Origin of the sequence: Thalassolituus maritimus (assembly GCF_900156675.1) — a bacterium.
GTDB classification, from domain to species: Bacteria; Pseudomonadota; Gammaproteobacteria; order Pseudomonadales; family Oceanobacteraceae; genus Thalassolituus; species Thalassolituus maritimus.
This window is the reverse complement of the sequence record NZ_FTOH01000005.1, coordinates 230,686-288,356: the sequence shown is the minus strand read 5'-3', so window position 1 is coordinate 288,356 and position 57,671 is coordinate 230,686. Positions and strand designations below refer to the sequence as shown.

Annotated in this window: 49 protein-coding genes and 3 tRNA genes (2 of these 52 only partly in view); 25 read left to right on the top strand and 27 right to left on the bottom strand. The window is 52.5% G+C overall.

The window, feature by feature from the left end; genetic code table 11:
* Together BW941_RS09885 and BW941_RS09880 are read right to left on the bottom strand one after the other, a co-directional pair.
* Positions 1–661, bottom strand: partial view of a TrmH family RNA methyltransferase gene (locus BW941_RS09885; RefSeq protein WP_076515651.1) — the 5' portion only. Its footprint begins 68 nt before the window's first position; the window shows 661 of its 729 coding nt (coding positions 1–661); it begins with the start codon at positions 659–661; its stop codon lies off the left edge, out of view.
* Positions 658–1,323, bottom strand: a complete 666-nt coding sequence (locus BW941_RS09880) for a TetR/AcrR family transcriptional regulator (RefSeq protein WP_076515649.1) — start codon at positions 1,321–1,323, stop codon at positions 658–660. The genes BW941_RS09885 and BW941_RS09880 overlap by 4 nt, the downstream gene beginning before the upstream one ends.
* Before the next feature lie 78 nt (positions 1,324–1,401).
* On the opposite strand from BW941_RS09880, the gene BW941_RS09875 reads away from it, so the two are divergent.
* The 5 genes from BW941_RS09875 to BW941_RS09855 all read left to right on the top strand — a co-directional run bounded on the left by BW941_RS09875 (position 1,402) and on the right by BW941_RS09855 (position 4,934).
* Complete coding sequence (locus BW941_RS09875; protein WP_076515647.1) at positions 1,402–2,859, top strand: flavin-containing monooxygenase; 1,458 nt, start codon at positions 1,402–1,404, stop codon at positions 2,857–2,859.
* A gap of 159 nt (positions 2,860–3,018) precedes the next feature.
* Entirely contained in the window at positions 3,019–3,882 is an 864-nt protein-coding gene (locus BW941_RS09870) for an SDR family NAD(P)-dependent oxidoreductase (RefSeq protein ID WP_076515645.1), read from the top strand.
* A gap of 66 nt (positions 3,883–3,948) precedes the next feature.
* The gene (locus BW941_RS09865; RefSeq protein ID WP_139325811.1) at positions 3,949–4,287 is read left to right on the top strand and encodes a hypothetical protein; all 339 of its coding nucleotides are present in this window, start codon (positions 3,949–3,951) and stop codon (positions 4,285–4,287) included.
* Positions 4,288–4,371: 84 nt separating this feature from the next.
* Positions 4,372–4,629 carry a type II toxin-antitoxin system Phd/YefM family antitoxin gene (locus tag BW941_RS09860; protein ID WP_076515641.1) on the top strand — a complete coding sequence of 86 codons (258 nt, stop codon included), beginning with the start codon at positions 4,372–4,374 and terminating at the stop codon, positions 4,627–4,629.
* Positions 4,617–4,934, top strand: coding sequence for a type II toxin-antitoxin system RelE/ParE family toxin (locus tag BW941_RS09855; protein ID WP_076515639.1), 318 nt, complete (start codon positions 4,617–4,619; stop codon positions 4,932–4,934). Before BW941_RS09860 ends, BW941_RS09855 begins: the two co-directional genes overlap by 13 nt.
* Before the next feature lie 56 nt (positions 4,935–4,990).
* Here BW941_RS09855 and BW941_RS09850 read toward each other — a convergent pair whose 3' ends face one another.
* The gene (locus BW941_RS09850) at positions 4,991–5,848 is read right to left on the bottom strand and encodes an SDR family oxidoreductase (protein ID WP_076515637.1); all 858 of its coding nucleotides are present in this window, start codon (positions 5,846–5,848) and stop codon (positions 4,991–4,993) included.
* Positions 5,849–5,940: 92 nt separating this feature from the next.
* Between BW941_RS09850 and BW941_RS09845 the strand changes: the two genes are divergently transcribed.
* A complete protein-coding gene (locus tag BW941_RS09845; RefSeq protein WP_076515635.1) occupies positions 5,941–6,348 on the top strand; it encodes a winged helix-turn-helix transcriptional regulator in 408 nt (135 codons plus the stop codon).
* 52 nt (positions 6,349–6,400) lie between these two features.
* Entirely contained in the window at positions 6,401–7,825 is a 1,425-nt protein-coding gene (locus BW941_RS09840) for a class II fumarate hydratase (protein ID WP_076515633.1), read from the top strand.
* Here BW941_RS09840 and BW941_RS09835 read toward each other — a convergent pair.
* The 17 genes from BW941_RS09835 to BW941_RS09755 form a co-directional block, all read right to left on the bottom strand.
* Complete coding sequence (locus tag BW941_RS09835; RefSeq protein ID WP_076515631.1) at positions 7,813–8,217, bottom strand: hypothetical protein; 405 nt, start codon at positions 8,215–8,217, stop codon at positions 7,813–7,815. The two genes, BW941_RS09840 and BW941_RS09835, sit on opposite strands and share 13 nt — an antisense overlap.
* A 31-nt stretch (positions 8,218–8,248) precedes the next feature.
* The gene (gene ybaK / locus BW941_RS09830) at positions 8,249–8,725 is read right to left on the bottom strand and encodes a Cys-tRNA(Pro) deacylase (RefSeq protein WP_068441419.1); all 477 of its coding nucleotides are present in this window, start codon (positions 8,723–8,725) and stop codon (positions 8,249–8,251) included.
* Positions 8,722–8,964: a DUF1653 domain-containing protein gene (locus BW941_RS09825; protein ID WP_076515629.1), complete on the bottom strand. Its 243-nt coding sequence runs from the start codon at positions 8,962–8,964 to the stop codon at positions 8,722–8,724. The genes ybaK and BW941_RS09825 overlap by 4 nt, the downstream gene beginning before the upstream one ends.
* Before the next feature lie 22 nt (positions 8,965–8,986).
* On the bottom strand, positions 8,987–9,706 hold the full coding sequence (locus tag BW941_RS09820) for an SIMPL domain-containing protein (protein ID WP_076515627.1): 720 nt from the start codon (positions 9,704–9,706) through the stop codon (positions 8,987–8,989).
* 32 nt (positions 9,707–9,738) lie between these two features.
* On the bottom strand, positions 9,739–10,692 hold the full coding sequence (thiL, locus tag BW941_RS09815) for a thiamine-phosphate kinase (protein WP_076515625.1): 954 nt from the start codon (positions 10,690–10,692) through the stop codon (positions 9,739–9,741).
* A gap of 3 nt (positions 10,693–10,695) precedes the next feature.
* Positions 10,696–11,157, bottom strand: a complete 462-nt coding sequence (gene nusB / locus BW941_RS09810) for a transcription antitermination factor NusB (protein WP_076515623.1) — start codon at positions 11,155–11,157, stop codon at positions 10,696–10,698.
* 5 nt (positions 11,158–11,162) lie between these two features.
* Positions 11,163–11,639 (bottom strand): 6,7-dimethyl-8-ribityllumazine synthase, encoded by a 477-nt coding sequence (gene ribH / locus BW941_RS09805; RefSeq protein WP_076515621.1) that lies wholly within the window; start codon positions 11,637–11,639, stop codon positions 11,163–11,165.
* 20 nt (positions 11,640–11,659) lie between these two features.
* Entirely contained in the window at positions 11,660–12,775 is a 1,116-nt protein-coding gene (gene ribBA, locus BW941_RS09800) for a bifunctional 3,4-dihydroxy-2-butanone-4-phosphate synthase/GTP cyclohydrolase II (RefSeq protein WP_076515619.1), read from the bottom strand.
* A gap of 12 nt (positions 12,776–12,787) precedes the next feature.
* Positions 12,788–13,438: a riboflavin synthase gene (locus tag BW941_RS09795; RefSeq protein ID WP_068443999.1), complete on the bottom strand. Its 651-nt coding sequence runs from the start codon at positions 13,436–13,438 to the stop codon at positions 12,788–12,790.
* A gap of 1 nt (position 13,439) precedes the next feature.
* The gene (ribD, locus tag BW941_RS09790; protein ID WP_076515617.1) at positions 13,440–14,579 is read right to left on the bottom strand and encodes a bifunctional diaminohydroxyphosphoribosylaminopyrimidine deaminase/5-amino-6-(5-phosphoribosylamino)uracil reductase RibD; all 1,140 of its coding nucleotides are present in this window, start codon (positions 14,577–14,579) and stop codon (positions 13,440–13,442) included.
* Positions 14,576–15,130 (bottom strand): transcriptional regulator NrdR, encoded by a 555-nt coding sequence (nrdR, locus tag BW941_RS09785; RefSeq protein WP_084188817.1) that lies wholly within the window; start codon positions 15,128–15,130, stop codon positions 14,576–14,578. The genes ribD and nrdR overlap by 4 nt, the downstream gene beginning before the upstream one ends.
* A 140-nt stretch (positions 15,131–15,270) precedes the next feature.
* Positions 15,271–16,191 carry a metal-dependent hydrolase gene (locus BW941_RS09780; protein WP_076515615.1) on the bottom strand — a complete coding sequence of 307 codons (921 nt, stop codon included), beginning with the start codon at positions 16,189–16,191 and terminating at the stop codon, positions 15,271–15,273.
* Positions 16,192–16,558: 367 nt separating this feature from the next.
* Positions 16,559–17,458, bottom strand: a complete 900-nt coding sequence (locus BW941_RS09775; protein ID WP_245820082.1) for a metal-dependent hydrolase — start codon at positions 17,456–17,458, stop codon at positions 16,559–16,561.
* A 196-nt stretch (positions 17,459–17,654) separates the two neighbouring features.
* The gene (locus tag BW941_RS09770; protein ID WP_076515613.1) at positions 17,655–18,554 is read right to left on the bottom strand and encodes a metal-dependent hydrolase; all 900 of its coding nucleotides are present in this window, start codon (positions 18,552–18,554) and stop codon (positions 17,655–17,657) included.
* Positions 18,555–18,819: 265 nt separating this feature from the next.
* Positions 18,820–19,161, bottom strand: coding sequence for a hypothetical protein (locus BW941_RS09765; protein ID WP_076515611.1), 342 nt, complete (start codon positions 19,159–19,161; stop codon positions 18,820–18,822).
* 157 nt (positions 19,162–19,318) lie between these two features.
* Positions 19,319–20,581 carry a serine hydroxymethyltransferase gene (gene glyA / locus BW941_RS09760; RefSeq protein WP_068443992.1) on the bottom strand — a complete coding sequence of 421 codons (1,263 nt, stop codon included), beginning with the start codon at positions 20,579–20,581 and terminating at the stop codon, positions 19,319–19,321.
* Positions 20,582–20,687: 106 nt separating this feature from the next.
* Positions 20,688–24,848, bottom strand: a complete 4,161-nt coding sequence (locus BW941_RS09755) for a sensor domain-containing protein (protein ID WP_076515609.1) — start codon at positions 24,846–24,848, stop codon at positions 20,688–20,690.
* A 154-nt stretch (positions 24,849–25,002) separates the two neighbouring features.
* Between BW941_RS09755 and ettA the strand changes: the two genes are divergently transcribed.
* The 4 genes from ettA (at position 25,003) to moeA (ending at position 29,143) form a co-directional block, all read left to right on the top strand.
* Positions 25,003–26,664, top strand: coding sequence for an energy-dependent translational throttle protein EttA (gene ettA, locus BW941_RS09750; RefSeq protein WP_076515607.1), 1,662 nt, complete (start codon positions 25,003–25,005; stop codon positions 26,662–26,664).
* A 110-nt stretch (positions 26,665–26,774) separates the two neighbouring features.
* Positions 26,775–27,143, top strand: a complete 369-nt coding sequence (locus BW941_RS09745) for a PilZ domain-containing protein (protein WP_076515605.1) — start codon at positions 26,775–26,777, stop codon at positions 27,141–27,143.
* A gap of 69 nt (positions 27,144–27,212) precedes the next feature.
* Positions 27,213–27,896: a fumarylacetoacetate hydrolase family protein gene (locus BW941_RS09740; RefSeq protein WP_076515603.1), complete on the top strand. Its 684-nt coding sequence runs from the start codon at positions 27,213–27,215 to the stop codon at positions 27,894–27,896.
* Positions 27,893–29,143, top strand: a complete 1,251-nt coding sequence (gene moeA / locus BW941_RS09735; RefSeq protein ID WP_076515601.1) for a molybdopterin molybdotransferase MoeA — start codon at positions 27,893–27,895, stop codon at positions 29,141–29,143. The genes BW941_RS09740 and moeA overlap by 4 nt, the downstream gene beginning before the upstream one ends.
* An 85-nt stretch (positions 29,144–29,228) precedes the next feature.
* Here the strand turns inward: moeA and fdxA are convergent, their stop codons facing one another.
* Positions 29,229–29,558, bottom strand: a complete 330-nt coding sequence (gene fdxA / locus BW941_RS09730) for a ferredoxin FdxA (RefSeq protein WP_068442541.1) — start codon at positions 29,556–29,558, stop codon at positions 29,229–29,231.
* Positions 29,559–29,750: 192 nt separating this feature from the next.
* Positions 29,751–32,330, bottom strand: a complete 2,580-nt coding sequence (gene mutS / locus BW941_RS09725) for a DNA mismatch repair protein MutS (RefSeq protein WP_076515599.1) — start codon at positions 32,328–32,330, stop codon at positions 29,751–29,753.
* 434 nt (positions 32,331–32,764) lie between these two features.
* Here mutS and BW941_RS09720 point away from each other — a divergent pair, with 434 nt between their 5' ends.
* The 5 genes from BW941_RS09720 (at position 32,765) to BW941_RS09700 (ending at position 46,103) form a co-directional block, all read left to right on the top strand.
* The gene (locus tag BW941_RS09720; protein WP_076515597.1) at positions 32,765–42,685 is read left to right on the top strand and encodes an Ig-like domain-containing protein; all 9,921 of its coding nucleotides are present in this window, start codon (positions 32,765–32,767) and stop codon (positions 42,683–42,685) included.
* A 92-nt stretch (positions 42,686–42,777) separates the two neighbouring features.
* On the top strand, positions 42,778–43,263 hold the full coding sequence (locus BW941_RS09715; protein WP_076515595.1) for a CinA family protein: 486 nt from the start codon (positions 42,778–42,780) through the stop codon (positions 43,261–43,263).
* A gap of 151 nt (positions 43,264–43,414) precedes the next feature.
* Positions 43,415–44,446: a recombinase RecA gene (gene recA, locus BW941_RS09710; protein WP_076515593.1), complete on the top strand. Its 1,032-nt coding sequence runs from the start codon at positions 43,415–43,417 to the stop codon at positions 44,444–44,446.
* Positions 44,427–44,909, top strand: a complete 483-nt coding sequence (locus BW941_RS09705; RefSeq protein WP_076515591.1) for a regulatory protein RecX — start codon at positions 44,427–44,429, stop codon at positions 44,907–44,909. Before recA ends, BW941_RS09705 begins: the two co-directional genes overlap by 20 nt.
* Before the next feature lie 153 nt (positions 44,910–45,062).
* On the top strand, positions 45,063–46,103 hold the full coding sequence (locus BW941_RS09700) for an AraC family transcriptional regulator (protein ID WP_175607888.1): 1,041 nt from the start codon (positions 45,063–45,065) through the stop codon (positions 46,101–46,103).
* Here the strand turns inward: BW941_RS09700 and BW941_RS09695 are convergent.
* The 5 genes from BW941_RS09695 to BW941_RS09675 all read right to left on the bottom strand — a co-directional run bounded on the left by BW941_RS09695 (position 46,075) and on the right by BW941_RS09675 (position 49,901).
* Entirely contained in the window at positions 46,075–47,361 is a 1,287-nt protein-coding gene (locus BW941_RS09695) for an NAD(P)/FAD-dependent oxidoreductase (protein WP_076515587.1), read from the bottom strand. The two genes, BW941_RS09700 and BW941_RS09695, sit on opposite strands and share 29 nt — an antisense overlap.
* Positions 47,362–47,490: 129 nt before the next feature.
* Complete coding sequence (locus BW941_RS09690; protein WP_084188814.1) at positions 47,491–48,351, bottom strand: alpha/beta fold hydrolase; 861 nt, start codon at positions 48,349–48,351, stop codon at positions 47,491–47,493.
* An 8-nt stretch (positions 48,352–48,359) separates the two neighbouring features.
* On the bottom strand, positions 48,360–48,602 hold the full coding sequence (locus BW941_RS09685; RefSeq protein WP_076515583.1) for a hypothetical protein: 243 nt from the start codon (positions 48,600–48,602) through the stop codon (positions 48,360–48,362).
* Between the two features lie 5 nt (positions 48,603–48,607).
* On the bottom strand, positions 48,608–49,579 hold the full coding sequence (locus BW941_RS09680) for a hypothetical protein (RefSeq protein ID WP_076515581.1): 972 nt from the start codon (positions 49,577–49,579) through the stop codon (positions 48,608–48,610).
* 118 nt (positions 49,580–49,697) lie between these two features.
* Positions 49,698–49,901 (bottom strand): YgaP family membrane protein, encoded by a 204-nt coding sequence (locus tag BW941_RS09675; RefSeq protein ID WP_076515579.1) that lies wholly within the window; start codon positions 49,899–49,901, stop codon positions 49,698–49,700.
* 151 nt (positions 49,902–50,052) lie between these two features.
* Here BW941_RS09675 and alaS point away from each other — a divergent pair, with 151 nt between their 5' ends.
* The 9 genes from alaS to BW941_RS09630 form a co-directional block, all read left to right on the top strand.
* Entirely contained in the window at positions 50,053–52,680 is a 2,628-nt protein-coding gene (gene alaS / locus BW941_RS09670) for an alanine--tRNA ligase (RefSeq protein ID WP_076515577.1), read from the top strand.
* Positions 52,681–52,874: 194 nt separating this feature from the next.
* Positions 52,875–54,110 (top strand): aspartate kinase, encoded by a 1,236-nt coding sequence (locus BW941_RS09665; protein WP_076515575.1) that lies wholly within the window; start codon positions 52,875–52,877, stop codon positions 54,108–54,110.
* 179 nt (positions 54,111–54,289) lie between these two features.
* A complete protein-coding gene (csrA, locus tag BW941_RS09660) occupies positions 54,290–54,484 on the top strand; it encodes a carbon storage regulator CsrA (RefSeq protein WP_068436997.1) in 195 nt (64 codons plus the stop codon).
* Positions 54,485–54,551: 67 nt separating this feature from the next.
* Positions 54,552–54,641: transfer RNA gene (locus BW941_RS09655), tRNA-Ser, on the top strand.
* Positions 54,642–54,721: 80 nt separating this feature from the next.
* Positions 54,722–54,798 (top strand) — tRNA-Arg (locus BW941_RS09650).
* A gap of 38 nt (positions 54,799–54,836) precedes the next feature.
* Positions 54,837–54,913, top strand: a tRNA-Arg gene (locus BW941_RS09645).
* A gap of 275 nt (positions 54,914–55,188) precedes the next feature.
* Complete coding sequence (locus tag BW941_RS09640; RefSeq protein WP_076515573.1) at positions 55,189–56,391, top strand: sensor histidine kinase; 1,203 nt, start codon at positions 55,189–55,191, stop codon at positions 56,389–56,391.
* Positions 56,388–56,981 carry a response regulator transcription factor gene (locus BW941_RS09635; RefSeq protein ID WP_076515571.1) on the top strand — a complete coding sequence of 198 codons (594 nt, stop codon included), beginning with the start codon at positions 56,388–56,390 and terminating at the stop codon, positions 56,979–56,981. Before BW941_RS09640 ends, BW941_RS09635 begins: the two co-directional genes overlap by 4 nt.
* A gap of 208 nt (positions 56,982–57,189) precedes the next feature.
* Positions 57,190–57,671, top strand: the start of a protein-coding gene (locus BW941_RS09630) for a hypothetical protein (RefSeq protein WP_076515569.1). Its footprint extends 712 nt past the window's final position; only the first 482 of its 1,194 coding nucleotides appear in the window; the start codon lies at positions 57,190–57,192; its stop codon lies off the right edge, out of view.

The window sequence follows — 57,671 nt, the reverse complement described above, 5'->3', positions numbered from 1 at the left end:
CACAGCCGTTGATTGTAAAGGTATGCGGATCAATCGTTTCGAGTGCTTCGCGCGGTACGCCTCTGGCTTCATTGCCGAAGACGTAGCAGTCGCAGCCCCTGAACGAAGAGTGACTCATGTGCTCTCCATGCATATCCAGCGTGGCGATATTGCGGAAGCGGTGGGGCAGAGACATCAGGTCGACATCAAATTCCATAGGGACATGGAATATGGCACCCATACTGGAACGAACCACCTTCGGGTTGTAAGGATCAACGCTGTTCGGGCTGAGCAGCAGACGGAAACCACCAAACCAGCCGAGGGTGCGGATAATGGTGCCCAGATTCCCCGGATCCTGAATTTCGTGAAGGTAGACAGACTTAAGCTCAGGCGCTGACGTCGGAGACAGGTCTGCCATATTCACAACGGCGACCATCCCTTGCGGTGATTTCGTGTCCGATAACTGAGACATCTGCTTATTGCTGATGACTTTCTTCTCGAAGGGCGCTGGCCAGTCTTTGTGCTGCTCAGTCACGTACAGGATCGTATTCCTTACCAGTACTAGGTTATCAGCACTAGCTCGCTCGAGTTCCAGAATCAGGTGCTCGCCTTCGACCAGAAACTTCTGGTGAAGCTGACGATATTTTTTCTGATGCAGCTTGCGAATGTCTTCGAGTTTCATTTTTCGCCTAAGAGAAGCTGAGAGCCTTTGAAAATGACCATGATACCGTTCACTAGTGATTCGCGGCTCAGGTGATAGTCATTGACGGCCCAGTTGCGAGTGGCCTGAATAATACCACCAACGATTGCATTGCCGAGGACTTCTGTTTCTTCGGTATTGAGTGGCCATTCTTTGACATAAGCCCGTGAGGCGCCCATCAGAACCATAACAAAGCGGCGAATATAATCATTGTAAAGACCGTGCATGTAATCACTGACGCCTTCAGCTTCAAACATACAGACTTTGGCTACTCTGGGGTCTTCCATCTCAGCGAAGAAGTCATTGAGGAGCCTACGGATCAACTCTTCCGGGAAGGTCTTGCCCTCGAGGTTAATGAGAGACTTCTGCAATCGGGCAAGAATGCCTTGTAAGCATCGCTCGTAGACCTCAATCAGGCATTCCTCCATAGACGAGAAACTTTCGTAGAAGTAACGATCGGTCAGGCCGGCTTCTTTGCAGAGCTTACGGACCGTTGTGGCGTGAAAACCTTCGTTCCCGAACAGGTTAAGACCGGCTTCAACGAAGCGCTCGCGGCGTTGGGCTGTACGCTGCTCTGGGGTTAAACCCCGATAACTGCGGCCCGATGAGGTGGTATTGGTAGACGTCATTTGGCTATTTGACATCACATGTCGTCAGAAGTAAAGTGACATTGCGTGTCGTCAGATTGGCAGGCGTGCGTTTACTAAACGAGGTAGAGCAAGATGCAGCAACACAACATTGTCATTATCGGTAGCGGCTTTGGTGGACAGTGCGCCGCTATTAACCTGATCAAGCAGGGGCGCGAAGATTTCGTCATCCTTGAGCGTCGCAGCTTCATGGGCGGCACCTGGTCTCAGAACACCTATCCCGGTGCTGCGGTAGATGTTCAGTCACCGCTGTATTCCATCTCGCACGAGCCATACCCGTGGACGCAGATGTTCGCCAATCAGAAAGAACTGAACGAGTACACAGAGTTCGTTATCAGTAAATACAACCTGCGTGAGCGCATGCACACGGGTTGTAACGTTGCTAAAGTTGAGTGGCAGGATGACATCAGCCGTTGGCATATCCACCTCGATAACGGCGAAGTTTACGAGAGCCAGTTTATTATTAATGCCTCTGGTCCATTGAGCACACCGGTTATTCCGAACTTTAAGGGTAAGGATAACTTTAAAGGTAAGTCGTTCCACACCAACGACTGGGACCACAGCTACGACTACAAAGACAAAAAAGTTGCCATTATTGGTAGCGGCGCGAGTGCTGCCCAGATAATTCCAGAAATCGCTAAAGACGTGAAAGAGCTGCACGTTTTTCAGCGTACTCCGCATTGGGTTATGCCGCGTCACGATAAGAAATTTAAGCCATGGCAGCGTGCTCTACTTAAAAATAAGCTGATGTACAAATTACTGCGCTGGAGTATTTATTGGGGGCTTGAAACCCGTATTCTTGGTTTTAAATACTCCGAAGCCGGCTTGAAGGCAGCAGCGCAAAAACCAGCGTTGGCACATATCAAACGTCAGATTAAAGATCCGGAGTTGCGCGCCAAAGTAACCCCTGATTACACGATCGGTTGTAAGCGTATTATTCTGTCGAACACCCTCTATCCAGCGTTCTGTCGCGATAACGTGTTCCTGCACGATAAAACTGACGGTATCGACGAAATCACAGAAACTGGAATTAATACAGAGAAGGGTGAAAAGCTCGATTTTGATCTGATCGTATACTCCACCGGCTATGATGCAACTGATGGCGTTATCTCTTACCCGGTTGTTGGTCGTGGTGGTAAAGCGATCAGTGATGTCTGGGAAGATTACCCTCGCGCTTACCTGGGTACAGTCATTCCTGATTTCCCGAACCTGTTCATTGTGACCGGCCCGAATACAGGTATTGGCCACACGTCAGCGATCTTCGTTATCGAGGCCCAGATGAACTACATCATGCAGGCAATTCACCGAGTGCGTGGTGCGCATGCTAAATCGATTGAAGTGACACCTGAGGCGGAAGAGCGTTACACCAACCATATTCACAGCGAAATGAAGAAAACCGTCTGGGAAAAAGGCGGTTGTAACTCCTGGTATAAGAGCAAAAGCGGCAAAGTAATCGCTATGTTCCCGGGGTTTAGCTGGGCGTTCTGGTTGCTGGCGAAAAACTTCAAACGTGCTGATCACACTATGCGTTGAGTGCTTTTAAATTACGCCAAAGCGGGGTGTTTTCTGATCATATATTGGCCGAAAGCACCCTTTGAAATACGGTGAGTTAACGTAGAGTTTAACCATCATAGAAAACGTATAACAACAGACACTTTTCAGGCGTCGGCCTGATGCCTGAAGGAGAAAAATATGCAAAATCTGAGCGGAAAAGTCGCAGCAGTGACTGGTGCTGGTTCTGGTATTGGCCGTGCACTTGCTATCAACCTGGCACAGAATGGTTGTAACGTTGCGCTGAGCGACGTTAATGAAGCGGGGCTTGCCGAAACTGTAGAAATGATGAAACAGTACCCGGTTAAGATTACTACCCAGAAGCTCGACGTATCTGATAAAGACGCCTTCTACGCATGGGCTGATCAGGTTGTCGCTGACCATGGTAAAGCTAACCTGGTATTCAACAACGCGGGTGTTGCTCTGGCAGGTACCGTGGGTGACCTGTCCATTGAAGACTACAAGTGGATCATGGACATCAACTTCTACGGCGTACTGTACGGCACGAAAGCATTCCTGCCACACATGGAAGCCGCTGGTGAAGGCCACATTGTGAACATTTCAAGTATCTTCGGTCTGGCGTCTCAGCCACTGATGAGCGGCTACAACGCATCTAAGTTCGCGGTACGTGGTCTGACCGAATCACTGCGTCAGGATCTGGATATTGCAGGTTCTTGTGTGAGTACTACCTGTGTACACCCAGGTGGTATCAAAACCAATATTGCTCAGTCGACTCGTTTTAACGAGAAGTCTTCTGAAATCACAGGCGCCAGCGCTGATGATTCAAAAGCTGAATTCGAGCGTCTGTTTATCACTACGCCAGACAAAGCAGCGAAAACCATCATCAATGGCGTTAAGAAAAACAAGCGTCGCGTACTGATTGGCCCTGACGCCGTTGCGTTTGACCTGATGGTTCGTACTCTGGGTTCCTGGTACCAGAAAGTCATCGTTTCGGTTATGAAACTACAGGCAAACCAGAACCGTAAGAAGAACAAGACTGCTTAATAGTTAGTTGAGTTTTCTGAATTTAAGAGGCTGCTTATGCAGCCTTTTTTATTGCTCGGAAATTCTATGGATACTCAATTACTAAAAGCGTTAAAGAAAATTCAGGGAACGGAATGGCTGATATATCTGGCCTTTTTTCTGACTTGTTTAGCGATCGTGTACTATTTTTCTGCTGAGTACCGGCAAGATGCTGTGTTGCTATTGAAAATCATCTTCCCTGTATATTTTGGTGTTTACTGGGTATATCTCAGAAGAACTATTTGCCCCAAATGTGGACATCGGTTTCACCGGTATTTAAGGCTGTTAGGTTTTGGGGTGAACAAACCGATCACCTGTCAGAGTTGTGGTCTGACAATGCAGGCGCAAAAGCGCTATGCCGAGTCGTCGGGTGATGAGTGGCATTGATGACTTCGCCGGTGAGAGCTGGTTGCACTTGTTGAAACTAGTGAGTGATACTATAGTGATACTTTATATTCTCGAGTATCAGCTATGAAAACCGAGCTTGTTACCAGCCTGAAGCGTCAGGCAACCCGCATTCTTGCTGATCTTCACGAAACCAAAGAGCCTGTGCTGATTACAGAACATGGTCAGCCATCGGCGTATCTTTTGGATGTTGATGATTACGAGCAGTTGATGACCCGCATGAGCATCCTTGAAGGGATCGCTCGTGGCGAACAGGCGATCAAGGATGGTCGCGTTATGTCTCATAGTGAAGCTAAGGACCGGCTTTCAAAATGGATGAAATAACTCCGGTTGAAGTAATCTGGACGGAGGCAGCTGTTCAGGATCTTGAGTCGTTAGCAGAATACATAGCGCTCTCTAATCCGGTGGCAGCCAGTGAGCTGGTGTCTCGTGTATTTGAAGTTGTCGAGCGTCTTGCCCAATTTCCTGAGTCGGGGCGTTTCCCGCCGGAACTCGAGGGTTTTCCTTACCGCGAAGTGATTGTTAACCCTTGCCGCGTCTTCTACCGAGTTGAGCACAGCAAGGTGTTTATTCTTCATGTTTTTCGCCAGGAATGTGATGTTCGCCGCTTTCTTGCTGGATCTGAATAAGGACGCCTGGCTTAACCCGGCAGGCGCCCTTCATTCTCAGAGTAATGAAGATCTGGTTAACCTCCTTTCAGTGCCTCTTTTACTGATTCTGCGATCGGCGTCGTTGGTCGGCCAATAAGTCCGCTCAGCGTCTGGCTGTTATCGTACAAACCTCCTTGTGAAGCCCCTGTGTCTGAATCGGCAAGCATATGTGCCAGTGGTGCAGGTAAGCCAGCTTGCTCAAGGGCTGATGCGTAGTCGGCTTCAGGAAGGTTGACGTAACCGATCTCTTTCCCGGTTTGTTGGCTGATTTTCGCCGCCAGCTCTGCGAGTGTGTAGGCTTTATCGCCAGACAGTTCATAAATTTTGCCACCCTGATTGTCCAGGGTAATTACTTTCGCAGCAGCAGCGGCGTAGTCTGCTCGGGCTGCAGACGCGATCAGACCATCGCCTGCACAGCCGTAGAGTGTGCCCAGCTGAAGCGCTGCAGGAATGCCTGCTGTGTAGTTTTCGCTGTACCAGCCATTGCGCAGCAGGGCGAACGGGATGCCAGATTCCGACAGCATGGCTTCGGTGGCACGGTGTTCTTCGGCAAGCCCGAGTGGCGAGGTATCTGCGTGCAGAATACTGGTGTAGGCAATCAGCCCTATGCCATTTTCTTTTGCAGCGTTAATGACATTCTGATGTTGCTGGGCACGTTGTCCCACCTCACTTGAAGAAATCAGCAATAATTTTTTAATGCCTTTGAGGGCTTCGATCAACGTGCCTGGTTCATTGTAATCAGCCTGGCGGACGGTGATCCCGCGCTCAGCGAGATCACTGATACTTTCTGGGGTTCTAACCAGTGCGGTTATTTCTGATGCAGGTGTTGTCGTGAGCAGTTCATCGATAACAAGGCGTCCGAGTTGGCCTGAGGCTCCGGTGATTGCAATCATTGTATGTACTCCGTATGTGCTTTCGTTGTGTGATGAAACCACTTTAGACGCTATACTTACTTTTAGTAAGTACGCACCAAAAGGTAAGTGTGATGAGTGGACCTTCAGAAACAAAAAAGTCGCCGAAGCTATCAGAACGCTTCGAACGCGGAGATCTCTTTGCAGCCCCCTGTCCGTCAAGGGATGTTCTGAATCATGTGTCGAGTCGTTGGGGCGTTCTGGTGCTGATTGGTTTGCGTACCGGCACACACCGTTTCAGCGAGCTGCGCCGAAAAATTGATGGCGTCAGCGAGAAGATGTTGGCTCAGACACTTCAGGCTCTTGTTAAAGATGGCTTCGTCAGCCGGGTATCCCATCCGGTCGTTCCGCCTTTTGTCGAGTACAGCCTGACGCCAATGGGCGAAGAGGTTTCCGAAAAAGTGATGGCACTCGCTGACTGGATTGAAGAGAACTTTGCCAGAGTACTCGAAGCCCGGGATAGTCTCGACTCCGTCAATTGAACTCCTCAGCCTGTAGACAGACAAAACTCTATATTTAAAACGGAGCAGTAACATGGCCTCTCAATTCAGGACCGAACGTGACAGCATGGGCGAAGTGCCGGTGCCTGCCGATGCTTTGTACGGCGCGCAGACTCAAAGAGCGATTGATAACTTTTCTATTTCAGGCCTGCCAATGCCTGAACGTTTTATTCGTGCACTTCTTATGCTGAAGCGGGCAACGGCAGAAGCGAACCTCTCTTTGGAGAAGCTGGATTCCGATAGGGCTACTGCCATTGTCGAAGCCGTCGATCAGTTACTGAGTGATCCAGCATTAATAAGCCATTTCCCCGTCGATATTTTCCAGACGGGGTCGGGCACCAGTTCAAATATGAACGCGAACGAGGTGATCGCAGCACTGGCGTCGCGTTCACTTGGCTCTGAGGTCTCGCCTAATGATCATGTCAACGCGAGCCAGAGCAGTAATGATGTGATTCCTTCCGCCTTGCACGTGTCGGGCTTTATTGCACTATCAGAAGAGCTGTTGCCGGCGCTCTCTCATCTTGTTGAAGTTCTGGAACAGAAGGCGGCATCGCTTGCTCATATTACGAAAACCGGGCGTACGCATCTGATGGACGCGATGCCCGTACGTTTCGATCAGGTGTTAGGTGGATGGTCGGCACAGATCGAACACGCCATGCGTAATCTTGAAGACGCTGGTAGTAAATTACAGAGTCTGGTGATTGGTGGTACTGCTGTTGGTACCGGCGTGAACGCCGATGATGATTTTGCTGAAAGTGTATGTCGTTATCTGAATGCTTATCTGAGCAGCGATATAAGCACTGATTTCAGCAGTTCGGCAGAGCAGGGTTTCTATCCGGCGAACAGTCGCTTTGCGGGCATGGGAGCGCAGGATGTTGTGGTGGCGGTGTCTGGCGCCCTGAAGACTCTTGCCGTCGCTTTGATGAAGATAGCGAATGATCTGCGCTGGATGAACTCAGGGCCTCTTGCAGGGTTGGGCGAGATTGAACTGCCCGCTCTGCAACCCGGTTCATCCATTATGCCCGGTAAGGTGAACCCGGTGATTCCGGAAGCCGTCGCGATGGCCTGTGCTCAGGTGATGGGTAACGATACAACAATTACCGTGGCTGGGCAGTCCGGTAACTTTGAACTGAACGTGATGCTGCCCTTGTTTGCGAGCAGGTTGCTCGACAGCATGCAGCTAATGAGTCGCTCTGCGACCAGCCTGGCCGACGATGCAATTCTTGGCTTTACGGTACGTGAAACATCGGTGACTGAACCTTTGGCAAAAAATCCGGTACTGGTGACAGCGCTTAATCCTGTTATTGGTTATCTGAAGGCGGCTGAGGTAGCCAAGGCTGCGTATCAACAAGGGCGTCCGGTGTTGGATGTTGCGGCAGAGATGACGGATCTGAGCCGCGAAGAGTTAGAGTCTCTGATGGACCCTCAGGCACTGACTGAGTCAGATCAGAGTTCGTAAGTCGCTTTGCAATAGGCAACGCCTGAGGCCAGTAAGTATTTCTGGCAGACATTGAGTGTGCAATAGAACTCGTCTGTTCTGGCTTCATCCGGGCGGATGATTTCTGGCTCTCCCTGGTAACCTTTCTTGCAGAGCTCTGAGGCCCGACGGTGCCAGATATCTTTAAGATTACTCAGGGTCCGTTCTTTGGTCAGCATCATGGCAGGTAAGCTCTCGTGGCGCACTTCAATAACATGCACGCCTTCGCTGACTTCTTTGTTGATGTAGCCATCGGTCTGAGCAGGCTGTTCGGGTGAATCGAGCTGAACGGCCTGATAGTCCAGGGGCGCGCAGCCAGCCAGAGTGAACAGCAGGGGGACAAGTAAAACCGGAATTAATCGCAGGGCGTTCATGAACAGCCTAGAGTGCCTTGATGTAAAAGGCCTATTCTGCCGTAATTTTAGCGAAAATGCCTCTGCTCAATGTCGCCAGATCGTCTGCATGTAACGCAATTTCCAGCCCGCGGCGCCCTGCGCTGATATGAATGCGTGGCAGAGCCTGTGCTGAGGCGTCAATCACAGTCGGAAGCGCTTTTTTTTGCCCGAGAGGGCTGATGCCTCCTACGACGTATCCGGTGGTGCGCTCAGCGACTTTAGGATCGGCCATTTCGGCTTTCTTTGCCCCCACGGCTTTAGCGATGGATTTCAGACTCAGGGTGTTTGAGACGGGAAGTACTGCGACAGCTAACGTGCTTTTATGGCCACTCAGGCTGACCAACAATGTTTTGAAAACACTGTCTGGGGGCAGCCCGAGTTTCTCAGCCGCTTCAAGACCGTAGCTTTCAGCGTTAGCATCATGGCTGTATTCAAGCAGCTCATATGTTATGCCGCCTTTTTTCGCGGCGTTTACGGCAGGGGTCACTCGACGTCTCCGCTGTAAACGCCGATGTAACGAAAGCGCGGTTGTGACCCTTCGGCCGTCGTCACCTGTTCTGTGAACATGGTCAGGGGGCGTACCCAGTGGCTGAAGTCACCGTACAGCGTGCGGTAATGTACCAGCCATTCTTCTGTTTCACTGTGTCGGACCAGCCCAAACACTTCATAGTCGCTACCCTTGTAGTGGCGGTAGCGACCCGGTTGTATCTCGGGTGCTTCGTTCATCTCTGGTATTTCGCTCGCTCTGTCAGTCTTCTTCCATCTCGAAACGGACCTGAACCTGCTGGCTGATGGTCTGCTCCTGAATTTTCATACCGCTGCCGCTGTCTGCTTTGGCAGACCGCATCATCGGGGCGCTTTCCATCATCATAACTGGCTGAGGGAAGTGTGCAGCCTGCTCCTGAATCCAGAGCACGCCAGTCACTTTCTGCCCCAGAGTGGCCGCCATTTCTTCCGCTTTAGCTTTGGCATCCAGCAGGGCCAGGCGGCGGGCTTTGCTCTCGTGCTCTGCGGGCTTATCAAAACCAAGGCTGGTGTTCTGAATACGGTAGCGCTCGTCGATCAGGACTTCTTCAAGAAACGGGCCGTATTTATCCAGCGTACGAAGGGTAATGGTAACAGGGCGAATAACACGGTGACCGATCAGTTCGCGTTTGCCATTGCCCTGATATTCCCATTGAGGGTAATTGCTGATGCGGACTGATTCGATATCGTCTTCGGCAATGCCGTGTTCCTCTGCGACTTTCGATAGTTGCGCGAAAGCATCATCGACTTTGTTTTTTGCGCGTACGACGTCTTTTTCTGTCGCACTGAGTTCAACGGAAAGCGTCAGGAAATCCGGATAAACATCCAGTTCCCCCTGACCGCTGACGTCAATATAAGCGCTGTCACTGAGTGCCGGGGCGCTCATGCTGATGGTAAAAAGAAATGTGCCCAGTACGGCAAGGAATCTGTTGTGAGTATTCATGGCAATCGTCCTGTGTGAATCTCAGAGCAGTATCAACTTCGGAAGTGGGTGTACCCTTCTTTGCTGAATACCAGTAATTCATTATTTTTGTGGACGCAGACATCTGCGTCGCCGGCAGTGACGTTACCTACGATCCGGCACTCGCGTAATCCTGCCGTTAATGCGCAGGCTTCAATGCGCTCGCGGGCATCGGCGGGTGCGGTAAACAGTAGCTGGTAATCGTCACCACCGGTCAGACATTCATGCCAGCGCGGATGTTCCCCATTGACTGCAGTAGGTATCTTCTCGGCATCCAGATTCATCACGACACCGGAAGCATTCGCTATGTGGCGGGTATCCTGAATCAGTCCGTCTGAGATATCGATGGCGGCCGTGGCCAGACTCAGCAGCAGGTGCCCGAAAGACAGGTGAACTCTGGGGTGATAGTAGGGGGCTGTGTCCTGATCGTCTCTTGTCGGGTCCCGGAGGACGTCGTCGAGTATCAGTGCTGCTCCTCCGACCTTGCCGGTGAGCCAGATGTCCTGGCCCGGACGCGCAGCATCGCGTCTTAAGCCCAGTCCTCGTGGCAGCCAGCCTTGCACAGCAATGGTAATGGTCAGGTGTTCACCGTACGTAGTATCACCGCCTAACAACGGCATATTTAACGTATTAGCTGTGAGGCGTAGGCCAGCAGCAAGGTCACGGAGAAACCAGTCTTCGCTGTTGTTCAGTGTCAGGGCGAGATGAAAGCCTTGCGGTACAGCGCCCATAGCAGCAAGGTCGCTGGTGGCGCAGCGCAGTGCACGGCCAGCAATCAGGCCAGGCGGAGCATCAGCAGGAAAATGCACACCGGCAACCTGAGTATCAATGCTCTGGGCGAGTTCCATATCGGCAGGGGGGGTGATCAGGGAGCAGTCGTCACCAATACCCAGCAGCAAGTCGCTCGCTGCCGGGTAACCGGTAGAAAAACAGTCGCGGATCAGGTCAAACTCTGAGGACCGCGCCAAAAGTCAGCCTTTGCCGCCGCGGATTTCCACCATACGCTCACGTTGTGCCAGCTTATCCAGAACACCGTTAACGTATTTGTGACCATCGGTAGCGCCGAAGGTCTTCGCCAGCTCAATGGCCTCGTTAATGACGACCTTGTAAGGCACATCAATACGGTGGCACATTTCAAAGGCGCCTAAGCGAAGAATCGCCAGTTCTACTGGAGTCAGCTCATCGAGACGGCGATCCAGGAATGGCTGGATTTTATCATCCAGGACACTTTTCTCTTTCGGCACGCCATGAAGAATATCGTGGAAATACTCGTCATCCACTTTGCTCATGTCGTTGTCAGTGCGGAATTCGGCTTCGATGTCGCCAAGACCGCTACCAGACACCTGCCATTGATACAGTGCCTGCAATGCAAAGCGGCGTGCTTTACGGCGTGCAGCCGGGCTTGATTTCTGATGGCCAGAAGCTCGGGACATTGTCCTTACGCCTCCATTGCTTTGAGCAGTGCAACCATTTCAAAGGCTGACATTGCTGCTTCTTCACCCTTGTTACCTGCCTTGGTACCAGAGCGTTCGATGGCTTGTTCAATGGTGTCGACAGTGAGAACACCGAAAGCAACCGGGATATCGTATTCCATCATGACAGACGTCAGGCCTTTCGAGCATTCGCCAGCAACAAACTCAAAGTGCGGCGTACCACCACGGATGACAGCACCTAATGCGATCACTGCATCGTATTTGCCAGACGCTGCTGCTTTTTTCACGACCAGCGGAATTTCCACAGCGCCTGGTGCGCGAATAATAGTGATGTTGTCTTCTTCAACGCCATGACGCGTAAGAGAGTCGACAGCACCTTCAAGCAGGCTTTCAACAACAAAGGCGTTCCAGCGGCCAACTACGATGGCGTACTTGCCGTCGTTCGGGGTCAGATTCCCTTCGATTGTACGGATGTGTTTCATAATGATTTCCTGTCGGTCAATTATTCGCTGAATGGCAGATATTCGGTGATTTCGAGATCAAAACCTGAGATGCCACTGTATTTCATTTCAGAGCTGAGCAGTCTCATCTTACGGACGTTCAGTTCGCGCAGAATCTGGGAGCCGGTGCCGATCGTCAGAAAGGCACCGCTGCTGTCTGTGTTCGGGCTACGCATAGGCTTGGCGCGGCCAAAGAAGTTATCAAGAGAGGCGCTGACGTCTTCTTTCTGATCCGCTGAAAGCAGAACCAGGACGCCTTTACCTTCTTTCGCAATGTGCTCCAGAGCAGCCGTCGAAGACCAGCTACCAGACTCACAGGAACGTAGACCAAGGACGTCGCGGATCATGTTATTGGTCTGAACACGAACCAGAGTCGGTTTTTCTGGCTGGACGTCGCCCATGGTCAGTGCGAGGTGTGTTTCGCCCTGAATTGTGTCGCGGAAGGTAATGAGGTTGAAGTCACCAAACTCTGTGTGTGCTTTGTCTTCCGAGACGACTTCAATGGTTTTCTCGTTCGCCATACGGTACTGAATCAGGTCAGCAATAGTGCCGATTTTCAGGCCGTGTTTTTCTGCGAAGACTTCGAGGTCAGGGCGGCGGGCCATGGTGCCATCGGCGTTCATGACTTCAACAATGGCTGCCGATGGAATCAGACCAGCCAGGCGTGCAAGGTCGCAGCCTGCTTCGGTATGACCAGCACGGCTCAGTACGCCGCCTGGGCGCGCTCGCAGTGGGAAGATATGACCTGGCTGGACGATGTCATCTGGCTTGCCCATCGGGTTTACAGCGGCGAGGATAGTTGCCGCACGATCTGCTGCTGAAATACCAGTGGTAACGCCTTCTGCCGCTTCGATAGAAACGGTGAAAGGGGTAGAGAACTTAGCTCCGTTGCCCGCGACCATCGATGGCAGACCCAGATAGTCACAGCGTTCACCCGTCAGAGTAAGGCAGATCAGGCCACGCGCCTCTGTTGCCATAAAGTTGATGATGTCGGGGGTGACTTTCTCGGACGCTACAATGATATCGCCTTCGTTTTCGCGATCTTCGTCATCCATCAGGATAACCATCTTACCATCGCGGATATCGGCAATAATTTCTTCGATACTGTTCAAAGCCATAATATTTCCCGGTTACTTCCAGAAGCCATTCTCAGCGAGAAACGCTGGAGTCAGGCGACTTTCATCGTGTGTTTTTTGTCCCAGAAGCTGCTCGAGGTAGCGTGCAATCACATCGACCTCCAGATGCACTTCTGATCCGGCTTCCAGGTCGGCCAGAGTCGTTTCCTGCGCCGTATGTGGCACAATGTTCAATTCAAATCCGGTTGCAGTCAGCGCGTTGGTTGTCAGGCTGACACCCTCCACGGTCACTGAGCCTTTAGCGGCGATATAGCGACGCAAGTCGGCCGGGACTTCGACGTCAAAGCGGATTGAGCGCGCATCAGCTCTGCGTCCGCGGACAACACCAACGCCGTCGACATGACCGCTGACAATATGGCCGCCCATACGGGTCGTAGGCAGCATCGCTTTCTCAAGGTTCACGCGTGTGCCCGGTGCCCATTGCGCTATACGTGTGTGAGCCAGAGACTCCCGTGATACATCGGCTTCAAAGCCATCGGCATGGGCGGCAACAACGGTCAGGCAGACACCATTGGTTGCAATGCTGTCGCCGAGCTTTACATCGCTCAGATCCAGGCTGCCCGTATTGATCCGCAGGCGCAGATCGCCTTGCTCAGATCGGGTACTGGCTATTTTACCCACTGCTTCAATAATACCGGTAAACACGTCAGGCCTTCTTTGCTGCTGTAGAAGTGTCAGGGCGCAGCGTCAGCCGCAGGTCATCACCGACCATGCGAACGTCCTGCCATTGCCAGCGGATCTGCTGCTTCATCTCACTGAGTGGCAATGATAGCAGTGGCCGCGCGTCACTTCCGAGTAATGTTGGCGCGCAGTATACGATAAGTTCGTCGACGAGGCCTGCACTGACAAAGGCCGCCGCGAGTTTTGCACCGCTTTCGATCAGTACCTCATTGCTGCCCTGAGTTGCAAGGTGACACAAAAGAGCGTCGATATCAGTGTGTTCATCACGTTCGCCAGCCCAATAACTCAGCGCCCCAAGACCAGTATCGCGGTTGATGGGTGATGCTGGAGGCGTGCGGGCAGCAATCAGAATGTCTCCGGGCTTGTCGAAGATCGTAGCCTCGTTACTGACACGGTGAGCACCGTCTACGATGACCCGCAGAGGTTGCCGGCGCAGACCCTCCGGGATATCCAGGCCCGCCTCGTCAGGGCGCACCGTCATGGACGGATTATCGATGATGACGCTGTCGGCCCCGGTAATGACCGCGCAGCTTTGGGCTCTGAGCGCCTGAACATCCCGCCGGGCGGCACTGCCTGTAATCCACTGGCTTTCACCGGATGCCATCGCGGTACGTCCGTCGAGACTCATCGCAAGCTTTACCCGCACATATGGCAGGCCAGTACGCATGCGTTTCATAAATCCAGCATTGATCGCAGTTGCTTCAGGTTCAAGACAGGACTCGACAACCTCGATGCCTGCTTGTCTGAGCATCTCGTATCCGCGCCCGGCAACGCTCGGGTTGGGGTCCCGGACGGCACCAACGACTCTGGCAACGCCGGCCTTAATCAGTCCTTCCGCGCATGGAGGCGTTCGGCCATAGTGGCTGCAGGGCTCCAGCGTAACGTAGGCCGTGGCGCCGCGTGCCTGATCACCGGCAGCGCGCAGAGCGTGAACTTCTGCGTGCGGCTCACCGGCTTTCTGGTGCCAGCCTTCTCCGACTTTGACACCGTCTTTGACAATAACGCAGCCCACGCGAGGGTTAGGGCTGGTGGTGTACAAACCTTTCTTTGCGAGTCTGAGGGCGTCAGACATCCACTCCAGATCTGTGGGCAACAGGCGGCTCATGAGGACTCCTTCTTACAAGGGTCATCAGTTCCGGTCTCTGAGGTCTCTGAAGAAGCGAGCGTTGAGCTCTCTACTGCTTTAACAACGGCAGGAGAGGCTGCTTTCAGACTGATCCGTTCGATTTCGGCACGAAACTCTTCCAGGTCTTTGAAGCTGCGATAAACCGATGCAAAACGGACGAAGGCGACCTCATCCAGCGAGCGCAGCTCGTCCATCACCCATTCCCCTACGTCTCGGCTGGCGACTTCGCGCTCGCCAGTGGCTCTGAGTTTCTGTTTGATATGAGTGATGGCCGCCTCAATCGATTCGATGCTGACCGGGCGTTTTTCGAGTGCACGCTGGATGCCTGAGCGAAGCTTATCTTCGTCAAAGGGTTCACGCTTTCCGTCCTGCTTGATCACTCGCGGCATAACGAGCTCGGCAGTTTCAAAGGTGGTGAAGCGTTCACCACAGAGAATGCATTCCCGGCGCCGACGGATTTGTTCACCGTCAGCCACAAGACGCGAGTCTATGACTTTGGTTTCCGGATGTGCGCAGAAAGGGCAATGCATATTAAAGAGCGGTCCGTTCAAAGAAAAGCGGATAAAAACTGGCCGCAATGGTACTCAGGTTCTACCTTTGCGGCAATAAAAAAGGGCCGCTGATGCGGCCCTCTGACAAGAACGGAATGTTCCGTAAGCTTGTCGGCTGATTAAGCAGCCTTAGTGCGAACGTGAGAAGGGTTTTTGATCTGGTCAGCCAGCATACCACCCTCCTGCAGCATTTTTTCACGCCAGTCGTCCAGCAGCTGAACGGTGTCGTGGTCGTTCGGGTGGAAGCCCGGACGGAAGTAGTCCATGTACTTGAAGAACAACTGTGGGAAGAGACCTTTCCAGCCCCACAGGAACCAGATGCCTTTCAGGTTATCCTTCAGTTTGAACAGGCTACGGTCTGCCCACATCAGGCGAATGTGACCCTGGCCAACAATCGCGAAGAAAAAGATGGTAGAAACCAGCATTGCGAATACGCGGGTGAAGTAACCGCCACCGATCGTCTCGTATACATCGTACGCAACAATCTTGTGTTCGTTTTCTTCCAGCGCGTGCCACATCCACAGCTTCAGGGCTTCTGGGTCCTGAATGTTCTCCTGGTGGCGCTCGTCACGCAGCAGCTGCTCAGCAAGAATTGCTGTGTAGTGTTCAAGCGCTACCGTGATAGCCAGCTGAAGCTTCTTAGGCAGAATTTTGCGACCAAGCTTGAACAGCATGCCCAGTTCTTTATCCAGAGTGTTGGCTGGCAGGCCATGGCGTTCAGCGATGTCATTGAAAGCCGCGTGCTCTTTTGAGTGCATTGCTTCCTGACCGATGAATCCTGACACCTGGTCTTTCAAAAGCTGGTCTTTGATTTCGTGACGGTAGTTCTTCACGGAATCAACGAAGAAAGTTTCGCCTTCCGGGAACAGTGAAGACAGGGTGGTCCAGAAAGTCGTCAGGAATGAGTTGTCCGCGTACCAGTAGCGCTTGGAATCTTCAGAAAATTCGAAATCCATACGGCGCGGCGGAATACCTGCACGCTCACCTGCAGTCATGCGTACCTTGCCAGTTGGGGCAGTAGCGGTTGCTGTAGTAGTCATACGATACACCTGCGTTGGTTTATGTTTGTTGTAGATGTTGTTTTGTTGAGTCTATTAGACGTGGCCAGACTTTCCAGTTGAAGGTATCTCTATGCCAAATTTTACGCGTGGCCGGGGGTGTCTTAAAGACAGGGTTAAGTAAGTTGTGGCTTAAATCACCGTAGCGAACTGATAAACAGGTGTCTAAAAAGCGTGATATCGGTGAAAAACTGTCAAAATATCGCGATATAAGGGGGGTTTTTCTTTGCCAGGGGGGTAAATTACGGCCAAACGGGATTTACAGAAAATAGAAGAATATTTGTAAATCTGCCGGAATCAGGACGATCTTCCTGATTCCGGCGTGTCAATGAGCGGTGCTCAAGCTGACTCAGGCCTTGCGGCTCTTACTGTAGGTCTGTTCTGCCAGCAGACCGCCATCGTTCAGCATGCGCTGGCGCCAGCTCTCCAGCAACGCTTCGGTGTCGTGGTCACTTGGATGGAAACCCGGGCGATAGAAATCGAAGTACTGACGACCCAGGCGAGGGAACAGACCCTTCCAGCCCCACAGGAACTTCAGACCGCGCCAGTTAGCCTTCCAGTTTGTAAGCTGGCCATCGGCCTTCAGCAGTCTCAGGTGCCCACTTACCACAACAACGGCAAACACCAGCGTGCCGATCAGCATCGTACTGACGCGGGTCAGGTAGCCACCACCGACTTGCTCGTATACGTCGAAGGCCACAGTTTTATGTTCGTTCTCTTCCAGTGCGTGCCACATCCAGAGCTTCAGGGCTTCGCGGTCACGGAACATTTCCTGGTGGAAATCTTCGCGCAGCAGCTGCTCAGCAATGATCGCGGTGTAATGCTCAAGCGCTACGGTCAGAGCGAGCTGCATTTTCTTCGGAACGTACTTGCGGATCAGGCGGAACAGCACACCGAGTTCTTTGTCCAGCTTCAGTGCTGGCAGGCCGTGCTTTTCAGCCATGTCGTTAAAGGCTTCGTGTTCTTTGCTGTGAAGTGCTTCCTGGCCAATAAAGCCGGAGACTTCGTCTTTCAGCTTCTGGTCTTTAATATCTTTGCGATAGTTTTTTACGCTGTCTACGAAGAAGGTTTCACCTTCCGGAAACAGAGCAGATAGGGTAACCCAGAATGTCGTCAGGAAGGCGCTGTCGCCATACCAGTATTTCGTTGTTTCTTCCGGGAATTCAAAGTCCATGCGGCGGGGCGGAATACCTGCTCGCTCGCCAGCGGTGATACGTGGAGTTCCCTGTGCTTGTGTCATAGTCGCCATACGAAAACCTGCCTTTTGTTTTCTATATTTTGTAGGGAGCGCATCTCTGTCATCGCGCTATGTCCTACAATTTAGAAGAAGTTCGCGTGTCCAAGAACGTGGCGACGGGGCAACAATCAGTGAATTATGATCAACATAAGAAATGGCCGGAGTAATTCCGGCCATTCATCGCGGGGTGGTTAAGAATACTTTTGCTTCAGGCAGCTTTGGACTTGCTGTAAGTCTGTTCTGCTAAAAGGCCGCCTTCGTTGAGCATACGCTCCCGCCAGTCCTCTAAGAGTTTTACTGTATCGTGATCGTTGGGGTGGAAGCCCGGACGGTAGAAGTCCATGTATTTAAAGAAGAGGCGCGGGAATAATCCTTTCCAGCCCAAGAGTTTCCAGAAGCCTTTGGCGTTATCTTTGATATCGAACAGAGTGCCGTTTGCCCACAGCATGCGCAGGTGCCCCTGGCCAACGAAGACGATAAAGCCAATGGTTGCGACGATCATGGCGAAGATGCGTGTGAAGTAACCGCCACCAATCAGTTCATAAACGTCGTAGGCGACAGACTTGTGTTCGTTTTCTTCCAGCGCGTGCCACATCCAGAGTTTCAGTGCTTCGCGATCCTGAATATTTTCCTGGTGGTCGGTGTCACGCAGAAGCTGCTCTGCCAGAATCGCGGTGTAGTGCTCAAGAGCTACCGTGGTCGCCAGCTGTAGCTTCTTTGGAAACACTTTCTTCGCCAGATCCAGAAGGCCCCAGAGTTCTTTATCGATGCGTCCGCTCGGCAGGCCGTGACGATCTGCCATATCGTTGAATGCCTGGTGCTCTTTGGTATGCAGAGCTTCCTGGCCGATGAAGCCGGAGATTTCATCTTTCAGTTTCTGATCTGTCACCACGTGGCGATAGTTTTTAACTGAGTCGATAAAAAAGGTTTCACCTGCCGGGAAAAGTGCAGACAGCGTGGTCCAGAATGTGGTCAGGAATGCGTTGTCTGCGTACCAGTAGCGCTTGGTATCGTCACCAAACTTGAAGTCCATACGACGCGGAGGAATGCCTGCACGCTCGCCAGCGGTCATTCGAGTCGTGGAAGTTGGAGTCGCTGCCTCAGTCATACTGAAAATCCTGTGTTGTAGTGAGGTTGTTGTAAGTAATCTGAGACTATTGAACAACTGTCTGAGGCGCGAAAGTAAGGGGGAAGCCAGCCAAGATTCTCAGGGTGTGGGGGTGTCTGACGTACGTTTCAGGGGTGATGAACTGACATTCGTAGGATTGGGCCAGTGATGCGAAATCAAAATATGATCTGGATCATTAAATGCTCGTGGCCCAGGCAGGTTATTTCTGGCCAGCTCAAACAGGTTCAGAGGGGCATAGCAGACCCTATGCCGTCTCAGTCAGGGATTCCTGCTGCAACAGGCTGTCTATCGCATATTGCAGACCGGCCTTCGACTTCTGGTAATTGATGATGTGGCCCCAGCGCTCGAACTGGCCAACAGAAAAACCTTCGGTGATGTCGTTGTAATAGATGCAGTGACGCCCGGCGGTCGCCAGAACCCAGAACCCGCAGCCTTCATTACCCCAGGGGTGCTGTTGCCATAATTCAGCGGCAGGGAGTCGGATCGCGTTCCACAAAGGGCGGACCCCCTCTTCCAGCTGGCTTTCGTTATGACTCATCAGGTTGATGAGCTGAACATAGGTGACGGGTTTCCATGAGTCGGACATGCGGGAATCCTCTGTTGCTGGATCAGGTTTCAAGCATGACTACTCTATGAAAACTTTGTGACATATGTGTGACGCTGGCAGAGCACACCAGTGACATGCCTCAATTTTCAGGCATAAAAAAACCGGCCATCTGGCCGGTTTTTCAGAGTTCCAGTGCTTACTTATACACAGGGAACTGTTCGCAAAGGGCGACAACTTTCTCTTTCACTGATGCTTCAACGGCTTCAGATTCACCTTTCTCGAGACCATCGAGAATGTCACAGATCCAACCCGCCAGTTGCGTAGCCTGCTCTTCTTTGAAGCCACGGCTGGTGATCGCAGGGCTACCGATACGGAGACCAGAGGTTACGAACGGTGAGCGAGGGTCGTTAGGCACAGAGTTTTTGTTCACAGTGATGTTAGCGCGACCCAGTGCCGCATCAGCATCTTTACCTGTGTACTCTTTGCCGATCAGGTCAACCAGGAACAGGTGATCATCAGTACCGCCAGAAACGACGTTAATGCCACGCTCGATGAACGTGCTGGCCATTGCCTGTGCATTTTTGACTACCTGAGCCTGGTAGTCTTTGTACTCCTGGCTCATTGCTTCTTTGAAGCACACAGCTTTTGCTGCGATCACGTGCATCAGTGGGCCGCCCTGAGATTCAGGGAAGACGGCGAAGTTGAACTTCTTGTTCAGGTCTTCATCGTCGTTCGCGAGGATCAGACCACCACGAGGACCACGCAGAGTTTTGTGTGTAGTGGTGGTCACTACGTCTGCAATACCGACCGGTGATGGGTATACGCCAGCAGCAACCAGGCCAGCAATGTGAGCCATATCGACAAACAGATAAGCGCCAACTTCATCGGCAATTTCGCGGAATTTCTTCCAGTCAACAACGCGAGAGTACGCAGAGAAACCAGCAACGATCATCTTAGGCTTGTGCTCACGAGCCAGACGTTCAACTTCTTCGTAATCGATTTCACCCGTTTCTGGGTTCAGACCGTACTGAACTGCGTTGTAAACGCGACCAGAGAAAGATACCGCGGCACCGTGAGTCAGGTGACCACCGTGCGCCAGGCTCATACCCAGAATGGTGTCACCAGGCTGGCAAAGTGCGAAGTAAACGGCAGCGTTCGCCTGAGAACCTGAGTGTGGCTGAACGTTGGCGTAGCCGGCACCGAACAGTTCTTTAGCGCGATCGATAGCCAATTGCTCAATCACGTCAACGTGCTCACAGCCACCGTAGTAACGTTTGCCCGGATAACCTTCAGCGTACTTGTTCGTCAGCTGAGAGCCCTGAGCTTCCATAACGCGTGGGCTGGTGTAGTTTTCAGAGGCGATCAGCTCAATGTGATGCTCCTGACGGGCATCCTCAGACTGCATCGCTGACCACAGATCTGGGTCGAAATCCGCTATGTTCATATCACGGCTAAACATCAGGGCTTCCTCAAGTAGGATAATCAGAAATTTTTTGAGGTGCACATTCTACCGCAAAGTTGCGCGCCCCGCACTTGAGAAGGTGTCATATCATCATGACTGATGTTCAGCTTTTGCCAAGATCTTCGATTAATGATGCTTCATCGACGGGTTTGCTGAAGTAGAACCCCTGAACCTCCTCGCACTTTGCCATTTGCAGAAAGGTCAGTTGCTCGGCAGTTTCGACACCCTCTGCAATGATACCCATGCCCAGGTTGTGACCCATAGCGATGATGGTTCGCGAGATCTGTGCGTCATCGGCGTTTTCCGGCAGGTTCTGGATAAAGCTGCGGTCGATTTTCAGGGTGTCTACCGGGAATTGCTTGAGGTAGTTCAGTGATGAGTAACCGGTACCGAAATCATCAATCGCGGTTTTGACGCCTGCGGCGCGTAGCCCCCGCAGCGTTTCCATTGCCAGTTCCACGTCTTCCATCAGGATACTTTCGGTCAGCTCAAGCTCAAGCTGTTCTGGGCGAATACCGGTCCGGATGATGATGTCTTTCACAACATTGAGGAAATCCTCTGAACGGAACTGTCGCGCAGATACGTTCACAGCAATGCGCTCAAGCCCGAGCTGTTCCTCAGCCTGCCAGCGAACAAAGCAACGGCAGCTCTCTTCGAGTACCCACTGGCCAATTGGCACAATCAGACCTGTGTCCTCGATGATAGGAATGAAGGTGCCCGGCGAGATCATGCCCCGAGTCGGGTGAATCCAGCGTAGCAGGACCTCAACACCAACGGCTTTTTCACTGTCGGTGCGGTATTGTGGCTGGAAATAGAGCTGCATTTCGTTCCGTGCCAATGCATGGCGAAGGTCGTTCTCAAGCTCGAGTAACTGGACTGCTTTGCGATTCATTGAGGCTGTGAAGAACTGCATGTTGTCACGCCCCATATCTTTGGCGTGATACATAGCCATGTCGGCATTTTTCAGCAGCTCCATCACACTGTTACCGTCGTTGGGGTATATCGAGATCCCGATACTGGCGCTGATAAAGACTTCACGCTGATTCAGGTTGAATGACTGATGCAGAGACTCAAGAATACGCTCAGCAACAATGATGGCGGTATCTGAAGCCGCGTTATGGCTTGGCTGATCAGCAATCGCAATGGTGAACTCATCGCCTCCCATACGGCAGACAAGATCACGTTGTTTAACGCAATTACGCAGGCGCCCGGCAACCTGTTTCAACACTTCGTCACCGGCAGGATGCCCCATAGAGTCGTTGATCGGCTTGAAGCGGTCGAGGTCGATAAACAGCAGCACCACCCAGAGACCTTGCTTGCGTGCTCGCTTGAGCATGCCATCCAGTGTTTCATGCATCTGGCTGCGATTGGGCAGAGCGGTCAGTGGATCATAATAGGCAAGCTTGTGAATGCGCTCTTCGCTGGCTTTGCGCTCAGTGATGTCGGACATAATGATGATCAGGCTCTGAACTTCGCGGTTCTGATCCCGAATCGCACTGACCCCGGCCCAGCCGGTGCGTATATCGCCCTGGCGGCGCCGATAGGAAATCTCGCCTTGCCAGTAACCATCGACCATCAGTCGCTCACCGATTTTCTCAATCAGGTCTTCTTCGTATTGTTCCGATGAAATCAGGAAGTCGGGAGTCTTACCTGTGACATCCTCGGCCGAATACCCGGTGATATGCTGGAAGGCGCGGTTGGTATTTGCGATCTTAAGTTTCTGATCTGTGATCAGAATTGCTTCGTTGCTGTTCTCGAATACTTCGGCTGCGAGTTGCAGCTCCTGCTCAATACTGCGGGACTCGGTGACATCCCGGCAGATACCCAGAAGCCCCTGAAGTTCGCCTTTGTCGTTCCACAGCAGGCTGGCTTGTAGCTCCAGAAGTACGCGACTGCCATTGCTGGCCGAGGCATAGAAATCTTCCCGAATGACGGTACTGCGGCGCTTGGCTGTCTCCGGACTGTTGATAGCGATTTGTATCTGGTGTTGTAGTGCTTTGCCTAACCGTTTGAGGTCGGGCCGTGAGAAAATTCGTGCAACTCCACCATTCACCAGGTCTTCGGGCTGATAACCCAACAGGCGTTGTACTGAGGTGCTTACGAAGTTGAAATTGAGCTGGGCGTCAGTGGCCCAGACGATGTCATTCATATTCTCCGCCAGCAGGCGGTAGCGGCGTTCACTCTCGACGATCTGTTCCTGCTTCTCAATGTCTGCGGTAACGTCTCTGCCGGTGCCGATATAGCGCTCTACTTTTCCGTAGCTGTCATAGGTGAACGGCGTATCACGGAACTTAAGTACCCTGATTTCGCCGTCGGCATTGAGGAAGCGGGCGGTGGTTTCAATGGTTTGGCCATTGATGGAGTTCCTGATATTCCGTAGGCCGTCTCTGCAGCGAGCAAGGTCGTCTTCAATCACATAATCCATCCAACTGCGCTCGATGTACTCACGACTGTCAGGAAAACCTAAGAGTTGCGCGACGTGGCGGTTGGAGAAGATAGTCTTCTGCTCAAGCCGGTCATTGACGTCGAGGACGTAGACAACATCGGGCATCGCTTCCATCACGTGCATCCAGAAAGCTTCACGCTCGCGGATCTTCTCGGTTGCCTGCTTACGCTCTGTGATATCCAGCATGGTCAGTAATACCTGATGGCTGGAGCTGGTGCGGAAGCTGATGCTTGCCCAGATATCGATAGGGCGACCACTGCGGTCACGCAATGTGAGTTCGCATTCGTTCTGCTGCAGTCGGAGAGATTTACTGCTGGTCAGTGCCTTCAGAAGTGGGGTCAGGGATTCTGGGTGGCGCTGATAGTGAGCACCCATCGCTTCTACGGTATCAAAGTCACCCAGTTGCAGTGTGGCTTCGTTTACGCTGACCACTTTCAGGGTGTCGGCAGTGCCGTCGAATTCACTCAGATCAAGGAGGCCGTGCGCGATACCGGCCTCTTCGAACAGAGCTTTGTATCGGGTTCTGCTGTGTTCTAAGGCGGCTTTGGCCTGCTCTGATTCAGTAATATCCCGGAGTAACCACACGTAGCCGCTGACTTGTTTGTTGTCGTACAACATCTGCATTTTCTGCTCAAGAATATGCTTTCCGTCGGCATGCTGTACATGCATAACGCGCTGGTCAGGTTTCAGGCTCTCTATCGCTTCTGGTGCAAGCCCTCTGTTCCAGAGGGCATCGGGTGCAGGCCAGATATCGGTAAGTGGCATGCCGAGTACCGGGTCTGGTTCTGTACGACCAAGCAATGACAATGCTTTGGGGTTCAGGTAATCGATGTTCCCTTCATGATCCGTAGATATAAAGGCTTCATCAATGGAGCGAAGCACTCTGTCGGCACGGCGTTCGGTGTCTTCTGTGGCTTTCTGGAGAGCCACAACAGCCTCGCCCTGTTGGCTGAGGTAGCGACGCAGAACAATCAGAAGAATGGCGAAAACGATAAGGAAAGTGGCCGGAATCCGGATGCTTTCTATGAGTTGTTCTTTCCAGTACCCCTGAATAGGCAGAGCAAGAATGTCCCATGGCGACATTGGGATACTGTCACGATAGAGAATGCTGTTTGTTTCTTCCTCAGTTAACAGAGTCGGGTGCAGTGTGTCTGAGTAAAACTGCTCGCGGATGGATACTGTATTATCCCGACGGTCGAAAAGCACCATTTCAAAACCATTGAAGCCACCTCTGAAAATAATCTCAGAAAGATGACTGTAAGCACGTCGTGACACCATAATCATCGGGCCATTGCTGGTGTTGAAGCGTGTGCCAACGTAATAACCGCCCAGATGGCTGTAGCGTAATGAGAAAATGGCCTTATCCAGGCCCTGTGAACGTAGTTCTTTTTCAATATCGCCGGGCTCGGTGGGGCTGAGCAGGCTGCCGTAGTGGTTAAGCACCTTGCCATTCTGATCGGTGATGAAAAAGCCTGTTGCGTTAAAAATCGCGGCGCTTACGTGTCCCCAGAGGTCGTCCGTGTCTGCAGCTGCCGGGCGGTTTGCATAGACCTCAAGCTGGTCGCCGTAGCTGCGCGTGAATATCTGGTTTGCATGGAGACCGGCCTTGATAATCAGTTCAGACTGACGTTTGTAGTGGTCAAGTGTCCGCTCAACATCAATGTTGTACGCGTGCCTTGCGTTCTGCCATTGCTGCCAGCTCTGAAAACTGAGAACGACGGTCAGAAATACAAAACTCAGCACAAACAGGGGCGTGTTCGCCCGGTTCGTGGCGGCTGAGTGAAATTTAGCCTCTGGGGCTCCATGATGCGGGAGCATGTAAAGCGGTGTCCGTTAACGACTGATTATGGTTATTAACCTTAGTCATTGTCTGTCACCTTAACAACCAGAGGCCCTTCATAATGGGCTTTATTTGCCTTTCTATGGGCTTTTCAGTAGCGTTGCGGCGAAATACATTGCGGAGGCGATGCCCATGGCACAGTACGTATTCACTATGAACCGTTTAGGTAAGATTGTTCCACCTAAACGACAGATCCTGCGTGACATCTCATTATCCTTTTTTCCTGGCGCCAAAATTGGTGTTCTGGGCCTGAATGGCGCGGGTAAATCAACCCTGCTCAAGATCATGGCAGGCATCGACACCGATATTATTGGTGAGGCTCGCCCTCAGCCTGATCTTAATATTGGCTACCTTCCTCAGGAGCCGGAACTGGACCCTGCGAAAGACGTGCGTGGTAACGTTGAAGACGGCCTCAGTGAGCTGATGAATGCCAAGGCCGAACTGGAGCAGGTCTACGCAGCGTATGCTGAGCCGGATGCTGATTTTGATGAGCTGGCCAAAAAGCAGGGCAAGCTCGAAGCCATCATTGAGGCGTCGGACGGCCACGATGTTGACCGCCAGATGGAAATTGCCGCCGATGCTTTGCGTCTGCCGCCTTGGGACGCTGACGTCACCAAGCTGTCCGGTGGTGAGCGTCGCCGCGTAGCCCTGTGCCGCCTGTTGATGTCCAAACCAGACATGCTCTTGCTCGACGAGCCAACCAACCACCTGGATGCGGAATCTGTCGGTTGGCTGGAGAAATTCCTTGAAGAGTACCCTGGCACTGTTGTGGCGATTACCCACGACCGTTACTTCCTCGATAACTGTGCGGAATGGATTCTTGAACTCGACCGTGGCCACGGTATTCCGTATCAGGGTAATTACACGACCTGGCTTGAGGCGAAAGAAAAGCGCTTAGAGCAGGAGAAGAAAGAAGAAGAGGCACACACCAAGGCGATCAAGCACGAGCTGGAGTGGGTGCGTAAAGGCGCTAAAGGCCGTCAGGCGAAAAGCAAAGCCCGCCTTGCACGCTTCGAAGAGATGAACTCACGCGAGTTTCAGAGCCGTAACGAAACTAACGAGATCTATATTCCACCGGGTCCGCGTCTCGGCGATAAGGTCATTGAGTTCCATAACGTGACCAAGTCTTTTGGTGATCGTGTGCTGATCGACAACCTCGATTTTACTGTGCCACCGGGTGCGATTGTCGGCATCGTCGGCGGTAACGGTGCGGGTAAGTCGACTTTGTTCCGCATGATCGCTGGCACTGAGCAACCGGACTCTGGTGAAGTGGTTATTGGTGATACCGTGAGGCTGGCGTTTGTTGAGCAGCTGCGTGATGAACTGGATGACAGTAAGACCGTGTGGGAATCTATTTCTGACGGCCTCGACATGCTGGATATCAACGGCAAAGAGTACCCGAGCCGCGCCTACATCGGTCGCTTTAACTTCAAGGGCGGTGATCAGCAGAAGCGGGTTGGAGAACTGTCAGGCGGTGAACGTGGTCGTTTGCAGCTCGCCTATACCCTGAAACAGGGTGCTAATGTGCTGTTACTCGATGAACCGTCAAACGACCTTGATGTCGAAACTCTGCGTGCACTGGAAGAGGCCATTGATGCCTTCCCGGGTACTGTCATGGTGGTGTCGCACGACCGTTGGTTCCTGGACCGTATTGCAACGCACATCCTCGCGTACGAGGGCGACTCCAAGGTGACCTTCTTCGACGGTAACTACACCGAATATGAAGAAGATCGGAAGAAGCGTCTGGGCAGTGATGCTCAGCCTAAGCGTATGAAATATAAACGTTTAGCCTGATAGTTCGGTCAGGTCGCTGAAAAGTGACCTGACTGGAATAAATCGCATTCGCGAGCTTGCGGTTTCGCCATAACAGGCTAAACCTGTTGTATCCCAAACAGGAAACAACCATGGAACAACGACAAGCAAAGCGCGTTCACCTGTTTCAACGGGTTCAGGTAGACGACGGAAATCAGAAGCTTGAAACCTTCTGCCTGGATATCAGTATGCGAGGCATTCTGCTGGTTATTCCGGAGAACGTTACCTGGCAGCTGGAGCAATCGCTGAAGATCAGCCTGACGCTCGAAACTGGCGGCATTATTGACATGGATTGCTCCCTTGTTCATATCGATGACGACGTTGTCGGTTGTGCCTGTGACTCAATGGATTTTGAGAGTCAGGAAACCCTGCGCGGAGTGCTGGAAAGCAGTCTCGAAGTGCCTTCTCAGGTGAACCGAGAATTGGCAGAACTGATCTCGTTCCCCGGTGGTAAACGCTGATAACCTGGCCTGATTCGCGATAAACCCCGGCATGTTATAGTCGGGGTTTTACGTTGTAGCAGGTTTATTATGTTCACCCCTTCCCTTGATGGTGCGCCGTTTTCTTCGCCGGTCGGTAAGATCGTGTGCGTCGGTCGTAACTATGCGGCCCATGCCGCAGAGCTGAATAATCCCGTTCCTGATACCCCTGTCTTATTTATTAAACCTGCTGATGCGGCCTGTGATCTGCAGGCTCCGTTAAGTATTCCTCTGTCTCAGGGCGATGTTCATCACGAACTCGAAGTGGCTGTGCTGATTGGGAAACGTCTTCAGAAAGCCAGCGAAGCTGAAGTGTCCGGCGCTCTTGCCGGTGTCGGTCTCGGCCTGGATTTGACGTTGCGGGATGTTCAGTCCGTTTTAAAAGGGAAGGGCTTGCCATGGGAGCGTGCAAAAGCGTTTGATGGTTCGTGCCCTCTGAGCCCATTTGTATCTGCGGCGCGGGTATCTGACTGGCAGAACCTGAATTTCTCTTTGCTCCGCAATGGCGTTCAGCAACAGTCAGGCAACAGTGCCGATATGCTAAACCCTGTACTGTCCTTAATTGCTCATATGTCTCAATCTTTTACCCTTAATCCGGGCGACGTGGTCATGACGGGCACACCTCCCGGTGTCGGGCCTCTAAACGTCGGGGATTCTCTCGAACTGGCGTTAGAGGATTGGATTGCAGTAACCACTGAGGTTGTGAGCCCGCAAGCTTCGGAGAAGAGCCTATGAACCTTTGTGATAAACCGGGTTTAACACCGGTTAATGAAGCAATTGAGTATCTGTTGTCGCAGGTAACTCCGGTGACTGAAGGCGAGCTTTGTCCGTTGGAGCACGCATGCGGACGGGTTCTGGCCGAAGATGTTATCAGCCCTGTGAATGTTCCCCCTGCGGATAATTCAGCGATGGATGGGTACGCGGTCAATCCGGGTAAGCTTGAGAGCGGACGCACTCCGATCGGCCTTTTCCGTCAGCGTGGCATTGTCCTGGCTGGTGAAGTATTTGAAGGGGTACTCAGTGCTGGGGAATGTGTCCGCATCATGACCGGAGCCGTTGTTCCCGACGGGGCGAAGCTGGTGGTGATGCAGGAAAATACTGAGGTTGTGGATGCGGGTGTGCGGGTCGACAATCCTGAGTCTTTTCGCCACGGCGATAATATTCGTCGTGCCGGAGAAGATATTCGCCATGGAGACGTCGTGCTGAAAGCAGGGCGGCGCCTGACGCCTGCTGATTGTGGATTACTGGCAAGTATCGGTATTGCTGACGCGTCGGTTGTCCGGCCATTGCGGGTCAGCCTGCTAACGACCGGCGATGAGTTGATTGCCCCCGGTAATAACTTGCCTGCCGGTAAAATTTACGAGAGTAACTCATTTGTATTGCGCCCGGTTCTCAATCGATTAGGAGCTGAGGTCTCGTTGGTTACCGCGGTCAGCGATACGCTTGAAGCCATACAGGAAGCGTTGGAGACAGCCGCAGCGGATGCCGACATCATTATTACCAGTGGTGGTGTTTCCGTCGGTGAAGCGGACTTTACCCGTACGGCGGTCGAAGCGCTCGGGCAGCTTGATTTGTGGAAGCTGGCGATGAAACCGGGCAAGCCGCTGGCGTTCGGACGTATCGGTAAAACACTTTTTCTTGGCTTACCGGGTAATCCGGTATCGGCCCTGGTGACATTGCATCAGGTAGGGCTGCCTGTGTTGCGGAGTCTGGCGGGTGAGATTGTCAGGCCACCGATTCGTATTCCTGCCATCGCCAGCGAGCGCTTAAAAAAGCGGCCAGGCCGGGCGGATTATCAGAGAGGTGTTGCTGAACTGCATGACGCTGGTCAGTGGCAGGTGCGCAGTACAGGGCAGCAGGGCTCGGGAATTCTGAGCTCCGTCAGCAAGGCAAATTGTTTCATTGTTCTTGAGCAGGAGCGTGGCCATGTTGAGCCTGGCGAGACTGTGATGGTCGAAATGTTCGATCAATGGCTCAGCTGACATCGGATATAGAGCGCGAAGAAAACAAAAAGCCCCGGCAACACGAGTTACCGGGGCTTTTTTATGGTCAGGGCAGGCCGGTATATCAGCGTTCCAGATACTGGATCTTGTCTGGTACGCCATCCCATTCTTCTGCGTCTGGCAGCGGATCTTTCTGCTCAGTAATGTTGTTGTCTGCCCACTCTTCAGACAACTCAGCGTTGAGCTCAATGTACTGCTCCTGACCTGCTGGAACTTCATCTTCAGAGAAAATGGCCTCTGCCGGGCACTCTGGTTCACACAGTGCGCAGTCAATGCACTCATCCGGGTGGATTACGAGGAAGTTCGGGCCTTCGTAGAAGCAGTCTACCGGGCAGACTTCAACACAGTCTGTGTACTTACACTTAACGCAGTTATCGGTTACGACGAAGGTCATCTGATCTTCTCCTGAATCATTATTCGGGGCTCTTTGGCCCTGCTAAATATCGGGCTCATCGGCCCTGCTTATCACGGTTGCGGGTATTCTAGGTAGTCGGCGATGGTCAGGCAAGGCGCCGGGTCTTCTTTTGTTGGGGAAAATTCGGGAGACACCGTTCGGTTATACCGAACAATGCTCCAGATTTGTCCTTTATATCAAATCCTTCAATGCGTAAACCAGCTCCAGTGCCTGCCTGGGTGTCAGGTCATCCGGGTTGACCTTAGCGAGTGCCTCTTCGGCTGGCCCCGGTCCACTGGCGAACAGGTCTGATTGCATAGGCGCTGGTTCAGCGCTACGCCCAGTTTTGGCGGTAACGACAGGCGTTACCGGACTCGTTTGTTGTTCGAGTTGCGACAATTGTTGGCGGGCGTTGGCGATAACCGCAGGAGGAACCCCCGCCAGCTGTGCAACCTGCAAGCCATAGCTCTGGTTAGCTGGGCCCTCTTCGACACTGTGCAGAAAAATGATGCGCTCATCATGTTCGGTGGCTTTCAGGTGAACATTAATCGTATTGCTGTACTGCTCTGGCAGAGCGGTCATTTCGAAGTAATGCGTCGCGAACAGCGTAAAGGCTTCCGTATTTTCGGCCAGATGTGCGGCTGCCGCCCAGGCCAGCGACAGACCATCAAAGGTTGAGGTGCCTCGCCCGACTTCATCCATTAACACCAGACTGTCCCGCGTCGCGTTATGCAGGATATTGGCGGTTTCAGTCATTTCCACCATAAAGGTAGAGCGACCACCCGCGACGTCGTCGGCTGAGCCCATACGGGTGAATATGCGGTCTATGGGGCCGAGTTTACAGAACTCAGCCGGTACGTAAGAACCGATGTGTGCCAGTAGAGTGATCAGTGCCACCTGACGCATATAGGTCGATTTACCGCCCATATTCGGACCGGTAATGATCTGCATGCGGCGTTCGCCATCGAGGCTTGTATCGTTGGCGACAAACGGGTCGGTGATCAGCGATTCGACCACAGGATGACGCCCCTGACGGATGTCGACGACACTCTCATCAACCAGTTCAGGCGCATTGAAGCGCAGCGTTTCTGCACGCTCAGCAAGGCAAGTGAGTACATCCAGTTCTGACAAGGCCGCCGCGGCGACCTGCAGTGGGATCAGATCTTCGGCGAGGTCTGTCAGCAGGGCATCGTAGAGCATTTTCTCTCTGCTCAGTGCGCGTGCTTTGGCACTCAGTGCTTTGTCTTCGAATTCTTTCAGTTCAGGGGTGATAAATCGCTCGGCGTTTTTGAGAGTCTGTCGGCGGATATATTCAGTCGGTGCTGAGTCAGACTGTGCCTTGCTGATTTCAATGTAGTAACCGTGTACGCGGTTGTAGCCTACCTTTAAGGTACTGATCCCCGTCCGTTCACGTTCACGCTCTTCCAGTTTGACCAGGTAGTCGCCTGCGTTCTCACTGAGGGAGCGCAACTCATCGAGTTCAGCGTCGTAGCCTTCGGCGATTACGCCCCCGTCACGAATGACGACCGGAGGATTGTCGATAATCGCCGCTTGTAAGCGGCTGACCCATTGCGGAAACTCGGGGGCACGCTCACAGATATCTGCCCCCAGAGGAGCTTCCAGCTCGGATAGTCGCTGACGGATATCCGGAATAACCGTAAGGGCATCACGCAGCCGCGCAAGGTCACGAGGGCGGGCGGAGCCCAGAGCCACACGAGAGAGAATACGTTCAATATCACCGACCTGCTTCATATGCTGATGCAGATCTTCATGCGCGTATTGTTGCAGGCATTGTGCGATCAGGTTCTGGCGCAGCCCCAGAATAGAATGGTCGCGCAGCGGGCGGTTCAGCCAGCGGCGTAACAGACGGCTGCCCATGGCTGTCGCAGTTTTGTCGAGCACCCAAGCGAGCGTATAGAGACCGTCGCCTTTTTGGTTGATGTCGATTTCCAGGTTACGGCGGCTCGCCGGATCAATGATGATGGCGTCGTCAGGTTGCTCTACCGTTAAGGAGCGAATGTGGGGCAGGCTGTTGCGTTGTGTTTCCTGCGCGTAGTTGAGCAGGGCGCCTGCGGCACGGATCGCTGTTTTCATACCTTCGCAGCCAAAGCCGCGTAGGTCGCGGGTTTTTAACTGAGTTGTCAGCAGGCGCAGTGCCGTATCGGACTCGTAATGCCATGGCGCTTGTTGGGTGGCACCGGCACGATTGGCTACTGGGTCAGGAAAAATCTGATCTTCGGGCAGCAGTAATTCTGCGGGTCTAAGGCGCTCAATTTCCGCCAGTAGAGCATCTTCACCATCCACCTCAAAAACACTGAAGCGGCCGGATGAAATCTCAAGAACGGCGATCCCGTGCCGTTGCTGGTGAGAGCACACAGAGACAAGCAGGTTGTCCTGATGTTCATCGAGCAGAGCTTCGTCGGTGAGAGTCCCCGGCGTTAGTATGCGCACGACTTTTCGTTCTACAGGGCCCTTGCTGGTGGCCGGGTCGCCAACCTGTTCGGCGATAGCAACTGAGACCCCGTTTTTAACCAATTTGGCGATGTAGTTTTCTGCTGCGTGAAATGGCACACCGGCCATTGGAATGGGCTGTCCACCGCTTTGCCCCCGAGCGGTCAGCGTAATATCGAGGATCTGTGCGGCACGCTTGGCGTCATCGTAGAATAGCTCGTAGAAATCGCCCATACGGTAAAACAGCAAGGTGTCCGGAAATTCAGACTTAATCTTGAAGTACTGCTGCATCATCGGAGTATGTGAAGACGCCTTGCTCATTCCTGTTGTTCCTTGGGCTTGAGGATGAAGGCGGATTGTACGGGAAAGCCTTTTGATTCTGAAATACGTTGGTTGCACACTGCGTCCGATTGACTGTAAATCAGCGGTAAATGCATGTAACGGGAATGTAACTAAATGCGTTTTCAGGTATAAAGATGCACTTCAGAAATCTGTACCTCTCAGAGACTTATTGTCCGCGCGGTTTGCTTCAGTGTTGGCTTTATCTGGAGTGAGTAAGACACGTTTTTTCACGGTGATGTCAGATGGTCTGAAATGACAGCTTGTAAAGATGAAGACGGATCATCGCTTTGCCATGACAAGCTACAATTATGGAAATCAAAATAATACCGCCGACCAGATGCTTTTACGTGCATTCGTCAATTCCAGGGATGTTGGCAGTATTCTAATTATTGAGCAATCGTAAGGACCCGTAGATGTCCCGTTTTCTAAAGGTAGGTTGTATTGCCGCGCTGGCGTATGCCTCGTCACTTCATGCTGAAGAAGTTCTCCCTCTCAGCAATTCTCAAGTAACTGTTGATACGATGGCTGAGTTGCTTGCAGGGCCGGGGGTTTCAGTGTCAGGTGCAACATATTCGACAAGTTACCGGGTACCGGTCGGGTGGTTTGATAGCGTTCCGAACCCTCAACAGGGCGGGCAGTTCAGCGGTTACGGTACTTTGTTTGGAGATACTTTTGATTCCGGCGTTATTCTCAGCACGGGCGACGTTGAATCGGTTGTTGGTTCAAATGACACTTCTGACACCACGAAGTCCTGGTCTCGCAGTAGAGTCGATGATCCTGATTTAGGTAATGGCCTTTACGACGTCGTGAAGTTCTCGTTCGACGTTATTCCAGAAAATGACGTTTTAATTATCGACTTTATCTTCGGCTCGGAAGAGTACCTTGAGTATGTTGGTGACAGTTATAATGACCTTGCGCGTGTGCTGGTTAATGGTAATAACTGCGCACTTACGCCAGCGGGTGATGAAGTACGGATTAACAACATCCACTCATTAGATCTTCCTGCACCTCAGGGTGGAAACGACTATCCCAATAATACGGACGGCGTTAGCAACAGTGGTATCTATGTAGATAATACTAACGGTGACATCAATACGGAGATGGATGGTTTCACGCGCAGGCTTTCCTGTCGTGTTCCTGTGACTCCGGGCCAGAGTGTCAACGTCATCACCGGGCTTGCAGATGTCAGTGATGCAAGCTACGACACCTGGATCTTTTTCAGAGCAGATAGCATTCGTTCTGAACCTATCAGTGATTACGGAGATGCTCCGGACAGTTATGGAACCTTGGCGTTATCGGGAGGCGCCGCGCACGATATCGTCGAAGGTGTGCGTCTGGGTCCTGTAGGGCTGACGGGTGACGCTGATGGCTTTGTTGACGGCGTCGATGACTCTCAAGGTAGAGCCGCAGACGATGCAGATAATGCTTTAACTGCTGTTTCGAATATCAGTCTTTCCGATACGAACTACAGTGTCACTTTTGCTGCTACCTCAATTAATGGAAGCAATTCTGATGTTGTGGGGTGGATTGATTTTGACCGGGACGGACAGTTTCAGCCGGATGAAGCTGCTCCCGCGGCTCTGATCAATAGCGAGTCTTACGAAGTACCGGTTACGTTAACCTGGAGTGATATAGGGACTGTGGGTGCGGATATTGTCGCCGGGCCAACATACCTGCGTCTACGTATTGCTAACCTGGGTCTGACTGCATCTACACCTTCTGGGTTATTTGCCTCCGGTGAAGTCGAAGATTATTTCGTCATTATTTCTGACGGTAACAATCCCTCCGTTGTCGGTTTGACGAGGCTCGACCCGGCCGAGGAATTTACTAATTCAAGCTCCGTTACCTTCCGTGTAAGTTTTTCTGAATACATTGAAAATATCGATACCACTGATTTCGTTGCGTCGTTCGGAACGGTCACGTCTGTAACATCAGTTTCCGAGACCGTGTTTGATATTACTGTGTCGGGTATTTCAGGTGCTAACGGTACATTGGCTCTCTCCCTCTCAGACGCTCAGAATATTGTCGATGCCGAGGGCAACGTAGCTTCGGGTGTACTTCCTGTTGACGCCGAAACTTACACGCTTGACCAGTCTGCACCGGCTGCCCCTAGTGTGTCTGCTATCTCGGCAGACACCGGCTTGTCCGATAGTGATCAGGTCACCAACGATGCATCACTGATTTTCTCCGGGACTGCAGAAGCGGGAAGCTCGGTATCCGTTCGTATTGACGGTAATGAGATCGCAACCGTGGTTGCTGACGCCAGTGGCAACTGGTCGTATGACTACTCGGGTACAGACCTGGACGACGGTTCTTACTCAATTACCGCGACAGCAACTGACAGTGCGGGCAATACCAGTGTTGAATCTGACTCACTTGCTGTTGTCGTCGATACCGTAGCGCCCGCTCCTACTGTGATCACGGGGATCAGTGAGGATACCGGACGTTCGAACAGTGATGCGCTGACCAAAGATGCTGAGCTGGTGCTGGCAGGGCAGGCTGAGGCGAATCACCGCATATCTGTGTTCGTGGACGGAAACTATGCAGGATTCGTGGATGCCGACCCGGCTGGCGCATGGACGTACGACCACACATCCGTCAGCCTGAGCGACGGTGAGCATGTTTTCACGGCCGTCGTCTCAGATGCCGCGGGCAATACTTCGACGGCGTCAGCCTACACAGTGACAGTCGACACCGAAGCCTCGGCAGCACCTGTAATCTCGGCGATATCCGATGACACGGGGGCGCCTGGCGACGGTATCACCAGCGACAATACCCTGCGTATTTTCGGTACGGCAGAAGCGCTTGATAGCGTAGTTGTCTCAATCGATGGGAACGAGGTGGTTACTGTTCAAGCGGATGGTAACGGCGACTGGGTGTACGACAACCGCACCAATACTCTGGACGACGGCAGCTATGTGGTCACCGCCGTGGCGGTGGATGCGGCAGGCAATGAGTCTGCTGTGTCCAGCAATTACTCCATTACCATTGATACGTCAGGCCCGGCGACACCGGTCATTTCTGCGATTTCTGAGGATACTGGCGTTGTCGATGGTATAACGGCTGATGGGACACTGACTATTAGCGGTAGTGGCGGCGCTGACAGCAGAATTACGGTCTTCCTTGATGGCGCTGCTATCGGAACCACGAATACTACTGCTGCAGGCAGCTGGACGTTCGACCACTCAGGTATCGAGCTTGATGAAGGTAATTATCAGCTGACAGCTCAGGCAGAAAGTCTCGCAGGGCTTACAAGCCCGCTGTCTGTGGTTTACCCGCTGATCATTGACCAGACCGCTCCGGCTGCTCCGACGGTGACTTCGGTTTCAGAAGACACGGGCGTAGCAGGCGATCAGGTGACCTCAGACGCGACACTGGTACTCAATGGTACGGCAGAAGCGGGGGCCGATCTCGATATCCGCATCGACGGTGCCCTCGTTGGTATGGTGAAGGCCAACGGCAGTGGCGAATGGACGCTTGATTATTCGGATGTTGCTCTGGCAGATGGAGTGCATCAGGTTACAGCAATAGCTACAGATATTGCCGGAAATCAGAGCGTTGAGTCCTCTGTGCTGACGCTGATCATTGATACGCAGGCGCCTGACACCCCGATACTGAGCGGTATTCTTGAGGATACCGGTGCGTCAGCCGCCGACGCTGTCACTTCAGATAATGTGGTTGTCTATGTGGGCACCGCCGAAGCGGGCAGCCATGTTGAAATCCTGCTGGATGGCAGTTCACTCGGCTCGACTCAAGCGGATGAATCCGGGCAATGGCAGTTTGATAGTGCGCCGCTGGAATTGGCCGATGGTACCTACCAGGTCATAGCCCGAAGCCGTGACCTCGCTGGGAACGAAACTGACAGTCAGCCGCTGCAATTGGTGATTGATACCACGGCGCCAGTGCCTGCGACGGTCACAGGCATCAGTGAAGATACAGCGACACCGAATGACCGGAATACCGCGGATAATGAGCTGGTCTTCTCAGGCTCCTCGGAGCCATTAAGCCAGGTCGAAATATTTGTTAACGGCATACCAGCAGGTATTGTCGTCGCGGATGAAACAGGGCTGTGGCAGCTGGATTACACCGACGTCGCCCTGACGGATGGCGAATATCAGATTACAAATCAGGTCACTGACCTGGCGGGCAATACCGGCGTTGTTTCTGCGCCTGTTCTGATCGTGGTCGATACGACTACGCCAGAAGCGCCTTCCATCACCGGGATTTCAGACGATACAGGTGCCGACAGCGCCGACGGCCTGACGTCCGATAATCGCATAGTAATCAGCGGTGTAAGCGAGGCGGGGGCAGAGATTAATATCTACCGCGATGAGAGTCTGATTGGCAACGTTATCGCAAACGCCTCTGGCGAGTGGAGCCTTGATTACGGGCAGACCGCGCTGGACGACGGTGAGTATTCACTGACGGCCACCGCGACGGATACCGCAGGAAACTTATCTGGGGTGTCTGACTCGTTCGACATTACTATTGATACTCTTGACCCGGCTGAGCTTTCGCTGACTCAGGATGGCACCACCATTGTGGATTACACACCGGAACTCTCCGGGGATGCCGAGGCCGGAACGCTCATCAAAGTGTCTGTGAACGGTAACGAGTATGAAACTACCGCGGATGCTGCGGGTAGCTGGAGTCTCACTGTTACCGATGCGTTGGATAACGGAAGCTATCCAGTGACTGTCGTCTCTGAGGATGGGGCAGGGAATACGCGTGAAGTCAGTGGAGAGATCACCATTGAAGTGCTGGTTAGCGCTGACAATTCATCCACCTCTGCAACGCCTTTGTCGGTTGCTGCCGATGGCTCGTCTGCTTCAGTGATCACGGTCATTGTCCGCGACACAGCAGGCGATATCGTTACTGAAGTGCCTGCTGAATTCGCTACAGACCTGGGTACACTCTCTGCCGTCACTGGTCAGGGCAATGGCGTTTACAGCGTAGAACTGACCTCGTTGTTTGAGGTTGGAACTGCGACCGTATCCATCACTGCTGCAGAAGAAGCTCTGACACCAGTCACAATTGAGTTCTTTGCGGCCGACGGTGATGGCGATGGTCTGACCGACCTTGATGAAGACAGAAATGGCGATGGTGATCCAACCAACGACGATCTGGACCGCGACGGCACACCAGACTACCTCGATGACGACGATGATGGTGATGGCCGCACGACGGAAGAGGAAGACGTCAACGGTGATGGCGATCCAACGAATGATGACAGCGACGGCGATGGTATCCCTGATTATCTCGACCGTGATGACGACAGCACTGATGGCACCAACGACAGTGACGGCGACGGCATTCCGGATACTGTTGAATGTACGGACGGAATTCCTTGTCAGGACAGCGATGCGGACGGCACTCCCGACTACATGGATGAGGACGACGACAACGATGGCATCTCTTCTGCTGAAGAAGGCGGCGATCGTGATTCCGATGCAGATGGAGTGCCGGACTTCCGTGATGAAGACGACGACAACGATGGCATCCTGACACGCGACGAAGATCTGAACGACGACGGTGACTTCACCAACGACGATCAGGACGGGGATGGCATACCAGCCTATCTTGATCCGAATGATGCAGATGACAGCTCAGCAGGTGACAGTGACGATGACGGTATTCCAGATGATATCGAATGCGCTTCCGGTTACCCGTGCACTGACACTGACAGCGATGGCATCCCTGATTTCGCCGACTCCGATGATGATGGCGATGGTATTCCGACTCTGAGCGAAGGTTCAGATCGTGATACCGATGGCGACGCAACCCCGGATTACCTGGATCGTGATGATGATGGCGACGGTATCGCTACAGCTGACGAAGACAACAACACCGATGGCGATGCGAATCCAGCAACGACAGCGGGGCCGGATGCCGATAACGATGGTATCCCAGCGTATCTTGATCCCAACGATAGCCTGACCGCAGCACCGGGCGATGCCGACGATGACGGCATTACTGACGATCATGAGTGTACTTCAGGCCTGCCATGTCGCGACAGCGACAACGATGGTCGTCCGGACTACATGGACTCTGACGACGACAATGATGGGATTCCTACCCGCACCGAAGGCGCCGAAACGGACTCCGACGGCAACGGTGTCGAAGATTATCTCGATAATGACGACGACGGTGACGGCACTCTGACTCGCGATGAAGATGCGGATACGGATCTTGATGGTAATGCAGCAACGAATCCCGGGCCGGATGCGGATAATGATGGCATTCCCGCGTATCTCGATCCTAATGACGGCGAAGCCGGAGTAGGTGATTCGGATGGCGATGGCATTCCGGACAACACCGAGTGTGGCACCGCTCTGCCGTGTCAGGATACGGATTTCGACGGTATTCCAGATTTCCGCGATGAAGACGACGATGGGGACAGCATTCCGACTGTTCAGGAAGCGCCGGGTCGCGATACCGACGGAAATAATATCCCGGATTACCTCGACGCGGATGACGATGGCGATGGCATTCCAACACCGATGGAAGATGCGAACCCCGACCTCGATAATAATGCGGCGACCAATGCAAGCCCTGATGCCGACGGTGATGGTATTCCAGCTTATCTCGACGCGAATGATGGCGTAAGCACATCACCGGGTGACGGCGATGGCGACGGGATTCCAGACGATATTGAGTGTCCGACGGGTATTCCATGTGTTGATCGTGACTTCGATAGCGTCCCGGACTACATGGATGGGGATGATGATGGCGACGGCATACCAACGGCCGACGAAGATGCGGACCTTGACGGTGACGGTAACCCAGCAACTAATCCTGGGCCTGATGGTGACGACGACGGTGTACCTGATTACCTGGATCCAGACAGTACCGATGATGATGGCGATGGCCTGACCAATCTGGAAGAAGACGCTAATGGCGATGGTAATCCGGATAACGATGACCTTGATCGTGATGGTATTCCTGATTACCTCGACCCTGACGACGATGGTGATGGTCGCACAACGCTTGAAGAAGATCTCAACGGCAACGGCGATCCTCGTGATGACGACGCTGATGGTGATGGCATCCCAGCGTACCTGGATCCGAACGACGAACTGAATGGTTCGCCGGGTGACGCTGACGAAGACGGCATCTTCGACGATCTTGAATGTGACACCGGTTTCCCATGCAGAGATACCGATGGTGATGGCCTGCCTGATTACCTTGATGGTGATGACGACAACGATGGTGTGCCAAGCAGCATTGAAGGTTATGAGCGGGATACTGATAACGACGGAATTCCCGACTTCCGCGATGCGGATGACGACGGCGATGGTGTGAACACTCGTAGCGAAGACGACGACACCGATGGCGACGGTAATCCATCGACTCAGGCTGGCCCTGACTTCGATGAGGATACAATCCCCGCGTATCTCGATCCGAACGACAGCGACACCAGTGGTCCGGGCGACAGCGATAATGACACCCTGTCAGATCTGGCCGAGTGTCAGGCTGGAGCACCATGTGAAGACTCTGATCAGGATGGTCAGCCGGACTATAACGACCCGGATGATGATAATGATGGTCGTATGACTGTTGACGAAGATCCGAACGCGGATGGCAACCCGGCGAACGATGACACCGACGGCGATGGCACCCCGGACTATCTGGATCGCGATGATGATGGCGACGGTATTCCATCCGACGAAGAAGGTAACGGTGATGCCGATAGTGACGGTATTCCTGATTACCTCGACCCAGATGGTAATACAGCGTCAGGTACCGGCGGGGACTCGGATGGCGATGGTATCAACGACATCACGGAGTGTCCGACTGGTATCCCGTGTCGTGACACTGATGGTGACGGCACACCTGACTACGCGGATGACGACGATGACAACGACGGGCGTCCAACTATTGAAGAAGGGCCAGTTCGCGATACTGACGGTGATGGCATACCGGATTACCGCGATGAGGATGACGATAACGACGGATTCAACACCATAGATGAAGGCACCGGCGACAGTGATGGCGATGGTATTCCTGATTATCTGGATCCTTCAGCCGGTGACTCCGATGAAGATGGTGTGCCTGATGGCGCTGAGTGCCCGGACGGTGTTCCGTGTCGTGATACAGACGAAGATGGCATTCCGGACTATCTCGACGAGGACGACGATGGCGACGGTATTCCTTCAATAGAGGAAGATCTTGGTGCTGATGGTAATCCGGTCAATGATGACACCGATGGTGATGGCCAACCGGATTACCTGGATCGCGATGACGACAACGACGGTGTACCGACGGATGAAGAGTTGGGTCTGGATGCCGATAACGACGGTATCCCCGACCACCTTGACCCGGATGACAGTAACGAAGCCATGACGCCAGACGGCAGCGGTGACAGCGACCGCGATGGTGTCAGTGATGCCCGCGAATGTCCGACGGGTCTGCCCTGCCCGGACAGCGACGGTAACGGTGCTCCGGATTATCTGTCCGAGGATGATGACGGCGATGGTATCCCGACCGTAGACGAAGACCGTAACGGTGACGGCGATCCGTTGAACGACGATACCGATAATGACGGGCGTCCGGACTATCGCGACCCTGATGACGACGGTGATGGTGTACCGACGGCAGAAGAAAATGAAGGCGACAGTGACTTTGATGGTATTCCGGATTATCTGGACCCGTCAGGTGGCGATTCGGATCGCGATGGCATCAGTGATGCTGTCGAGTGTCCTGGGCTGATTCTATGTTGGGACAGCGATGGCGATGATTTGCCTAACTTCCGCGATCCGGACGATGATGGCGATGGTGTTCCGACAGCATTTGAAGATGCCGACGGCGACGGTAATCCACGTAATGACGATACCGACAATGACGGTATCCCTGATTACCTTGACCCTGATGACGATAACGATGGCATCCTCACTGGCGAAGAAGGTGGCACTGGCGACGCCGATGACGATGGCATCCCTGATTACCGTGATCCGGACAGCAACAATGCTGCAGGCATGCCGGATGGTTCGGGCGACTCGGACGGTGATGGCATCAGTGACCGTCAGGAATGTGGTACCGGAGCCGTGTGTGCAGATTCCGATGGTGATGGTACGCCGGATTACATGCAGGTAGCGGATGCCGAACAGGCCCCTGAGCTGGTGGAGAATATTGTGCCAGGCAAAGGTGAAGTGAATGCATCACTGCCAGGCCTTGGTAGTCAGAGCTTGCTCTGGGTACTGCTCGGCCTGCCGCTGGTGGTGCTGCGCCGCAGAGCAGAACGGCACAAACGGGCTTTTTTAAAGCCCACAGTGTCACTGCTGGTTGGCGTGCTCGTGATGTTTGCACCCTTGGTATCACAGGCCTTCGAATCAGAAGAGTCGTATGTTGGGCTGGGGTTGGGCTTCAGTCGCCTGACGCCCGGAACCAGTGATAGCGTATACGATAACGTTGATGAGTCAGGCTTTGGTTTTCAACTTTTCGGTGGTTATCGTCTGAAAGACGACATCTCGGTAGAGCTTCACTACACCGACCTCGGCAACGCGGTTCTTGAAGATGGTGATACAGGAGAAGAGTCGGACTTCGGTTACAGTGCTCTGGGCGCTGCACTGCACTGGTATCCCTGGCAAACCAGCTGGAATGGAAAAAATTCTCTGAACGCCTATCTCGAAGCTGGGCTGGCGTCGATTTCAACCGACTCTGAGGTCGATTACAGCAAAGAAGCCTCAATGGCTCTGGGGCTGGGGATAGGGATTGAGTACAGCTTTAAAGACAGCTGGGCAGCGCGGATCTCAGGCCAGTCGTTCACCCGTGATGCTCATTTTGTCGGTTTGTCGCTTATGAAGCGTTTTGGCACTACGGAGCCCGTTCCACAGCGCCGGCCAGTCGAAAAACCACGGCCACTGCCTAAGCCAGAACCCGTCAGAGCACCGGTGGTCATCATGGCAGACAGCGATGATGATGGTATCGTTGATGATATTGATGATTGTCCGGGTACGCCCTCTGGCATGTCAGTCAATCACCGCGGATGTTCGGTTCTGGATGCCCGGCTTGATGGTGTCTACTTTGCCAGCGGATCGGCTGAGCTGACCCGGGGCGCGACCCGTATACTCCAGCAAGTTGCAGACACCTTGTTGGAGTATCCGGGTGCAAGGATTGAGATTGGTGCTTATACCGACTCTCTGGGCGCAGCTGCTAATAACCAGCGACTATCAGAGCGCAGAGCGAACGCTGTGATGCAGTATCTGATTAGCATGGGCATTAAGCCTATGCGCCTGGAGGCAAGAGGGTACGGTGAAGAAGACCCAATCGCCAGCAACGATACGCCGCAAGGGCGAGCTGCTAACCGCCGCGTCGAAATCCGCGTAATTAAATAGCCTGAAAACGACAGAACAGACATGCCACCGGAGCATGTCTGTTCTCATTTCATCTGATATTCTGTGCCTCAGATACTGACGCCGGAAATCGCATGTCTGCCATACCTGATCTTCTCCATGCCCTATCTGCAGATTTGCTAGCTCGCAACCTGAAGCTTGTGACGGCGGAATCCTGCACTGGAGGCATGATTGCCGCAGCGTGTACCGATCTTGCCGGAAGTAGTCGTTGGTTTGAATGTGGCTTTGTTACCTACTCGAATACTGCGAAAGAGCGTGATCTGGGCGTACCTGCAGAGATATTGAATGCACACGGTGCAGTCAGCGAAGCGACAGTAAAAGCTATGGTGGCAGGTGCAGCCCGCTTTGGGGACGTCAGTATTGCAGTCAGTGGCATTGCCGGACCAGGAGGCGGTGTCGCGGGGAAACCTGTCGGAACGGTATGGATTGGCTGCGGCAGTGAGGCAGCTCAGAAGGCGAATCTCTTTCAGTTTGATGGTGATCGGGATGCTGTCCGCCAACAGTCGGTGGCAAAAGCGTTGGAGATGTTACTGGACTTCGTTAATGGCTCCGATCATTGAAATTCACCCGAGTGAAAAAGTACTGAACAAATAACCAGTGTTTTGTTGACATTAAAAAATGCTGTGATTAAATACTGGTTAAATCCACAGTGATCAACGATTGCTGAACAATATTCCTGATTAACGACTGAATACGACCAAGGAACCGACCATGGATCAGAACAAACAGAAAGCTCTGGATGCGGCCCTGGGCCAGATCGAACGCCAGTTCGGTAAAGGCGCCATCATGAAAATGGGTGAGCAGCCGCGTGAAGCGATTCCAGCAATATCTACGGGTTCTTTGAGTCTGGATATTGCGCTCGGCATTGGCGGCCTGCCAATGGGACGTATTGTAGAAATCTATGGTCCGGAGAGTTCTGGTAAAACCACTATGTGTCTGTCTGCCATGGCTCAGGCTCAGAAGGCAGGAAAAACCGTTGCTATCATCGATGCCGAGCACGCGTTAGATCCTCTGTATGCCGAAAAGCTGGGTATCGACCTCGATAGCCTGCTGGTATCACAGCCGGATACTGGCGAGCAGGCTCTGGAGATCTGTGACAGTCTGGTACGCTCTGGCGCGGTTGATGTCATTGTTGTTGACTCGGTTGCCGCTCTGACGCCAAAAGCCGAGATTGAAGGTGAGATGGGTGACAGCCACGTTGGTCTGCAGGCACGTCTGATGTCTCAGGCACTGCGTAAAATCACGGGCAATGTTAAGAATGCCAACTGTCTGGTGATCTTCATTAACCAGATCCGTATGAAAATCGGTGTAATGTTCGGCAGCCCTGAAACTACGACTGGCGGTAATGCGCTCAAGTTCTACTCCTCTGTTCGCCTCGATATCCGCCGTACCGGCTCTGTAAAACAGGGCGATGAAATCGTAGGTAATGAAACCCGCGTGAAGGTCGTGAAGAACAAAGTGTCGCCGCCGTTTAAGCAGGCTGAGTTTCAGATCATGTACGGAAAAGGTATTTACCACATGGGCGAAGTCATTGATCTGGGCGTAAAGTGCGGCATTGTTGAAAAGTCGGGCGCCTGGTACAGCTATCAGGGTGATAAGATCGGTCAGGGTAAAGCGAACGCGTCGCAGTACCTGGAGGATCATCCAGAAATGGCCGCTGATATCGAAGGTCAGATCCGTGCGCAGCTTTTGAATGTACCTTCAGAACAACCAGAGTCTGAGGATGCAGAAGCCGAAGCCTGATCCGCTTGATTATGCTGGACTGAAACACGCGGCGGTAGATCTGCTCTCCCGCCGTGATTACTCCCGCCGCGAACTGTGGCGGAAGCTCTCTCCAAAGGCAGCCTCTGCCGACGATCTTGAACAGGTATTAGACGAGCTTGCCGAACGGAAATGGCAGTCTGACGAGCGTTTCGCCTCTATGTTTGTTCGCTCCCGTGCATCACGTGGGGTTGGGCCAGTGCGTCTCAAACAGGAGTTGAGAGAAAAGGGCGTTGATAGTGAAACAGCCTGTTCTGTGTTTGAAGAATCCGATGAAAACTGGCAGGAAAAGGCACTTGAAGTGGCCCGGAGAAAGGCTCGTTCAATTGGTTATGATCACCCTGATTTCAAACTGAAGCTCTGGCGTTTTATGTCATATCGCGGCTTCAGCAGTGATCTGATCAGTGCCGCAGTCGATACCTTACTGCGCGAAAGCTCCGAGTAAATAAGTTTATACGCGTAAATTCGTGCCTAACCGGGCAGTGTCGCCTCAGTCTATTGACTCAGATGGCGCAGGTACGGAACATTCAGGGCTGGCAGAAAAAGAACAAATGTTAACTGTCTGATTGTTCATAGGATTCGAATGTTGGGGAAGGATATGGCGCCGACTGCTCAGGTCGATATTGTACTGGTACAGCACCTGCTGAATTACTGGAACGGCCGCGGCGTGGATATGAATCAACTATGGCCTATCCTGCGGATAGACCCGGAATTACCACTTCCAAGGTGGGTTGATACAGATCGTGTTGCAGATGCATACGACTTTGTCGCACGTTTTCTTGATGACGAGTTGCTGGCGTTTGATCTCGGTATCTATATGGCGCGCCGTGAGATGCCATTGCAGCGATTGCTCCGTTGTGCGCCTTCGTTGCGTAAAGGTATCGAGGCGCTGATTCCTTACGTGTATCTGTCGACAGGAAGTCTGCGCTATGAGATAGATACCTCCCAAAGTGACATAGTACTGATTTCGGTAGAGCGTCATCCTGAAAGACATGTGTCGCCGCTGCAGTTGTCTGCTGCCGTGGTGATCATGGCGGGTGTCTGCCGGGATGCGCTAGGCGATAGTTTTGAACCCGAAGACCTCTGTATGCATCTTCCGCAGAGCGAAATTGCGGATGCAACGAAAGCGGCGGATATCACCGGAATACAGGTTGCTGAGACTCAAGGCTTCTACATGCTTGAGATCAGTCAGGTCGCCTGGAATCGTGATGGACCAGATCCTCAGCCGGTGCTTTTCAAAAGTGTTCAACGTGAGCTGATCCGTCAGGATCAGAGGTTCCGTGAGCATCTGGCTCTCTATTCTGAATTAAAAGATATTCTGGAAATGTGCCTGATCCGGAGAAATGTATCCCAGGAGGGGGTCGCAGATCAGTTGGGTATCAGCGTGCGAAATCTTCAACGCCGGTTGCGGGCTCTGGGTACAACCTATCAGAACTTATTAGACGAGGCGCGCCAGGGGCTTTCGATGAAGCTCATCTGCGAGGGCGATATGCCGCTCTATGAGGTGGCATATAAAGTGGGTTATACGGAGCCAAGCGCCTTTTACAAAGCCTTCAGGCGCTGGACAGGTTCAACGCCCGGCGATTACCGCCAGGCGTACCTCTCAACGATTAATGCAATTTCAACCGAGGACGAATAACTTTATTGATGTGTCCAACCAGGGTAAGCAGCAGGGTATGCCAGTACCCGTGTAATGCTACCTGGTGCAGTCGATAGAGTGACACGTAGACCAGGCGTGCTAAGCGCCCCTCAATCATCATCGACCCCTTGGTCAGGTTCCCCATCAGGCTTCCAACTGTGCTGTAGTGGCTCAGGGACACCAGAGAGCCTTTGTCTTTATATACAAACTCAGGCATCGCTTTGCCTTTGTGTCGCGCACTCAGGGCTTTTACCAGATGAGATGACTGTTGATGCGCAGCTTGCGCACGCGGAGGCACGGGCTTTCCTGTTGCTTTATCAATAACACTGCAGCAATCGCCAAGTGCAAAAATGTTCTCGTCTTCAGTCTGCAGGCTATTGTTCACGACTAACTGGTTTGCATGATTTGTTTCGAGACCGAGTTCTTTCATAAACTCAGGGGCCTTTACGCCTGCTGCCCAGACACGGATAACGGCTGGAATATGTTCGCCCGATTTATTCACAAACCCTGAATCAGTGACTTCAGTGATCATGGTTGAGGTCATGACTTCAACACCGAGTGACTCAAGTTCCCGGGTAGCTGCTGCAGATAACCGTGGAGGAAGAGCCGGTAAAATACGGTCTCCGGCTTCTATTAAGCGAACCTTAAGCTGCTCTGGAGAGACGTTTTTAAGGCCGTATGAGGCCATTACTTCAGCTGTGTTATACAACTCCGCTGATAGTTCCACGCCGGTTGCTCCAGCCCCCACGATAGCGACTTCCAGTGGACGTGGCTCCTCCAGATTGCTGCAGCGCAGGAACTCGTTCAGCAGCAACTTATGGAATCGTTCAGCCTGATCTCTGCTATCCAGGAATATGCAGTTCTGTGCCGCCCCCTGCGTACCAAAGTCGTTCGTTACGCTGCCTAATGCAATAACCAGGGTATCGTAGTCAACGGTACGCTCAGGCAGTACTTCCTTCCCGTCTTCATCAAGCATTGCTTCGAGGACGAGCGACTTTTTCTGACGGTTAAGTCCGCTCATTCGTCCTATCTGAAAATGGAAACCGTGTTTTTTGCCGTGGGCGCGGTAGTTCAGTTCATCGATCCCTGAATCCAGTGCGCCAGTAGCGACTTCGTGCAGTAATGGCTTCCAGAGATGAGTTGGTGTGGCGTCAATTAACACAACCTCGGCTTTTCTCTTTCGACCGAGTTTATGCCCGAGCTGTGTGGCCAGTTCCAGTCCACCTGCGCCACCGCCGACTATGACGATTCGTTGCATGGGGTACTCCCTATAAATGAAATTGGCGGCATTATACGGCGAATCGTACAAAAAGTCGGAAATTTATGGCGGCTTATAACCCCCTCCTTTAGGTCAAATGAGGGGGAGCCTTTCCGCACCTGAGATGAATCAGGCGGGATTGGCTTCGAAATGGCCTATGAGGCGAGCGGAAACTTCCGCGGGTTTGTCGTGCGCGAGCCAGTGTGTCGCATCCGGGTAAGTAGTCAGTGAGCCATTATCGAGGAATTTTTCGCTGTCTCGCGCCATTTCCAGCGTCAGCGCGAGGTCGTGCTCCCCCCAGAGTATCTGAGTCGGCGTTTTAATCCGGTCGCCTCTCGGTGATTTAGGCTGGCTACGTAACGCTGAGCGATAGTAGTTGACCATGGCTCGCATAGCTCCAGGAATGCGCCAGTGTTTTTGCAGTTCACTGAAGTCCTCGTCGCTGTAGCTGCCCTTATTGGATGTACGCTTGAGAATATCTCTGAAAAAGAAGAAGTTATTCACTGGCAACGTCAATTCTGGCAGGCGCGGGATCTGAAAATAGAACACGTACCAGCTTTTTAGCATCTGTACCGGATTTTTACGCACTGTTCCCAGGAATACCTTAGGGTGAGGCACGTTCAGAATGCTCAGGCTGGCAAGCTGCTCGGGTTTATTCAGCGCGTACCACCAGGCGACCATAGCGCCCCAGTCGTGACCGACGAGGTGGATTTTCTCGACACCGGCATACCGGCGGATGGCATCGACATCTTTTATTAGCTCATCGACGTGGTAGTCGCTCACATCTGCGGGTTTGGATGAGTGACCATAGCCGCGCATATTAGGCACGAAGACACGGTAACCGGCTTCCGCTAATACAGGAATCTGATGACGCCAGGTGCTCCAGCACTCTGGAAAGCCGTGTAATAAAATGACGACCTCGCCATCGGCTGGGCCTGCGTGTCGGGTTTCGAGGCCTATTGGTCCGTTGTAAATGTGGGTAGTGTCCATGATTCCTCTCAATCAGCTGGGTTGTCTGTGGAGGTGGTGAGGTCGATCATTCCAAGCATTTGTGCAGCGCCCGTGAAAAGCACGGCGATGCAGATTGCCTGAATTATTATTCTTAGTAATTTCGGTACGCGCAGGAAAGCAAGGTGGTGTTTTATCATGCTCGGATGGCCGAAAGGGCCGATGCCGAGATGCAGCATAGTGACGGCCATCGCTGGCAGCATCATCAGGTAAATTACACCGCTATTTTCCATTGCTTTTAATCCTTATTCATAGATTCAAGCGTGCGTTTGCAATGCATTTGATTCAGGGCATCTTCAGCATTGACGGGCTCAATGGCCAGACATGTGTTCAGTAGTTTGCGTATCTCTTTGCGGAAGTCATCTTCATCGAGGCGAATCAAGCCCACAGAGTATTCGTTGTAAACGATCGCCATATCCGGCAATAGTTTCTGAGCTTTTTCAAAATTTTCAATCGCGCTGCTTTCTGTTGCGCCGTATGTAATGCTTCCCAGAAATGAACCTACGCGCTCAACGATGCCGGCCTCAAGCCCACCCCGTGTCAGAGGATAAGCGCCACGATCCGGTGCGTACTCCTGCAACTTATCGAGCTTATCCTGTGCGATAGGAATATAACCGGAGCTGCGGGCCTCTCCTGTGCTCATCAACTCAAGCATCCGTACTTTGGCGTAAACCAGCCCGAATTCAGCAAAACGATATTCGGGTGCCAGGGTTAGCCCTTCGTTTGAAAGTGCTGCGGCCTCTTCGAATTCTTCCATCTTGTCATCATGATCATCAATCAGAAGGGTTGCGTGTACCAGGCGCGAGTAGATGGCTGGTACTTCTCCGACTGGACCGAGCTGCATCCCCAGTTCATAGGCTTTCTCATACTGGCCTGAATAGTGCAGTCTCCAGACCTCCTGTACGGCAGCGGCGAGGTCTGAGTAGTCGCTTTCCTGAATGGCTTTAAATACAGCGGGGTGCGCCTCAGGGGCTGAACCCAGTACCATCATGTGGTGGGCGAGACGCGGATAGTCGGTCATCATTGATTTGATCCAATCGACATCCGGGTACTCAACTCGTGTCAGCTTCGTCAGGTCCTGCCACTGCTGTTGCAGCTTATCTCCTGAAAAGTCATATTGCTGAAGATCTTCTGGATAGTCTTTCCAGTCCGTCGCCAGCACTGGAAAGCTTAGTAATACCGATAATGTAAAAACGAGAACGTGTTGCATAAAACCCCCAATAAAGAGGGCCAGTATACATACGCTTTATTACCTTGGCGTGTGGTTTTCCGCCAAAGCTCGTAGTGCTCAGGCGGTACGGAACGATCTCTCTCTTGCAGATTAACTTTCAGTTGAATGCACAGCCTGCTTGGACGCCAAACACCTTGAGAACCCGGGCGAGTGGGCAGAAACCGGTAAAGGCTGCCTGAAGCATGTTCAAGCCTACAAAACCTGTGAAGAACAGCCAGTATTCAGAATGCAATTGGGACAGCGCGATGCTGAGCAGGATAAACGAACCGGCGATGGCGAATACAAGGCGATCAATGTTCATAGTTTCAACCTATATAATAAAATAACCACGCAGTTATTTTATTGCTTGATTAAAAAACCGTCAACTGCCGCCTTGCTGTGGGACTAAGGTCGACAAACCGCTATACTGCCGGGCTTATTATCTCTGAATTCGTTTGGAATCACGCAACCGTATGAAAAGCTCAGAAATCCGCCAGGCGTTCCTCGACTTCTTCGCATCGAAGGGACACGAAATCGTTGCCTCCAGCCCATTGGTGCCGGGAAATGACCCGACACTGCTGTTCACTAACGCTGGTATGGTGCAGTTCAAAGACTGCTTCCTCGGTAACGACGTGCGCAGTTATACCCGTGCAGCGTCCTCACAGCGCTGTGTCCGGGCGGGCGGTAAGCACAACGATCTTGAGAATGTTGGCTACACGGCACGCCACCACACCTTCTTTGAAATGCTGGGTAACTTCAGTTTCGGCGACTACTTCAAAGAAGATGCGATCAGTTATGCGTGGGAATTCCTGACCTCAAAAGATTGGTTAAACCTGCCCGTCGAAAAACTGATGGTCACGGTGTACGCGGAAGACGACGAAGCGTTCGATATCTGGAATAAAAAGATGGGCATTCCAGAAGATAAGATCGTACGTATCGGTGACAACAAGGGTGCACGTTACGCATCGGATAACTTCTGGCAGATGGGTGACACTGGTCCTTGCGGCCCGTGTACTGAGATTTTCTACGACCATGGCGAGCACATCTGGGGTGGGCCTCCGGGCACGCCAGAAGAAGACGGCGACCGCTTCATTGAAATCTGGAACAACGTTTTCATGCAGTTCGAGCGCAAGGCTGACGGCGAGATGCTGCCGTTGCCGAAGCCATCGGTGGATACCGGCATGGGACTTGAACGTATTTCTGCGATTATGCAGGGCGTGCACAGCAACTACGAGATCGATATTTTCCAGGCACTGCTGAAAGCTGCCGGCGAACTGACGGGCTGCAAAGACACCGAGAACAAATCACTGCGCGTGATTGCTGATCACATCCGTTCTACCAGCTTCCTGATTGTCGACGGCGTGCTGCCATCGAACGAAGGCCGTGGTTACGTTCTGCGTCGTATTATTCGTCGCGCAGTACGTCATGGTCATATGCTGGGTGCGTCAGCGGGCTTCTTCAATAAGCTGGTTCCTGCGCTGTGTGAGCAAATGGGTGAAGCCTATCCTGAGCTGGTTAACCTGTCTGAGCACGTTCAGAAAGTTCTGCGTATCGAAGAAGAACAGTTTGCGAAAACGCTCGATAAGGGGATGGCGATCCTCAACGATGCGATCGCCGATATGAGCGGTGATACCATTCCGGGCGAGACTGCGTTCAAACTCTACGATACCTACGGCTTTCCGCTCGATCTGACGGCGGATGTGGCCCGTGAGCGTGATCTGAAAGTTGATGAAGACGGCTTTAATACCGCCATGGAGAAACAGCGTGAAACCGCGCGTGCTGCGGGCAACTTCTCTGCGGATTACGGCAAAGGTCTGGAGCTCGACGGTGAAACCGGCTTCCTCGGTTACGAGTCGCTGGAAAATACCGGCACAGTGAAAGCCTTGTTTGTGGGCGGCGAAAAAGTTGAGCAGCTAAACGCTGGCGATGAAGCCGTCCTGGTTCTCGACGAGACGGCGTTCTACGCAGAAAGCGGTGGTCAGGCCGGAGACACCGGTTTTCTGAAGGCGGATGGTGTTGTCTTTCAGGTAAAAGACACGACCAAAGAGGGCAAAAACCATCTGCACCAAGGTGTGTTGGTTGAAGGCACGGTATCTCTTGGTGATCAGCTGACCGCGAGCGTCGATGCCGAAAAACGTGCCTCGACGGCGATTCACCACTCAGCGACCCACCTGCTGCACGCTGCATTGCGTAATGTACTGGGTGAACACGTTGCTCAGAAAGGCTCTCTGGTTACTTACGACAAGCTGCGTTTTGACTTCTCTCACCTTGAGGCGGTCAAGCCAGAAGAATTGGCAGAGATCGAGAATCTGGTGAATGCGCATATTCGCGCGAATACACCGGTAGCAACGCGCTTGATGAACATCGATGACGCGAAAGCGGCCGGCGCTATGGCTCTCTTCGGTGAGAAATACGATGATGAAGTCCGTGTACTGTCGATGGGAATGGATGATTTCTCGATCGAACTCTGTGGTGGTACACATGCTCAGCGTACCGGCGATATCGGCCTGCTGAAGATCAGTTCAGAAAGCGGTATCGCGGCAGGTATCCGTCGTATTGAAGCGGTGGTAGGGCAGGCTGCTCTTGATTTCGTCGCCCGTGAAGAAGCGACGCTGACAACGATTGCCCGTGCTCTGAAAGGGTCGACTGATAACGTGGGCGATAAGGTCGAACAGTTGATCAGTCGTAGTCGTCAGTTAGAAAAAGAACTGGATGCATTGAAGAGCAAGCTCGCTTCCAGCGCCGGTTCAGATCTGGCAGGTCAGGCGAAAGATGTAAACGGTGTAAAAGTACTGGCCGCCGAACTGGATGGTGCCGATGTACCCGCACTGCGTAACACGATGGATCAGCTAAAGAACAAGCTGGGGTCCGCGGTGATTATGCTGGCCTCTGCCAATGATGGGAAAGTGACTCTGCTTGCCGGTGTGACGAAGGACCTGATTGGTAAGGCTAAAGCGGGTGACGCCGTCAAAGAAGTGGCTGCTTACGTTGATGGCCGTGGTGGTGGTAAACCAGAAATGGCGCAGGCCGGTGGTCAGAAACCAGAAGGTATTGCCGCTGCGCTCAAAGCCTTTGAAGAGTGGGCGGCTGCTAAGCTCTGATCCCTCTCCTACTGCCGTCTTGAAGCCCGCCCTCGTGCGGGCTTTCTTGTTTTAGTGCACTAATTACAGCGTCTGGCCCGAATTGTTGTGTATGTGGCAGAACAGTCTCGTCCAACGTCTATAGATTGCTTTTCTCGTGCTCCCATTTATTGTTTAATTGCGACCCTTTTGATCAATTGCGCAGATATCCCCATATGGCGTTGTACGTACAGAAATATGGCGGCACCTCGGTCGGCACGACGGAGCGTATTGAAGCCGTCGCAGATAAGCTGAAAGCTTTTCACGATGAGGGTCACCAGCTGGTAGTTGCCGTCTCAGCGATGAGCGGTGAAACGAATCGCCTGATCGGTTTAGCCGGGGCGATTACCGATAGTCCTTCTCCCCGTGAAATGGACGTTCTTGTATCCACGGGTGAGCAGGTGACGATCGCTCTTCTGGCTATGGCGCTGGAAAAGCGAGGTATCACTGCGCGTTCATTTACTGGCTGGCAGGTGGGCATTAAAACCAACAATGCGTTCATGAAAGCCCGTATTGAAGATATTGAAACCAGCAAGATGCGCGAAGTTCTGGATAACGGCGGTATCTGTATTGTTGCTGGCTTCCAGGGGGTGGATGATGACAACAACATCACGACGCTCGGTCGTGGTGGCTCAGACACCACTGGGGTGGCTCTGGCTGCGGCACTGAATGCTGACGAGTGCCAGATCTATACTGACGTTGATGGAGTCTATACCACTGACCCTCGTGTGGTTGCTGCTGCTCGTCGTATGGAAACCGTGACGTTTGAAGAAATGCTGGAAATGGCCAGCCTCGGATCAAAGGTTCTGCAGATCCGCTCGGTTGAATTTGCCGGTAAATATAAAGTTCCTTTGCGTGTGCTGTCCTCATTCAAAGAAGGCAACGGCACTCTGATTACAACCGAGGAGAACAGCTCCGTGGAAAAACCCGTTATCTCTGGTATTGCGTTTAACCGTGATGAAGCAAAAGTAACAGTTCAGGGTGTGCCTGACGTACCGGGCGTAGCGTCACGAATTCTTGTTCCTGTCAGTGATGCGAACATCGAAGTCGATATGATCGTACAGAACGTCTCTGAAGATGGCTCAACTGACTTCACCTTCACCGTGCACCGTAACGACTACCAGAAAGCACTGAAGCTACTTACAGAACTGGCCGAAGAACTTAATGCGGAAGGCGTTAACGGAACTGATGACATCTGTAAGGTGTCTCTAGTAGGGGTAGGTATGAGATCCCATGCCGGTGTGGCCAGCAAAATGTTTAAGACGCTGGCGGATGAAAGCATCAATATCCTTGCGATTACGACCTCTGAAATCAAGATTTCAGTCGTGATTGAGGAGAAGTACCTCGAACTTGCTGTTCGTGCGCTGCATACCGCGTTCGGACTGGATGCAGAGGTGACCGAAGAGCACTAAGCTCTGGTGTTATCAGTGGGCGGCCCATGAAGGAATGCCCACTAATAACAAATAGTCCTCACTCTGCGCAGGACCCGGCTTTAAAACTGGCTGATCTGGTCAATACTGGAAGAGTGGGACACAAAGGTGACGAATGTCACAGCACCCTATACAGAAACTGGAATCTGAGGAGAACCTCTATGCTTATTTTGACCCGCCGTGTTGGTGAAACACTGATGGTTGGTGACGAAGTCACTGTGACCGTTTTGGGTGTTAAAGGAAATCAGGTACGAATCGGTGTGAATGCCCCTAAAGAAGTTGCAGTACACCGCGAGGAAATTTACCAGCGCATTCAGCGCGAGAAGGACGGTGGCGACCCTAACGGTAACTACTAACGCCTTAATTTTCTTGAATTTTTCCTTTGAAAATTCTCTGAACGTGGTATGATGCGCGCCGTGATGTGGAGAGATGGCCGAGTGGCTGAAGGCGCGCCCCTGCTAAGGGCGTATAGGTTTACCCCTATCGAGGGTTCGAATCCCTCTCTCTCCGCCACGTTCTTTCTGCTTAGGCAGAAGCGTATTTAAGTCGTTGACACCTTCCTCAACAACCCTATAATACGCGCCCCACGATGCGCGCTCGTAGCTCAGCTGGATAGAGTACCTGGCTACGAACCAGGCGGTCGGAGGTTCGAATCCTCCCGAGCGCGCCATTCTTTCTTTGAATGTTTATATCGTGATTTTCTGATGCGCGCTCGTAGCTCAGCTGGATAGAGTACCTGGCTACGAACCAGGCGGTCGGAGGTTCGAATCCTCCCGAGCGCGCCATTTCAGAAACCTTCCCCCGAAGTACCGAAATTTCCCTGATTGATCCGTTCTACTCGAAGGCACTATTGCGCTCGGGATGGACGAGACCGCTCATACGCATCCCTGCGTTCGCGGCATTAGTGCATTCAACCTCTCCAGATACGGGTAACACGACACTCATGCATTGATTGCGCGGTTTGTACCGGTAATTAACAAGTGATAAGTTAACAGACACATGGAATAGTTATCGATCGCTCTATATCGCTTGTGAGCTTTTGCCAGGATGCAGATTGCAAATGAGTCAGTTACTTATTCAACACTTCAGTTTACCTCTGCGTGCAGCTCTACTGGCGACGTTAGGACTTACGGCGTGGGCCGTTGCCTTCAGCCGCATTATGATAGACAACGACCTTGCTAACGATGAACAGGCATACCTGCTGTTTGGGTTAGCCCTGGCCAATGGAATTGCTCTTCTGATAAACACTGCTGCGCAGGTGGGGTCTCTGATAGGCGGTGGCTTGAAATGGAATATTCGAAATGCAGATCCCGTCAACTGGGTATGCCTGCTGGTTGCTTATGGTTCTACGCTGGCCATTCAGGCGATCTGGCAGCCTGAGATATTGGATCAGCTCCTGCTTAGCTTCCTGATCGTTATTCATTCTATACACACCGTACGTTTTCACTTTCTCTTGAGTGTGGCTGTGCTTTTGAGTGCCAGTATTCTTTATGGCTTGCAGGTCGGCGGCGTCGAAGGGGTCTTCGTAACTTTGTATGTCGCAAATCAACAACTTGTACTATGGGGACTTGGGCTTGGGGTATTAAGAGAATTGATAGAAGCGAATAACTCAAAGCTTCAGGCTAAGCAATTACGGCAGGCACAGGCCCAACTGGCAGAGGTGAGCCGACGAGAAGAGCGCAGCCAGATCCGCTACGACTTACACGATAAATTAGGACATAAGCTGGCCGCTGTTCATATGAACCTTCAGTTGCTGGAAGATAAAATTCGTAATATCGGGAATGGGCCTGAGTTACAGCTTCTTCAATCTGCACAGGAGGCGTCAGCAGATTTGTATTCGACACTAAATAGTGTGGTTGGTGAATTGCAGGAAAAAATCCAGTACGACTTCTACGACCGATTGATGGAGATGACCAGTAAGCTGTCGGGTTTAGAAATATCTGTCACAACGATGGGAATGTGCGACTTCTCCAACATTAATCTTAAGGATGACTTATTGTGTGTCATACAGGAGTCTCTCACTAACATTATGAAACACAGCACAGCCAGAGCCGCCGAGATCAATATATTACGGAGTTCAGAAGGGCTTGAAATTACAATTTCAGATCGAGGAGACCAGCCCTCGGAGCAGATCCGTGAGGGGAATGGCTTGGCTGGAATTCGAGTCCGAATGGCGCGCTATGGCGGCGACGTGCATTTTTCATCTGCAGAAGACAGCGGCTTTTCTGTTGCCCTGCGGATTCCTGCGGAGGCAGTACTATGACTTTCCGGGTGATGCTTGTAGACGACCAGGAGCTGGTACTTCATGGAATAGCCAGTTTGATTTCGACGGATGCCACCATTGATATTCTGGGTACCTTTACCAGCGGTCAGGCGTGTCTTGATGCTCTCAGTATTGGGGATTATCCGGATGTAATCCTGCTCGACGTAAATATGCCAGATCTTCGCGGGCCTGAGGTTTTTAAACGTATACAGGCAATTTGTGATAAACCAGTGATCTTTCTTACTACCTTTGATGATCATGCGTTGTTTCGACAGAGTTATGATCTTCACGCTGCTGGCATACTTAGTAAAAACATCAGTAAAGAAAAGTTGATTGAATCAATTCAACGCGTAGCGAGGGGAGAGAAGCTTTATAACAATAAGATACTGAATTCGTCGAATCTCCTCACTCCAAGAGAAACTGAGATCGCCCGGTCTCTAATGCGAGGTCTGACAACCAAAGAAATCGCTCAGGAGCAGGCCCTTTCACCGGGTACTGTTCGCAATTATCTTTCCAACCTTTTCGGCAAGCTCGAAGCCAGAAACCGATCTGAAGCGCTCGTGAAGCTTAACGAACGTGGCTTGCTATAGCACCTTCTATTATTAAGTGCCTGCATTTTAACGGATCATCGGACGGCTTTATTGGTGATCATGGTTGGACTACTTATGCCAATGATAATGTGTTGTTCCGGGCCATGTCGGGATGAGAAAAATACATATGACAAATGTCACTAGTGAGGGAGTGAGCTTCCGGTAATTGTAGTACCCAGGATGTGTGAAAATAATAAGGAATATCGCTATGGGGTCTACAATCCGGGTTCTTCTCTGCCTGATCGTAATTTTCCTGTCCAGCCCTTTATTGGCATTGGAACTACTGCAAGACCGGGAACTGGCTGAGGTGACCGGGCAGGCTTTCGTATCTGTAGATTCCTCCTCCTACAGCGAGGGCGGTGAGACCTGGGACTTCCGACGAATCAACCTTGGGCTGGACATTCAGACTCTGTTGACCGCTGACGAGCTGGTCGTCGGCGAGTTTGAGCGGTCTTTTCGTGACGGTGATGGTACCGCTCCTATGGTCGTTGAAGGATCAGATGGCTCCACACGGACCGTCGATTATATTTATGATGAAAATGGTGATGTCGCTGTTCCTTCCGCGGATCTCATACTTGAAAACTTCGCACTAGGTGCTGTCAAAGACCCTTATTCTGCCAACCCGGAGGTCGATCCGTTCAGAATTCGCGCGCCCTATATTGAGCTTGCGTATCAGGACAATGATCAAGG

Coding starts and splice junctions, on each gene's coding strand:
- BW941_RS09695 (WP_076515587.1), bottom strand. CDS start 47,361: ATGCAACGAATCGTCATAGTCGGCGGTGGCGCAGGTGGACTGGAACTG.
- moeA (WP_076515601.1), top strand. CDS start 27,893: ATGAACCTTTGTGATAAACCGGGTTTAACACCGGTTAATGAAGCAATT.
- fdxA (WP_068442541.1), bottom strand. CDS start 29,558: ATGACCTTCGTCGTAACCGATAACTGCGTTAAGTGTAAGTACACAGAC.
- BW941_RS09680 (WP_076515581.1), bottom strand. CDS start 49,579: ATGCAACACGTTCTCGTTTTTACATTATCGGTATTACTAAGCTTTCCA.
- BW941_RS09855 (WP_076515639.1), top strand. CDS start 4,617: ATGGATGAAATAACTCCGGTTGAAGTAATCTGGACGGAGGCAGCTGTT.
- BW941_RS09675 (WP_076515579.1), bottom strand. CDS start 49,901: ATGAACATTGATCGCCTTGTATTCGCCATCGCCGGTTCGTTTATCCTG.
- mutS (WP_076515599.1), bottom strand. CDS start 32,330: ATGAGCAAGGCGTCTTCACATACTCCGATGATGCAGCAGTACTTCAAG.
- BW941_RS09850 (WP_076515637.1), bottom strand. CDS start 5,848: ATGATTGCAATCACCGGAGCCTCAGGCCAACTCGGACGCCTTGTTATC.
- BW941_RS09780 (WP_076515615.1), bottom strand. CDS start 16,191: ATGACTACTACAGCAACCGCTACTGCCCCAACTGGCAAGGTACGCATG.
- BW941_RS09765 (WP_076515611.1), bottom strand. CDS start 19,161: ATGTCCGACTCATGGAAACCCGTCACCTATGTTCAGCTCATCAACCTG.
- BW941_RS09700 (WP_175607888.1), top strand. CDS start 45,063: ATGGCGCCGACTGCTCAGGTCGATATTGTACTGGTACAGCACCTGCTG.
- ribBA (WP_076515619.1), bottom strand. CDS start 12,775: ATGGCTTTGAACAGTATCGAAGAAATTATTGCCGATATCCGCGATGGT.
- BW941_RS09640 (WP_076515573.1), top strand. CDS start 55,189: ATGAGTCAGTTACTTATTCAACACTTCAGTTTACCTCTGCGTGCAGCT.
- ribH (WP_076515621.1), bottom strand. CDS start 11,639: ATGAAACACATCCGTACAATCGAAGGGAATCTGACCCCGAACGACGGC.
- BW941_RS09690 (WP_084188814.1), bottom strand. CDS start 48,351: ATGGACACTACCCACATTTACAACGGACCAATAGGCCTCGAAACCCGA.
- csrA (WP_068436997.1), top strand. CDS start 54,290: ATGCTTATTTTGACCCGCCGTGTTGGTGAAACACTGATGGTTGGTGAC.
- glyA (WP_068443992.1), bottom strand. CDS start 20,581: ATGTTTAGCCGTGATATGAACATAGCGGATTTCGACCCAGATCTGTGG.
- nrdR (WP_084188817.1), bottom strand. CDS start 15,130: ATGCATTGCCCTTTCTGCGCACATCCGGAAACCAAAGTCATAGACTCG.
- BW941_RS09825 (WP_076515629.1), bottom strand. CDS start 8,964: ATGAACGAAGCACCCGAGATACAACCGGGTCGCTACCGCCACTACAAG.
- ribD (WP_076515617.1), bottom strand. CDS start 14,579: ATGAGCCGCCTGTTGCCCACAGATCTGGAGTGGATGTCTGACGCCCTC.
- BW941_RS09755 (WP_076515609.1), bottom strand. CDS start 24,848: ATGCTCCCGCATCATGGAGCCCCAGAGGCTAAATTTCACTCAGCCGCC.
- BW941_RS09865 (WP_139325811.1), top strand. CDS start 3,949: ATGGATACTCAATTACTAAAAGCGTTAAAGAAAATTCAGGGAACGGAA.
- BW941_RS09845 (WP_076515635.1), top strand. CDS start 5,941: ATGAGTGGACCTTCAGAAACAAAAAAGTCGCCGAAGCTATCAGAACGC.
- recA (WP_076515593.1), top strand. CDS start 43,415: ATGGATCAGAACAAACAGAAAGCTCTGGATGCGGCCCTGGGCCAGATC.
- BW941_RS09820 (WP_076515627.1), bottom strand. CDS start 9,706: ATGAATACTCACAACAGATTCCTTGCCGTACTGGGCACATTTCTTTTT.
- BW941_RS09720 (WP_076515597.1), top strand. CDS start 32,765: ATGTCCCGTTTTCTAAAGGTAGGTTGTATTGCCGCGCTGGCGTATGCC.
- ettA (WP_076515607.1), top strand. CDS start 25,003: ATGGCACAGTACGTATTCACTATGAACCGTTTAGGTAAGATTGTTCCA.
- BW941_RS09685 (WP_076515583.1), bottom strand. CDS start 48,602: ATGGAAAATAGCGGTGTAATTTACCTGATGATGCTGCCAGCGATGGCC.
- BW941_RS09835 (WP_076515631.1), bottom strand. CDS start 8,217: ATGAACGCCCTGCGATTAATTCCGGTTTTACTTGTCCCCCTGCTGTTC.
- BW941_RS09875 (WP_076515647.1), top strand. CDS start 1,402: ATGCAGCAACACAACATTGTCATTATCGGTAGCGGCTTTGGTGGACAG.
- BW941_RS09870 (WP_076515645.1), top strand. CDS start 3,019: ATGCAAAATCTGAGCGGAAAAGTCGCAGCAGTGACTGGTGCTGGTTCT.
- alaS (WP_076515577.1), top strand. CDS start 50,053: ATGAAAAGCTCAGAAATCCGCCAGGCGTTCCTCGACTTCTTCGCATCG.
- BW941_RS09775 (WP_245820082.1), bottom strand. CDS start 17,458: ATGGCGACTATGACACAAGCACAGGGAACTCCACGTATCACCGCTGGC.
- BW941_RS09770 (WP_076515613.1), bottom strand. CDS start 18,554: ATGACTGAGGCAGCGACTCCAACTTCCACGACTCGAATGACCGCTGGC.
- BW941_RS09880 (WP_076515649.1), bottom strand. CDS start 1,323: ATGTCAAATAGCCAAATGACGTCTACCAATACCACCTCATCGGGCCGC.
- BW941_RS09705 (WP_076515591.1), top strand. CDS start 44,427: ATGCAGAAGCCGAAGCCTGATCCGCTTGATTATGCTGGACTGAAACAC.
- BW941_RS09635 (WP_076515571.1), top strand. CDS start 56,388: ATGACTTTCCGGGTGATGCTTGTAGACGACCAGGAGCTGGTACTTCAT.
- BW941_RS09715 (WP_076515595.1), top strand. CDS start 42,778: ATGTCTGCCATACCTGATCTTCTCCATGCCCTATCTGCAGATTTGCTA.
- BW941_RS09860 (WP_076515641.1), top strand. CDS start 4,372: ATGAAAACCGAGCTTGTTACCAGCCTGAAGCGTCAGGCAACCCGCATT.
- nusB (WP_076515623.1), bottom strand. CDS start 11,157: ATGTCCCGAGCTTCTGGCCATCAGAAATCAAGCCCGGCTGCACGCCGT.
- BW941_RS09840 (WP_076515633.1), top strand. CDS start 6,401: ATGGCCTCTCAATTCAGGACCGAACGTGACAGCATGGGCGAAGTGCCG.
- BW941_RS09745 (WP_076515605.1), top strand. CDS start 26,775: ATGGAACAACGACAAGCAAAGCGCGTTCACCTGTTTCAACGGGTTCAG.
- BW941_RS09665 (WP_076515575.1), top strand. CDS start 52,875: ATGGCGTTGTACGTACAGAAATATGGCGGCACCTCGGTCGGCACGACG.
- BW941_RS09740 (WP_076515603.1), top strand. CDS start 27,213: ATGTTCACCCCTTCCCTTGATGGTGCGCCGTTTTCTTCGCCGGTCGGT.